The sequence below is a fragment of the Pseudomonas sp. GM25 genome (genome assembly GCF_000282255.1).
Classification (GTDB): domain Bacteria; phylum Pseudomonadota; class Gammaproteobacteria; order Pseudomonadales; family Pseudomonadaceae; genus Aquipseudomonas; species Aquipseudomonas aphyarum.
This window is the reverse complement of record NZ_AKJQ01000040.1, coordinates 1-54,841: the sequence shown is the minus strand read 5'-3', so window position 1 is coordinate 54,841 and position 54,841 is coordinate 1. Positions and strand designations below refer to the sequence as shown.

The 54,841-nt window shown below is 59.9% G+C and carries 58 protein-coding genes and 2 pseudogenes (1 of these 60 cut by a window edge); 33 read left to right on the top strand and 27 right to left on the bottom strand.

Annotated elements, in window-relative coordinates; genetic code table 11:
* A protein-coding gene (gene mobA, locus PMI24_RS16295; protein ID WP_007955740.1) for a molybdenum cofactor guanylyltransferase MobA crosses the window boundary here: on the top strand, positions 1-457 show its 3' portion. 146 nt of this gene lie to the left of the window's left edge; 457 of the gene's 603 nt are visible here — the last part of the coding sequence; the start codon falls outside the window, past its left edge; the stop codon is at positions 455-457.
* Positions 458-535: 78 nt separating this feature from the next.
* Complete coding sequence (locus PMI24_RS16290) at positions 536-757, top strand: YgdI/YgdR family lipoprotein (RefSeq protein WP_007955739.1); 222 nt, start codon at positions 536-538, stop codon at positions 755-757.
* Between the two features lie 83 nt (positions 758-840).
* Here the strand turns inward: PMI24_RS16290 and PMI24_RS16285 are convergent, their stop codons facing one another.
* The 3 genes from PMI24_RS16285 to PMI24_RS16275 form a co-directional block, all read right to left on the bottom strand.
* Positions 841-1,734 carry a pseudouridine synthase gene (locus PMI24_RS16285; RefSeq protein WP_007955737.1) on the bottom strand — a complete coding sequence of 298 codons (894 nt, stop codon included), beginning with the start codon at positions 1,732-1,734 and terminating at the stop codon, positions 841-843.
* 68 nt (positions 1,735-1,802) lie between these two features.
* Positions 1,803-2,120 carry a hypothetical protein gene (locus PMI24_RS16280; protein ID WP_007955735.1) on the bottom strand — a complete coding sequence of 106 codons (318 nt, stop codon included), beginning with the start codon at positions 2,118-2,120 and terminating at the stop codon, positions 1,803-1,805.
* A 165-nt stretch (positions 2,121-2,285) separates the two neighbouring features.
* Entirely contained in the window at positions 2,286-2,522 is a 237-nt protein-coding gene (locus PMI24_RS16275; protein WP_007955734.1) for a glutaredoxin family protein, read from the bottom strand.
* A 189-nt stretch (positions 2,523-2,711) separates the two neighbouring features.
* Here PMI24_RS16275 and PMI24_RS16270 point away from each other — a divergent pair, with 189 nt between their 5' ends.
* Complete coding sequence (locus tag PMI24_RS16270) at positions 2,712-4,424, top strand: cation:proton antiporter (RefSeq protein ID WP_007955733.1); 1,713 nt, start codon at positions 2,712-2,714, stop codon at positions 4,422-4,424.
* Here PMI24_RS16270 and PMI24_RS16265 read toward each other — a convergent pair.
* On the bottom strand, positions 4,421-5,629 hold the full coding sequence (locus PMI24_RS16265; RefSeq protein ID WP_007955731.1) for an ammonium transporter: 1,209 nt from the start codon (positions 5,627-5,629) through the stop codon (positions 4,421-4,423). The genes PMI24_RS16270 and PMI24_RS16265 overlap by 4 nt on opposite strands.
* Before the next feature lie 318 nt (positions 5,630-5,947).
* On the opposite strand from PMI24_RS16265, the gene PMI24_RS16260 reads away from it, so the two are divergent.
* From PMI24_RS16260 to PMI24_RS16225, 8 genes are all read left to right on the top strand, one after another.
* Positions 5,948-6,262, top strand: coding sequence for a DUF883 family protein (locus tag PMI24_RS16260; protein WP_007955729.1), 315 nt, complete (start codon positions 5,948-5,950; stop codon positions 6,260-6,262).
* 2 nt (positions 6,263-6,264) lie between these two features.
* Positions 6,265-6,651: a phage holin family protein gene (locus PMI24_RS16255; RefSeq protein WP_007955728.1), complete on the top strand. Its 387-nt coding sequence runs from the start codon at positions 6,265-6,267 to the stop codon at positions 6,649-6,651.
* Positions 6,648-6,986, top strand: a complete 339-nt coding sequence (locus tag PMI24_RS16250; protein ID WP_007955727.1) for a hypothetical protein — start codon at positions 6,648-6,650, stop codon at positions 6,984-6,986. The genes PMI24_RS16255 and PMI24_RS16250 overlap by 4 nt, the downstream gene beginning before the upstream one ends.
* Positions 6,987-7,110: 124 nt before the next feature.
* Positions 7,111-8,274, top strand: a complete 1,164-nt coding sequence (locus tag PMI24_RS16245) for an EAL domain-containing protein (protein WP_007955726.1) — start codon at positions 7,111-7,113, stop codon at positions 8,272-8,274.
* Between the two features lie 68 nt (positions 8,275-8,342).
* Positions 8,343-9,671 carry a deoxyguanosinetriphosphate triphosphohydrolase gene (locus tag PMI24_RS16240; protein ID WP_007955725.1) on the top strand — a complete coding sequence of 443 codons (1,329 nt, stop codon included), beginning with the start codon at positions 8,343-8,345 and terminating at the stop codon, positions 9,669-9,671.
* Between the two features lie 347 nt (positions 9,672-10,018).
* Entirely contained in the window at positions 10,019-10,645 is a 627-nt protein-coding gene (locus tag PMI24_RS16235) for a response regulator transcription factor (RefSeq protein WP_007955724.1), read from the top strand.
* An 8-nt stretch (positions 10,646-10,653) separates the two neighbouring features.
* Entirely contained in the window at positions 10,654-14,298 is a 3,645-nt protein-coding gene (locus tag PMI24_RS16230) for a transporter substrate-binding domain-containing protein (protein ID WP_007955723.1), read from the top strand.
* Between the two features lie 48 nt (positions 14,299-14,346).
* On the top strand, positions 14,347-17,289 hold the full coding sequence (locus PMI24_RS16225; RefSeq protein WP_007955720.1) for an HD domain-containing phosphohydrolase: 2,943 nt from the start codon (positions 14,347-14,349) through the stop codon (positions 17,287-17,289).
* On the opposite strand, the gene PMI24_RS16220 is transcribed toward PMI24_RS16225, so the two are convergent.
* On the bottom strand, positions 17,290-17,772 hold the full coding sequence (locus tag PMI24_RS16220; RefSeq protein ID WP_007955717.1) for a GAF domain-containing protein: 483 nt from the start codon (positions 17,770-17,772) through the stop codon (positions 17,290-17,292).
* Positions 17,769-18,659, bottom strand: a complete 891-nt coding sequence (locus tag PMI24_RS16215) for an ATP-binding protein (protein WP_007955716.1) — start codon at positions 18,657-18,659, stop codon at positions 17,769-17,771. Before PMI24_RS16215 ends, PMI24_RS16220 begins: the two co-directional genes overlap by 4 nt.
* Before the next feature lie 124 nt (positions 18,660-18,783).
* Here PMI24_RS16215 and PMI24_RS16210 point away from each other — a divergent pair, with 124 nt between their 5' ends.
* Complete coding sequence (locus PMI24_RS16210; RefSeq protein ID WP_443200798.1) at positions 18,784-21,147, top strand: response regulator; 2,364 nt, start codon at positions 18,784-18,786, stop codon at positions 21,145-21,147.
* Here the strand turns inward: PMI24_RS16210 and PMI24_RS16205 are convergent.
* From PMI24_RS16205 to msrB, 3 genes are all read right to left on the bottom strand, one after another.
* Positions 21,131-21,592 carry a MarR family winged helix-turn-helix transcriptional regulator gene (locus PMI24_RS16205; RefSeq protein WP_007955714.1) on the bottom strand — a complete coding sequence of 154 codons (462 nt, stop codon included), beginning with the start codon at positions 21,590-21,592 and terminating at the stop codon, positions 21,131-21,133. The genes PMI24_RS16210 and PMI24_RS16205 overlap by 17 nt on opposite strands.
* Positions 21,589-22,074 (bottom strand): glutathione peroxidase, encoded by a 486-nt coding sequence (locus PMI24_RS16200; protein ID WP_007955713.1) that lies wholly within the window; start codon positions 22,072-22,074, stop codon positions 21,589-21,591. Before PMI24_RS16200 ends, PMI24_RS16205 begins: the two co-directional genes overlap by 4 nt.
* Before the next feature lie 102 nt (positions 22,075-22,176).
* Complete coding sequence (gene msrB, locus PMI24_RS16195; RefSeq protein WP_007955712.1) at positions 22,177-22,572, bottom strand: peptide-methionine (R)-S-oxide reductase MsrB; 396 nt, start codon at positions 22,570-22,572, stop codon at positions 22,177-22,179.
* 225 nt (positions 22,573-22,797) lie between these two features.
* Here msrB and PMI24_RS16190 point away from each other — a divergent pair, with 225 nt between their 5' ends.
* Together PMI24_RS16190 and htpX are read left to right on the top strand one after the other, a co-directional pair.
* A complete protein-coding gene (locus tag PMI24_RS16190; protein ID WP_007955711.1) occupies positions 22,798-24,009 on the top strand; it encodes a pyridoxal phosphate-dependent aminotransferase in 1,212 nt (403 codons plus the stop codon).
* A gap of 303 nt (positions 24,010-24,312) precedes the next feature.
* Complete coding sequence (htpX, locus tag PMI24_RS16185) at positions 24,313-25,200, top strand: protease HtpX (RefSeq protein WP_007955710.1); 888 nt, start codon at positions 24,313-24,315, stop codon at positions 25,198-25,200.
* 59 nt (positions 25,201-25,259) lie between these two features.
* Here the strand turns inward: htpX and PMI24_RS16180 are convergent, their stop codons facing one another.
* Positions 25,260-25,913: a thiopurine S-methyltransferase gene (locus PMI24_RS16180; protein WP_007955709.1), complete on the bottom strand. Its 654-nt coding sequence runs from the start codon at positions 25,911-25,913 to the stop codon at positions 25,260-25,262.
* 102 nt (positions 25,914-26,015) lie between these two features.
* On the opposite strand from PMI24_RS16180, the gene PMI24_RS16175 reads away from it, so the two are divergent.
* Positions 26,016-26,783 carry a DODA-type extradiol aromatic ring-opening family dioxygenase gene (locus PMI24_RS16175; protein ID WP_007955708.1) on the top strand — a complete coding sequence of 256 codons (768 nt, stop codon included), beginning with the start codon at positions 26,016-26,018 and terminating at the stop codon, positions 26,781-26,783.
* Positions 26,784-26,860: 77 nt separating this feature from the next.
* Here the strand turns inward: PMI24_RS16175 and PMI24_RS16170 are convergent, their stop codons facing one another.
* Complete coding sequence (locus PMI24_RS16170; protein ID WP_007955707.1) at positions 26,861-28,534, bottom strand: DEAD/DEAH box helicase; 1,674 nt, start codon at positions 28,532-28,534, stop codon at positions 26,861-26,863.
* Positions 28,535-28,956: 422 nt separating this feature from the next.
* Between PMI24_RS16170 and PMI24_RS16165 the strand changes: the two genes are divergently transcribed.
* Positions 28,957-29,748 carry a crotonase/enoyl-CoA hydratase family protein gene (locus PMI24_RS16165; protein ID WP_007955706.1) on the top strand — a complete coding sequence of 264 codons (792 nt, stop codon included), beginning with the start codon at positions 28,957-28,959 and terminating at the stop codon, positions 29,746-29,748.
* Positions 29,749-29,751: 3 nt separating this feature from the next.
* On the opposite strand, the gene PMI24_RS16160 is transcribed toward PMI24_RS16165, so the two are convergent.
* Complete coding sequence (locus PMI24_RS16160) at positions 29,752-30,507, bottom strand: spermidine synthase (protein ID WP_007955705.1); 756 nt, start codon at positions 30,505-30,507, stop codon at positions 29,752-29,754.
* A 150-nt stretch (positions 30,508-30,657) separates the two neighbouring features.
* Here PMI24_RS16160 and PMI24_RS16155 point away from each other — a divergent pair, with 150 nt between their 5' ends.
* The gene (locus PMI24_RS16155; protein ID WP_007955704.1) at positions 30,658-32,004 is read left to right on the top strand and encodes a class II 3-deoxy-7-phosphoheptulonate synthase; all 1,347 of its coding nucleotides are present in this window, start codon (positions 30,658-30,660) and stop codon (positions 32,002-32,004) included.
* A gap of 17 nt (positions 32,005-32,021) precedes the next feature.
* Here PMI24_RS16155 and PMI24_RS16150 read toward each other — a convergent pair whose 3' ends face one another.
* Positions 32,022-33,242: a winged helix-turn-helix domain-containing protein gene (locus tag PMI24_RS16150; protein ID WP_007955703.1), complete on the bottom strand. Its 1,221-nt coding sequence runs from the start codon at positions 33,240-33,242 to the stop codon at positions 32,022-32,024.
* Between the two features lie 64 nt (positions 33,243-33,306).
* A complete protein-coding gene (locus PMI24_RS16145) occupies positions 33,307-33,522 on the bottom strand; it encodes a DUF1127 domain-containing protein (protein WP_007955702.1) in 216 nt (71 codons plus the stop codon).
* Between the two features lie 97 nt (positions 33,523-33,619).
* Here PMI24_RS16145 and PMI24_RS16140 point away from each other — a divergent pair, with 97 nt between their 5' ends.
* Entirely contained in the window at positions 33,620-34,474 is an 855-nt protein-coding gene (locus tag PMI24_RS16140; protein WP_007955701.1) for a LysR substrate-binding domain-containing protein, read from the top strand.
* Here PMI24_RS16140 and PMI24_RS16135 read toward each other — a convergent pair.
* Positions 34,464-35,213 (bottom strand): sulfite exporter TauE/SafE family protein, encoded by a 750-nt coding sequence (locus PMI24_RS16135; protein WP_045121790.1) that lies wholly within the window; start codon positions 35,211-35,213, stop codon positions 34,464-34,466. The genes PMI24_RS16140 and PMI24_RS16135 overlap by 11 nt on opposite strands.
* Before the next feature lie 112 nt (positions 35,214-35,325).
* Between PMI24_RS16135 and PMI24_RS16130 the strand changes: the two genes are divergently transcribed.
* The 4 genes from PMI24_RS16130 to PMI24_RS16115 all read left to right on the top strand — a co-directional run bounded on the left by PMI24_RS16130 (position 35,326) and on the right by PMI24_RS16115 (position 38,570).
* A complete protein-coding gene (locus PMI24_RS16130) occupies positions 35,326-36,282 on the top strand; it encodes a LysR family transcriptional regulator (RefSeq protein ID WP_007955699.1) in 957 nt (318 codons plus the stop codon).
* Positions 36,283-36,365: 83 nt separating this feature from the next.
* The gene (locus PMI24_RS16125) at positions 36,366-36,830 is read left to right on the top strand and encodes a MarR family winged helix-turn-helix transcriptional regulator (protein WP_007955696.1); all 465 of its coding nucleotides are present in this window, start codon (positions 36,366-36,368) and stop codon (positions 36,828-36,830) included.
* Between the two features lie 273 nt (positions 36,831-37,103).
* The gene (locus tag PMI24_RS16120) at positions 37,104-37,523 is read left to right on the top strand and encodes an organic hydroperoxide resistance protein (RefSeq protein ID WP_007955694.1); all 420 of its coding nucleotides are present in this window, start codon (positions 37,104-37,106) and stop codon (positions 37,521-37,523) included.
* Positions 37,524-37,556: 33 nt separating this feature from the next.
* Entirely contained in the window at positions 37,557-38,570 is a 1,014-nt protein-coding gene (locus PMI24_RS16115; RefSeq protein WP_007955692.1) for an alpha/beta hydrolase, read from the top strand.
* A 65-nt stretch (positions 38,571-38,635) separates the two neighbouring features.
* Here PMI24_RS16115 and PMI24_RS16110 read toward each other — a convergent pair whose 3' ends face one another.
* Both PMI24_RS16110 and earP read right to left on the bottom strand, forming a co-directional pair.
* Entirely contained in the window at positions 38,636-39,205 is a 570-nt protein-coding gene (locus PMI24_RS16110) for an elongation factor P (protein WP_007955690.1), read from the bottom strand.
* Positions 39,206-39,253: 48 nt separating this feature from the next.
* A complete protein-coding gene (gene earP / locus PMI24_RS16105; protein ID WP_007955688.1) occupies positions 39,254-40,396 on the bottom strand; it encodes an elongation factor P maturation arginine rhamnosyltransferase EarP in 1,143 nt (380 codons plus the stop codon).
* A 124-nt stretch (positions 40,397-40,520) separates the two neighbouring features.
* Between earP and PMI24_RS16100 the strand changes: the two genes are divergently transcribed.
* Both PMI24_RS16100 and PMI24_RS16095 read left to right on the top strand, forming a co-directional pair.
* Positions 40,521-40,928, top strand: a complete 408-nt coding sequence (locus PMI24_RS16100; protein ID WP_007955686.1) for a hypothetical protein — start codon at positions 40,521-40,523, stop codon at positions 40,926-40,928.
* 2 nt (positions 40,929-40,930) lie between these two features.
* Positions 40,931-41,413, top strand: coding sequence for a GreA/GreB family elongation factor (locus tag PMI24_RS16095; RefSeq protein ID WP_007955685.1), 483 nt, complete (start codon positions 40,931-40,933; stop codon positions 41,411-41,413).
* Positions 41,414-41,421: 8 nt separating this feature from the next.
* Here PMI24_RS16095 and cysB read toward each other — a convergent pair whose 3' ends face one another.
* The 5 genes from cysB to PMI24_RS16070 form a co-directional block, all read right to left on the bottom strand.
* Positions 41,422-42,396 (bottom strand): HTH-type transcriptional regulator CysB, encoded by a 975-nt coding sequence (gene cysB / locus PMI24_RS16090; RefSeq protein WP_007955684.1) that lies wholly within the window; start codon positions 42,394-42,396, stop codon positions 41,422-41,424.
* A gap of 113 nt (positions 42,397-42,509) precedes the next feature.
* On the bottom strand, positions 42,510-43,013 hold the full coding sequence (locus PMI24_RS16085) for a universal stress protein (protein WP_007955683.1): 504 nt from the start codon (positions 43,011-43,013) through the stop codon (positions 42,510-42,512).
* A gap of 98 nt (positions 43,014-43,111) precedes the next feature.
* The gene (locus tag PMI24_RS16080; RefSeq protein WP_007955682.1) at positions 43,112-44,017 is read right to left on the bottom strand and encodes a 5'-nucleotidase; all 906 of its coding nucleotides are present in this window, start codon (positions 44,015-44,017) and stop codon (positions 43,112-43,114) included.
* Between the two features lie 24 nt (positions 44,018-44,041).
* A complete protein-coding gene (locus PMI24_RS16075; RefSeq protein WP_177323252.1) occupies positions 44,042-44,998 on the bottom strand; it encodes a putative 2-dehydropantoate 2-reductase in 957 nt (318 codons plus the stop codon).
* Positions 44,995-45,381, bottom strand: coding sequence for a thioredoxin family protein (locus PMI24_RS16070; protein WP_011335307.1), 387 nt, complete (start codon positions 45,379-45,381; stop codon positions 44,995-44,997). Before PMI24_RS16070 ends, PMI24_RS16075 begins: the two co-directional genes overlap by 4 nt.
* Here PMI24_RS16070 and PMI24_RS16065 point away from each other — a divergent pair.
* Both PMI24_RS16065 and PMI24_RS16060 read left to right on the top strand, forming a co-directional pair.
* Positions 45,380-45,808 carry a PilZ domain-containing protein gene (locus tag PMI24_RS16065; protein WP_007955677.1) on the top strand — a complete coding sequence of 143 codons (429 nt, stop codon included), beginning with the start codon at positions 45,380-45,382 and terminating at the stop codon, positions 45,806-45,808. The genes PMI24_RS16070 and PMI24_RS16065 overlap by 2 nt on opposite strands.
* Before the next feature lie 145 nt (positions 45,809-45,953).
* Positions 45,954-47,030, top strand: a complete 1,077-nt coding sequence (locus PMI24_RS16060; RefSeq protein ID WP_007955675.1) for a 3-deoxy-7-phosphoheptulonate synthase — start codon at positions 45,954-45,956, stop codon at positions 47,028-47,030.
* 68 nt (positions 47,031-47,098) lie between these two features.
* On the opposite strand, the gene PMI24_RS16055 is transcribed toward PMI24_RS16060, so the two are convergent.
* The gene (locus PMI24_RS16055; RefSeq protein ID WP_007955658.1) at positions 47,099-47,380 is read right to left on the bottom strand and encodes a GNAT family N-acetyltransferase; all 282 of its coding nucleotides are present in this window, start codon (positions 47,378-47,380) and stop codon (positions 47,099-47,101) included.
* A gap of 637 nt (positions 47,381-48,017) precedes the next feature.
* Here PMI24_RS16055 and oprI point away from each other — a divergent pair.
* A complete protein-coding gene (gene oprI, locus PMI24_RS16050) occupies positions 48,018-48,269 on the top strand; it encodes an outer membrane lipoprotei OprI (protein ID WP_003183784.1) in 252 nt (83 codons plus the stop codon).
* 123 nt (positions 48,270-48,392) lie between these two features.
* Here oprI and PMI24_RS16045 read toward each other — a convergent pair whose 3' ends face one another.
* The 3 genes and pseudogenes from PMI24_RS16045 to PMI24_RS28920 all read right to left on the bottom strand — a co-directional run.
* Positions 48,393-49,364 carry a L,D-transpeptidase family protein gene (locus PMI24_RS16045; RefSeq protein ID WP_007955657.1) on the bottom strand — a complete coding sequence of 324 codons (972 nt, stop codon included), beginning with the start codon at positions 49,362-49,364 and terminating at the stop codon, positions 48,393-48,395.
* A 152-nt stretch (positions 49,365-49,516) separates the two neighbouring features.
* The gene (locus tag PMI24_RS16040) at positions 49,517-49,810 is read right to left on the bottom strand and encodes a hypothetical protein (RefSeq protein WP_007955656.1); all 294 of its coding nucleotides are present in this window, start codon (positions 49,808-49,810) and stop codon (positions 49,517-49,519) included.
* A gap of 57 nt (positions 49,811-49,867) precedes the next feature.
* Positions 49,868-50,011 (bottom strand): annotated as a pseudogene (locus PMI24_RS28920) (arylesterase); the annotation flags it as partial.
* 153 nt (positions 50,012-50,164) lie between these two features.
* On the opposite strand from PMI24_RS28920, the gene hxsA2 reads away from it, so the two are divergent.
* The 4 genes from hxsA2 (at position 50,165) to hxsC (ending at position 53,360) form a co-directional block, all read left to right on the top strand.
* Positions 50,165-50,449: a His-Xaa-Ser repeat protein HxsA2 gene (hxsA2, locus tag PMI24_RS29780; RefSeq protein WP_081493573.1), complete on the top strand. Its 285-nt coding sequence runs from the start codon at positions 50,165-50,167 to the stop codon at positions 50,447-50,449.
* Position 50,450: 1 nt separating this feature from the next.
* Positions 50,451-50,753 (top strand): hypothetical protein, encoded by a 303-nt coding sequence (locus PMI24_RS16035; protein WP_007955655.1) that lies wholly within the window; start codon positions 50,451-50,453, stop codon positions 50,751-50,753.
* A gap of 97 nt (positions 50,754-50,850) precedes the next feature.
* Positions 50,851-52,203 carry a His-Xaa-Ser system radical SAM maturase HxsB gene (gene hxsB, locus PMI24_RS16030; protein WP_238553833.1) on the top strand — a complete coding sequence of 451 codons (1,353 nt, stop codon included), beginning with the start codon at positions 50,851-50,853 and terminating at the stop codon, positions 52,201-52,203.
* The gene (gene hxsC, locus PMI24_RS16025) at positions 52,197-53,360 is read left to right on the top strand and encodes a His-Xaa-Ser system radical SAM maturase HxsC (protein WP_007955653.1); all 1,164 of its coding nucleotides are present in this window, start codon (positions 52,197-52,199) and stop codon (positions 53,358-53,360) included. Before hxsB ends, hxsC begins: the two co-directional genes overlap by 7 nt.
* Before the next feature lie 24 nt (positions 53,361-53,384).
* Here the strand turns inward: hxsC and PMI24_RS16020 are convergent, their stop codons facing one another.
* Complete coding sequence (locus tag PMI24_RS16020; RefSeq protein WP_007955652.1) at positions 53,385-53,990, bottom strand: arylesterase; 606 nt, start codon at positions 53,988-53,990, stop codon at positions 53,385-53,387.
* A gap of 10 nt (positions 53,991-54,000) precedes the next feature.
* Between PMI24_RS16020 and PMI24_RS16015 the strand changes: the two genes are divergently transcribed.
* Both PMI24_RS16015 and PMI24_RS28910 read left to right on the top strand, forming a co-directional pair.
* Positions 54,001-54,684 (top strand): ABC transporter ATP-binding protein, encoded by a 684-nt coding sequence (locus tag PMI24_RS16015; protein WP_007955651.1) that lies wholly within the window; start codon positions 54,001-54,003, stop codon positions 54,682-54,684.
* Positions 54,684-54,836 (top strand): annotated as a pseudogene (locus PMI24_RS28910) (hypothetical protein); the annotation flags it as partial. The gene PMI24_RS16015 and the pseudogene PMI24_RS28910, both read left to right, overlap by 1 nt.
* Between the last annotated feature and the right edge of the window lie 5 nt (positions 54,837-54,841).

The following is a 54,841-nucleotide window of genomic DNA, read 5'->3' as shown; positions in this document are numbered from 1 at the left end:
GACGGATGACCTGATCATCTCCTGCAACCGCAATCGTGAACGCTATGCGCCGTTCGCCGACCAATTGGTGAGCGATGACGAGGAGAACTTTCCCGGACCATTGGCTGGTATTCGCGCCGGCTTGAAAGCCGCGCGCCGCACCCATCTGCTGGTTCTGCCCTGCGATGTTCCGCGCATCGATCTTGCATTGCTGCAAAGCATGCGCGAGGCGGCCAGTCTGAATTCTGAAAAACCTTTAATGTTGCGCCACGACGATCACTGGGAACCGCTGCTTTGCGTGATCCCGGTGGCACTCCTGCCGGCATTCGAAAACGCCTGGAACGCTGGAGAACGCAGCCCCGGCCGAGTGATGCGCAATCTTGATGCCCAGGCCCTGGTTTGCCCTGACAACGATCCACGCCTGGCCAATCTCAACACCCCTGAACTGTTGAGTTCGCACAACACTGTGTCAGACTGACAGCATTCAAGGAACTTGCACGCCTTGTATACGTCTCAAGCTCAGTAACCAAAAGAATTTCCCTTCGGAGACACACTCATGACTCAACGGACCCTCGCCACTTTCATGCTCGCACTGGGCCTCGCCACCCTCGCCGGTTGCGCTTCGCCAACAGTGATCACCTTGAATGACGGTCGCGAAATCCAGGCTGTCGACGCCCCTAAGTATGATGAAGATTCGGGCTTCTACGAGTTCGAACAACTGGACGGCAAGCACACCCGCATCAACAAGGATCAGATCCGCACTGTCAAAGAGCTGTAAGTCTTCAGTTCGGCAACGGATATGGAAAAGCCCGCAATATGCGGGCTTTTTCGTGTCTGGCAGAAAAGGGTCGATACCCGGGATCACCAGTCCAGCGTGATCCGGCTTTCAAATTCGCGCACCTGCCCCGTGACCGGGTCGATGAATCGCAACCCCTGCGCCAGCAGTTTGAGCGGATTGGCATAGTCATCTTCAACGTCTTTGAGCACTTCGGGGTAAAACGGATCATTGCAGATGCTCGCCCCCAGCGCCGTCATGTGCACCCGTAGCTGATGCTTCTTGCCGGTTACCGGATACAGGCCGTAGCGCCAGAGCTCGCCGTTCTTTTCACGAACCTCCACCACCGTTTCGGTGTTACTCACACCCGGCCCTTCCTGCATGCGGAAAAACGGTTCACCGTCGATCATGCGGCTCTTGTGCACCAATGGAAAGTCCAGCCCGGGCAGCGCGGCCGCAATGGCCTCATAGCGTTTTTCGATTTGCCGTGTCGGGAACAGCGACTGATACGCCGAACGCGTCTGTGGATTGGCAGAGAAAATCACCAGCCCGGCCGTATGCCGGTCAATCCGGTGCAGCGGCACGAGATGGGGATTGTCCAGGCGCCGGATCAATCGGCGAAGCAGGGTCTGTTCGACGTACTCGCCTGCCGGGGTCACCGGAAGGAAATGCGGCTTGTCCGCCACCACCAGATGGTCGTCCGCATACAGGATCGACTCGACCACCGGGATCGGCTTTTCATCCGGTACTTCACGAAAATAGTGAATGCGCAGCCCTTCCTTGTAGGGCAAGTCCAGCGCAATCGGCTGCCCCTGACCATCCAGCACCCGGCCCCGGGCGATTCGATCCAGCCATTGATCGCGCCCGATGGCACTGAAATGTTCGCACAGGCAGTCGAGCACTGTCCGCCAGCTACCGGGGGGCAGATACAGCGTGCTGGCCTGATTCTGTGCGGCGGAAAACGTTGATGTGCTGGACATACGGAAACTCTAACCTTCAAAGCAGAGCGGCATTATCCAACACCGGACGCAGCAGACCTAGCGCGGAATCAGGCAGGGATCGATTTGAGCGCCGCCGCTTCGGTGAACTCCTTGAGCCAGCGCAACACATCCACGGCGTCCCAACGGCCCGGATCGTACAAGGCGTACAACAAACCCTGATACCCAACCACATCCAGTTGCTTGTGATAGCCGGCACGCTGGAACAAGGCCTCGATCTCGGCAAAGCACGTATTGAAATGCAGCTTGTTGAAGGGAGTCTTGCCTTCCGTGACCAGACCGTCCAGGCGCAATTCGTGGACGGCCTCGCGCACCACGTCAACCGACATCCCGTTCACGCTGCTTTTCAACTGTTCGACATTGACCACTGTGGCTCCCTCTGACATCCGGCTTGACCTGACAAATGCCCGGAAACGGCATGGCAGGCCAACCCAATTACTGTATGCGCATACAGTAACCGAATAACCCGAAAAGTGCCAAGCCGTGATTGAGCGAAGGTGACGAGCGCCATCAACGCAGAAGAGAGAAGACCATTAACGCAGGAATGCCACCACTTGATCGGCACTGAACGGCCACCCCAGTTCCGCGCCGGTATCGACTCTGCGCAAGACCGGGATCCGCAGGCTGTAGGCCTCGAACCACGATTCGTCGTCCGCAATATCCACCAGTTCCACCAGCAGACCATGCTCGACAAACGGCATCAGTTCGGCCTCCGCGACTTCACACAAATGGCACCCCAGGGTGCCGAACAACTGGCATTCAGGAAGCATGTGCGCTCAACCCCAAAAATCGAGTGATCATTCTAGGCCTGCCCGCAAGGCCCGTCGACCCACCCACCGGGTTCGATCCCGTCCCTCGTAAACCCTGATGTAAATCAGCCCACAAAATCGCCATTTACGCGATGCTCCGGTGTTTTTTACCTCTACGCTTGAAGAGCCTGACCTGTCCCGGAGTGTCTTGTGTTTGCCAATCTGCTGATCATTCTGGCGTCGTCCCTGGTGATGATTGCCCTGTTCCGACGCCTGCGCCTGCCGCCTGTGCTGGGCTACCTGTGCGTGGGCTTGATGGTCGGGCCGAAGGCATTCGACTGGATCAATGAAAGCGAACATCTGCCGGATCTTGCCGAACTGGGCGTGGTGTTTCTGCTGTTTTCCCTGGGGCTGGAGTTCTCCCTCTCTAAAATGATTGCCCTGCGCAAGGTGGTTTTCCGTCTGGGCAGCCAGCAAGTACTGATCACCACATTCCTGCTGGGAGGCGTGCTGATGCTGTTGGGCATGCCTGCTACACCGGCCTTGCTGATGGGCGCCGGCCTGTCGCTGTCATCCACGGCGATTGTGACCAAGGAGCTGGGCAGTCTCGGCGAAATCTTCAGCAGCCATGGCCAGAACGCGGTGGGCGTCCTGTTGTTCCAGGACGTGGTGGCCGTGTTGCTGCTGACGTTGGTGCCGGTGTTCGCCGGCAGCAGTGATCAGGCCTGGTACTGGGCGCTGCCCCTGACCTTGTTGAAGACCGTATTGCTGTTCTTCGGTTTGTTGCTGGCCAGCCGCTGGCTGCTGCCCCGCCTGTTTCAGGAGGTCGCGGCATCCCGTTCCGCAGAGTTGTTCGTGCTGCTGGCGCTGGTGATCGTGTTGCTGACGGCCTGGCTGACCCACTTGCTGGGCCTGTCTCCGGCCCTCGGCGCGTTCCTCGCGGGCATGCTGCTGGGCGAGAGCCATTACCGGCATCAGATCGAGGCCGATATCCGGCCGTTTCGAGACATTCTGCTGGGACTGTTTTTCGTCAGCATCGGCATGCTGATCGACCTGCAACTGTTCGCCAGCCACAGCCTGCTGATTATCGGGATGACCCTGGGTTTGCTGGTGATCAAAGGCCTGGTGGTGGCGCTATTGGTGAAATGGCGCGGCAGCGACAGTGAAACGGCCTGGCGCAGCGGTCTCGCCCTCGCCCAGGGCGGTGAATTCTGCTTCGCCCTGATGGCGCAGATGCAACAAAGCCGGCTGCTCCCCGCCGAGCTCGGCGCCCTGCTGCTCGCCGCCACCTTCTGCTCGATGCTGCTGACGCCCCTGCTGTTACGCGCCGCACCGCGCATCGCCGCCGCCCTGCACCGCAAACCCAATCAGGAAGCGCAGATCGAGGAAATCAGCGCCCTCAATGCCGGGTTCGACGGGCATGTGGTGATCTGTGGCTACGGCCGTGTCGGTCAGTCGATCGGGCGCTTCATGCGCAATGCCGGGCAATCCTACGTCGCGCTGGACAACGATCCGGTACGAATTCAAGAAGCCGCGACCGCCGAGCGCGACGTCCATTACGGCGATTCAACCCGCGGCGATCTGCTGACCGCCGTCGGTTTGCTGCGCGCCAGATTGCTGGTGATTGCTGTGGATCAAGCTGACGTGGCCTTGCGGGTTCTCAAGGAGGCCCGACGCCTCAACCCGACAGTGCCGATCCTGGTGCGCACCCGGGACGACAGCCAGTCGGCCGAGTTGAAGGCAGCCGGCGCCAGCGAAGTGGTGCCGGAACTGCTGGAGTCGAGCCTGATGCTCGGTTCCCATGCCCTGATCCTGCTGGGGTTTCCTGCGCACCGGGTGCAGGAGAAAGTCGATCAGGTGCGCATCGATCGTTATCGCCTGCTTCACGGCTTTTACCCCGGAGCCGACGATGAGGAAACCTAGTCCTGACTTACCGCGCCGATCTTGTGCAACGACAGGTCGGCGCCGTAGTACTCCTGTTCCTGGCTCAGGCGCAGACCATGCAGCGCCTTGATCGAGCCGTAGACCACGAAACCGCCGATCAGCGCCACCGCCACACCAAGAGCGGTGCCAATCAACTGGCTGATCAGGCTGACGCCACCGAGCCCGCCCAACGCGGTCGAGCCGAAGATCCCGCAGGCAATGCCGCCCCACACGCCACACAGACCGTGCAACGGCCAGACACCCAGCACGTCATCGATGCGCCATTTGACCTGCGCCGCCGTGAAGCACCAGACAAACAGGGCGCCGGCAATCGCGCCGGTCACCAGCGCGCCAACCGGATGCATCAGGTCGGAACCGGCACACACCGCCACCAGCCCGGCAAGCGGGCCGTTGTGCAGAAAGCCCGGGTCGTTGCGCCCGACGATCAACGCCGCCACCGTGCCGCCGACCATCGCCATCAGCGAGTTGACCGCCACCAGTCCGCTGACCCCTTGCAGGGTTTGCGCGCTCATCACGTTGAAGCCAAACCAGCCGACGATCAGGATCCACGAACCCAACGCCAGAAAAGGAATGCTCGACGGCGCGAACGCCACCAGCCTGCCATCGCGATAGCGCCCGTTGCGTGGCCCGAGCAGCAACACCGCCGCCAGCGCCAGCCAGCCGCCCATGGCATGCACCACCACCGAACCGGCAAAATCATGGAAAGGGGCACCGAACTGCGCGGTCAGCCAGGCTTGCAGACCGTAGTTGCCGTTCCAGATCATGCCTTCGAAAAAAGGGTAGATGAACGCTACGATCAGCGCCGTGGCGCACAGTTGCGGCACAAACCGCGCCCGCTCGGCGATGCCGCCGGAGATGATCGCCGGGATCGCCGCCGCAAAGGTCAGCAGGAAGAAAAACTTCACCAGCCCATAACCATGATCGGCACTGAGCACCGCCGCCGGTTGCAGGAAGGTCACCCCATACGAAAGCCAGTAGCCTATAAAGAAATAGGCCAGAGTCGACACCGCAAAGTCGCTGAGAATCTTCGACAGCGCGTTGACCTGGTTTTTCTGGCGAACCGTTCCGACCTCCAGAAACGCGAACCCGGCGTGCATGGCCAGGACCATGACCGCACCGATCAGAATGAACAACGTGTTGGAACTGTGAACCAGCGTGTCCACAGCGCTTTGCAGATTTTCCATGAGGAGGCAGACCCAAGGCTGAAAAAGGCACCAAAGCGGTTCATGCGCACATTTCATGCACCAAGTTGCGACTGTGCGGTCACTGATCCGGTGGTCCGGTGAACCGCTTTGGCGCACAAGGTCGATGGGCTGACATGAACCCTCATCATCCGGGACTTGCTTTGCCCGGTTTCGCGCCCGGCAACAGCGCACTGCCACCGATCGACGCACCACGACACAGCAAAAGTTGTACCAGCCATTTGCACTGAACCTTCACACTTGGCTCATACTCGAACGCTTCAGAACACCGCTTCAGAATGCCACTTACGGAGATCCCCCATGGCCAGCATCAAGGCAAAGACTGCTCAAGAAATCCTGATGAACGACTTCCAGACTCTGGTCAGCGACACTGAACGCTTGCTGGAACACACCGCCACGCTGGCCGGTGATCAGGCTGACGAGCTGCGCGAACAGATCCACGAAAGCCTGCTGCGCGCACGGGAAACCCTGAAGCTGACCGAGGACACCCTGCGCGAGCGCGGTCAGGCTGCGGTCACCGCCACCGAGGAATATGTCTCGGCCAACCCTTGGCAATCGGTGGGCATCGCCGCCGGCGTCGGTTTCCTGATTGGCCTGCTGGCCACGCGGCGCTGATCATGTCGATCGGTGAATCCGGCCCGGACTCGGGCACCGCCTCCTCCACGCGTCGTCTGGGTGCTGCCGTTCTCGGCCTGCTGCACAGCCACGTCGAACTGTTCGGCATCGAACTGCAGGAACAGAAAGCACGCACCGTCAGCCTGTTGCTGTTCGCAGGGCTGGCGCTGGTGTTTGCGCTGCTGTTGCTGGTCGGCCTGTCGACCCTCGTACTGATCGTGTTCTGGGACACCTATCGCCTGGCCGCAATCATTGGTCTGTGCGTGTTCTACACCCTGGCGGCGATCTTTTGCGCGCTGCGTCTCAAGGCCGCGATCTTCGATGAATCCTCGCCCTTCCACGGCACGCTGGAAGAACTGGCCAATGACCGGGAGCGCCTGCTGCCATGAGCCTGCCTGAACTTCCGCACAACAGCTCACGCCGGGAAATGCGCAAGGCACTGATCCGTCTGCGCATGGAAATGCATCGTCAGGAAATCCGCCACGAAACCGGCCAGGTCCTGCAACCTTTGCAACGCATGCGTGGCATGACGCAAAACCTGCAGGGCGGTTTCGGCATCAAGCACGCGCCGTTGTGGGGCGTAGCCGCCGTGACGCTGCTGGGTTTCATTACAGGTAAAGGGGCCAAGAGCGGTGGCATCGGCGGCTTGACCCGACTGATCCGCCTGGGCACCAGCCTCGCTCCGCTGATCAAGCTGGTCATGCAGAGTTCGAGCAAGCGCTGATCCCCACGTATCTGGCTGCATTCTTGCAATACCGGCGGGATTGAATCTCTTATCCGGAGGTTCAATCCCGCTTGCCTATCCGGCCGGCAGAATTCGACCAGAACAAGAACGACAAGGAGGCCCCGTGATCGACGGGCAACCGCTCGCCTGCTTTCAACCTTTCATCGATACCGCCACCGGACGCATTGCAGGGGTCGAGGCACTGGGTCGTCTGCGCCAGGCCGATGGCCAACTGGCGTCGGTCGGACCGCTGTTCGCCGATCCGCGCACCCCGGCCATCGCGCTGCGCCGAATGGACAGGCAGATTCGCGACAACGCGCTGAGTCGACTGCACGAGGCGCCGCCGGACTGGTTTCTCAGCCTGAACATGTCACCGCGCTGGATCAGTCGCTTGCGTGCCGACCAGGCACTGCCGAGCCTGAAACAACTCGCCCGGCATGGCATCGACCCGCAACGGATTGTTTTCGAAATCACCGAGCTCGGCGGTAACAGCCAGCGCCTGACCGAAGTCGTGGCGCGCTATCGCGATGCTGGCGCCCGGATCGCCATCGACGATTTCGGCGCCGGTTATTCGCAGCTCGATCGCGTGCTGGCGTTGCAACCGGACATTCTCAAACTCGACATGCGTCTGTTCCAGGCCGCCGCACTGGGCGGGCCGAGCAGTGACGTGGTCAAGGCCCTGGCGCAAATGGCCGAAAAGACCGGCTGCTGGATCATTGCCGAAGGCGTGGAAACCGCGGCGCAACTGAATTTTGCGCTGGAGTGCGGATCGCGTTACGTGCAGGGATTTCTGTTCGCCCGGGCGCAGGAGGCGCTTTTCGGCACGAATGACTTCGTTGAACGCTTCGCCCAGCTGCGCCAGTCCTACGTGCGCCAGAAACTGGCCGAACGCAGCAAACTGATGTTCATGCGCCAGCAGCTCAGCGAACTCATGACCATCCTGCAAACCTGGGCCCAGGCCCGCGCTCCGCTCAGCGCCCTGCCGCAACTCGACGCCTTTCCCTGGCTGCTGCGCTTTTATCAGTGCGACCGTCACGGCACTCAGCTGACGCCGAACCTGGAATGGCGACAAAGCGGCTGGGTGGCCGACAACCGCTACCTGGGTCACAACTGGTCGTGGCGTCCGTACTTCTATCACCTGCTGGCCGAAGGCTGGGAAGAACGGCGCCTGACCCTTTCCAACACCTATCGCGACGCCACCAGCAACCAGTATTGCCTGACCGCCGGACAGTTTTTCGATAACGGCGAGCGCCTGCTGCTGATCGACATCGACGCGGCGGGCTTGTAGTTGCGCTTGCAGATGCCAGCCTGAACCGGGAAGCTAGGGAATCAGTCACCAGACGGAGAGAATCAGCCTTGGATTGGCATACCCTGCTCAACCGCGAACGTCTCGGCAAACCGTTGCACAGCCCGCAGGAACTTGGCCGCAGCCCGTTCCATAAAGACCATGACCGCATCATCTTCTCCGGCGCCTTCCGCCGCCTGGGGCGCAAGACCCAGGTGCATCCGGTATCGAGCAACGACCACATTCACACGCGCCTGACCCACTCGCTGGAAGTCAGTTGCGTCGGCCGTTCGCTGGGCATGCGTGTCGGCGAAACCCTGCGCCGCGCTCTGCCCGAATGGTGTGAGCCGAGCGATCTGGGCATGGTGGTGCAGTCGGCCTGCCTGGCGCACGACATCGGCAACCCGCCATTCGGCCACTCCGGCGAAGACGCGATCCGTCACTGGTTCCAGCAGGCTGCCGGGCGCGGCTGGCTGGACGCGATGAGCGAAGCCGAGCGCGGTGACTTCCTGAACTTCGAAGGCAATGCCCAGGGCTTCCGGGTCCTCACGCAACTGGAGTATCACCAGTTCGACGGCGGCACCCGACTGACCTACGCCACCCTCGGCACTTACCTGAAGTACCCGTGGACCGCCCGTCACGCCGACTCACTCGGTTACAAGAAGCACAAATTCGGTTGCTACCAGAGCGAACTGCCGTTGCTCGAACAGATCGCCCACAAACTGGGTCTGCCGCAACTCGAAGAACAGCGTTGGGCGCGCCATCCGCTGGTGTATCTGATGGAGGCGGCGGACGACATCTGTTACGCCTTGATCGATCTGGAAGATGGCCTGGAAATGGAGTTGCTGGAGTACGCCGAAGTCGAGTCGCTGCTGCTCGGTCTGGTCGGTGATGATCTGCCGGAAACCTATCGCCAGCTCGGCCCGCAGGATTCGCGTCGGCGCAAGCTGGCGATCCTGCGCGGCAAGGCCATCGAGCACTTGACCAACGCCGCTGCCCGAGCATTCGTCGAACAACAGGATGCGCTGCTGGCCGGTACGCTACACGGGGATCTCGTGGAGCACATGCACGGCCCGGCCAAACGCTGCGTGCTGAACGCCAAGGACATCGCCCGCAAGAAAATCTTCCAGGACAAGCGCAAGACCCTGCATGAAATCGGCGCCTATACGACCCTGGAGATTTTGCTCAACGCCTTCTGCGGTGCGGCCCTGGAACAGCACAACGGCCGCACGCCGTCGTTCAAGAGCCGCCGGATCCTCGATCTGCTGGGCAACAACGCGCCGGATCCGCACGGCCCCTTGCACGCGTCGTTCCTGCGCATGATCGACTTCATCGCCGGCATGACTGACAGCTACGCCAGTGACATGGCGCTGGAAATGACCGGACGTTCCAGTCATTGACGCCTGCCACCCGACCGATCTGCAATGGATCGGTCGGGTCTGGTGCAGTAGCGGCGAAAAGACAAACTCTTCCTTTTGTGTAGTTTCAAGAAGGCAGAAACAAACAACGAATAATAGCTTCAGCCTTGACCGCACAAACTTTTCCTGCGCACTTGCCAAACTAATCAAGTACAACTCTTGAACATCTCACGCCTCTACCTACGTCAAACCTAGTTAACACGTAGTCTGATTCCTCTTTATTTGTAGGACTTCTCCTTGATTGCCGCTGACGCCCTGTCAGTTCATGCGAGCGTTCATTCATCTGAGCTAAGGTTCGCCCTTTATTTGCGCTCGTATGGGATTTGATTATGAACTCCGTTTTTATTGTCGACGATCACCCGGTCATCCGCCTCGCCGTTCGAATGCTGCTGGAGCATGAAGGTTATAAAGTCGTCGGAGAAACCGATAATGGTGTCGATGCCATGCAGATGGTTCGCGAATGCATGCCCGACCTGATTATCCTCGACATCAGCATTCCCAAGCTCGACGGCCTGGAGGTCCTGGCCCGCTTCAACTCCATGAGTTCGCCGTTCAAGACGCTGGTGCTCACCGCACAATGCCCGACCCTGTTCGGCATTCGCTGCATGCAGTCAGGTGCGTCGGGGTATGTGTGCAAACAGGAAGACCTGAGTGAACTGGTCAGTGCAATCAAAGCTGTACTGTCCGGTTACAACTACTTTCCCAGCCAGGCTTTGAATCCTGTTCGTCACGATGATGTGCGCTATGTAGAACTTGAACTTTTCAAATCCGTCAATGACCGGGAACTGATGGTCCTGCAACTGTTTGCCCAAGGGCGCACCAACAAGGAAATTGCCAAAGGCATGTTTCTCAGCAATAAAACCGTCAGCACTTATAAAAAACGCCTGATGCAAAAACTGAAAGCCAAGTCCCTTGTAGAACTTATCGAAATGGCCAAACGTAACGCACTCGTGTGAGAGCCAACATGCCCAGTCGCTTAAAGAATTTTCTGATTGCATTGAGTGCATGCCTGAGTCTCAGCGCGTCTGTCACAGTTGCATCGCCCAGTTTTCAGGACTTTGCCCTGCTCGCGCGCTCGACCGACAGATCGATACCGGTCTTGTTCGAGCCATCGCAAGTGTCGTGGCTGCACGCTCGCAATGAGTTGATTCTGGGAGCCTCTGCTCCCGACTATCCGCCCTTTGACATGACCACAAGCGGTCACGACTTCGAGGGGTTCACGGCGGATTACGCCGGACTGATTGGCCAGGCGACCGGCCTGCCGGTCAAGGTCAGGCGCTTCGCCTCGCGAGAAGCCGCGATCCGGGCATTGATCGACGGCAGCATCGACATCCTGGGTACGTCAAACGGTTTCGAAGCGGAGAACCCTGACATCGTGTTGTCACGACCCTATGCCGTCGACCAGCCGGTGCTGGTGACCCGCGAAGGCGAAACCCGCTCGCTGACCGAAGGCCTGGCCGGTCTGCGGCTGAGCATGCTCTATCACTATCTGCCGCTGGATGAGGTCAAGGCGATGTATCCCAAAGCCCTCATCACGTCCTATCCGTCCTACCAGAACGCAATCAACGCGGTCGCATTCGATCAGGCGGACGTGTTTCTCGGCGACACCATCTCCACCCATTACATGATCAGCAAGGGTTACCTGAACAACATCCGCATGGCCAACTTCGGCAAGCACGAGGCCCACGGTTTCAGCTTCGCCGTGCATCGCAACAACGCGCAGTTGGCCAATATCATCGACACCGTACTCAAGGCTGTCCCCGGCAGCGAGCGCGAAAACATCGCCAAACGCTGGAGCGTCGGCAGCGACACACTGCTCACCGACCAGAAGCTGCAACTCACCCGACGCGAAGAACAATGGCTGAAAAAGCATCCGGTGGTGAGTGTGGTCGTCAACGAGGCCTTCGCTCCGCTGACGTTCTTCGACAGTGATGGCAACTTTCGCGGCATCAGTGCCGACCTGCTCGAACTCATTCGCCTGCGCACCGGTCTGCGTTTCGAGATACGCCGCAGCCGCAGCGATGCAGAGATGATCAAGCAGATTGAAAATCACCAGGCCGACCTGATCGCCGCCCTGCTGCCCACCACCCAACGCGAAGAAACCCTGACCTTCAGCCGTCCCTACCTGGAAAACTCCTACGTGCTGTTGACCCGAAAAGCGGCCGACAGCCCGACGCACTTGGGCCAGCTCAAGCGCAAACGGCTGGCGATCGCCCAAGGCAATCCGATGATCGAATACCTGCGCACCGAATTTCCACGTATTCAGCTGATCGAAACGCCGGACACCTTCAGCGCCGTGGCTCTGCTCGACGAAGGTCAGGTCGAGGGCGCCGTGAACTCGCTGGTCATCGCCAACTACTTCATTACCTCCCGCATCTTCGAACAGCCACTGCAGATCACCACCACCATCGGCACACGTCAGGCGGCTTTCTCGCTGGCAACCGCCCGGGACAACACGGAACTGGGCTCGATCATCGACAAGACGCTGATGAGCATCACCCCCGAAGAACTGGGCATCATCAATGGTCGCTGGCGGGGTTACTCGAGCGTTTCGCAAGGCACTTGGCGTCAATACCAGCGTTTTTTCTATCAAGTGATCGGCGGCGCCTGCCTTCTGTTGCTGCTGTCACTGTTCTGGAATGCCTACATGCGCCGCCAGATCAAACAGCGCAAGGCGGCCGAACGGGCCTTGAACGACCAACTGGAGTTCATGGGTTCACTGGTCAACGGCACACCCCACCCCATCTATGTGCGTGACCGCGAGGGCGTGCTGCAAAGCTGCAATGACAGTTATCTCCAGGCGTTCAATGCCCGGCGCGAAGACGTCATTGGCAAAAGCGTGATGCAGGGTGCATTGAACAATGCTTTCGAGGCTCTGACGTATCAGGCCGACTATCAGCGGGTAGTGGCCGAGGGCAAACCGCTGGTCCTCGACCGGCCCTTGCAGATCGGCAACCGGCACCTGACGATCTATCACTGGATCCTGCCGTACCGGGACTCCAGCGGTGAGGTCCAGGGAATCATCGGCGGCTGGATCGACATCAGTGAGCGCCGCGAGCTGCTCGATGAACTTCGCGCGGCCAAGGAACGGGCAGACGATGCCAACCGGGCCAAGAGTACATTTCTGGCGACCATGAGCCACGAGATCCGCACCCCGATGAACGCCGTGATCGGCATGCTCGAGTTGACGCTCAAGCGCATGGATCAGGCTCATCCGGATCGCTCGGGCATCGAAACGGCCTACCACTCCGCCAAGGACTTGCTGGGCCTTATCGGCGACATCCTGGACATTGCCCGCATCGAATCCGGACGGCTGAGCCTGAACCCCGAGCGAATCAACCTGATCGATACCGTCGGCTCGGTGGTCAGAATCTTCGAAGGTCTCGCCCGGCAGAAACAGCTCTCACTGACCGTGTCCGTCTCGCCCGCTGAACTGAATGTCGATGTGCACCTCGACCCGCTGCGCTTCAAGCAGGTGCTGTCGAACCTGATCAGCAATGCCATCAAGTTCACCGAAGCAGGACACATCAGAATCACGCTGGACGTTCTACCCACGGATGACCCCGAACGCTCGGTGATGCAGTTGACCGTACAGGACAGCGGCATCGGGATCACGACGCAGGATCAGTCGCGCCTGTTCGAACCCTTCGCCCAGGCCGGCAACGGCGGGCAGCGAACCGTCGGTGGTGCGGGACTGGGGCTGGTCATCAGCCGCAACCTGTGCGAGATGATGGGTGGAAAACTGCGGTTGAGCAGCCTCCCCGGAATCGGCACTCAGGTCACTGTTTCTCTGCCGGTGGCGATCCTGCCTGCGCAAGTGGCGAGAGCTGAAGAGGAACCGCAGATTCAGGCCCCCCTCATTCCGTTGACGGTTCTGGTGGTCGATGACCACCCGGCCAACCGACTGCTGATGTGCCAACAGCTTGAATACCTCGGTCATCGTTTCTGTATCGCCGAAGATGGTTTGCGCGGGCTGGAACAATGGAAAAATGGCGAATTCGATCTGGTCATCGCCGATTGCAACATGCCCGTCATGAACGGTTACGAGCTGACCCGGGCAATTCGTCAGCACGAAAAACTCACCCGTCGTCCGGCCTGCACGGTGCTGGGGTTCACCGCCAATGCCCAGCCGGAGGAGATCCTGCGCTGCAAACAGGCCGGCATGAACGAGTGTCTGTTCAAACCCCTGAGCCTGAACAGCCTGAGCCAATGGGTCGACAGTATTCAGCCGCTGTTCCGTGCGCCGGTGTTCAATCTGCAAGGGCTCACGCTGCTGACCGGTGGCAACCCGTCCCAGACTCACCGCTTGCTGGCAGAACTGCTCAACAGCAGTCGTCTTGACCGCCAGGAATTGCAGGCCCTGTCCCTCACCCGGGATCCTCCCGCGCTGGCCGTCATCGCCCACAAGATCAAGGGCGCCGCGCGCATTGCCCAGGCTTCGCGCCTGATCGACAGCTGCGACGCGCTTGAGCTGGCGTGCCTGCAAGCACAGCCGGGGGATGAGATCGAGCGTCGCTGCCAGGCCAGCCGTCTCGCCATCCTGGAACTGGAGCAGGCACTGGAACAGCAACTGAACCGGATCAGCGAGAGCAAAGTGACCGGGGCTTAACTATGCTTGGACGCTGAGCAGTGTGCTTACCTACACGGAGAGTCCGCAATGCCCAGCCCACTGCGCCCGGAACAACGCCGGTTTCCGCTGCATGTGCACATCAGCGTCATGTTCACCTTTCTGCTGTTGCTCACCGGGGTGGTGCTGGGTCTGTTCAACTATCGACAGACCACACAGATCATCCTGTCGAGCAGCGAAAAACTGTTCAACCGCATCGAGCAGGATGTGCGCCTTGATCTGCAGGCCACTTATGCACCGATCCGGCACCTGCTGAGCCTGCTGGCGGACACCCCCGCCGCCCGCTCTTCCGGCCTCGAACAGCGTCTGGCGCTGCTAAAGCCGTTCAGCCAGTCACTGACGGACAACCCGGATCTGGCCTCGCTGTACCTGGGTTATGGCAACGGCGATTTTTTCATGGTCCGTCCTTTGCGCACGCCGGCGCTGAAAACCCTGCTCAAGGCACCCGACGCCGCGGCATTTCAGGTCTGGAGCATCGAACATGACGCCAGCGGTCAGGCGCATTCGCAGTCGCTGTTCTTCGACCAGGTACTGTCTCCGGTCGGCCGGCAGGACAACCCCGACGATCCTTATGATCCCCGCAGCCGGGCGTGGTACATCAACGCGCGGCAACAGACCGAACAGATCACCACCGAACCCTACGTCTTTTTCTCCACCCACAACGTCGGCACGACACTGGCCCGGCGCAGCGGTGAAGACGCCGTGATCGGTGCCGACCTGACCCTCGACGCCCTCTCCGCAACCCTGATCAAACACGTGGTGACACCGGCCACGGAAATCGTCCTGTTCGACGCCGAAGGCAACGCCGTGGCCTACCCCGACAGCAGCCGGCTGATCGTCGATGACCGTACGGCGCGTCTGGCCAAGGCTGCCGACTTGAGCCCCGCCCTTGGCGCCTTGTTGTCCGGCCATCAGGGCAATCGGCTCAAGGCCGATGGCCGACTATGGATCGTCGCCCGCAGCCAGTTGCAGGAAGGCGGGCCGAAAGGTTTGCAGATGGCGTTGCTGGTGCCGGAGGACGAGTTGCTGGTCGACGCCTATCGCATGCGCTGGCAAGGCGCGCTGATCACCTTGGCCACCCTGCTGTTGTGCCTGCCGCTCGGGTGGCTGATCTCGCGAATACTGGTCAAGCCGCTGCATGCGCTGGTCAAGGAGGCCGATGCGATTCGCAGTTTCGATTTCAATTTTCCCGTGACCCGTCGATCACCGGTGCTGGAGGTCGACCAGTTGAGTCTGTCGATGGCCCGCATGAAAGACACGCTGGCCAGTTTCTTCCGGATCACCGACAGCCTGACCGCCGAAACCCGCTTCGCCCCGTTGCTGCAACGAGTCCTCTTCGAGACCGTGCAGATCGCCCAGGCCCAGGCAGGCCTGATTTATCTGCGCGAAAACGATGGCAATCGCATGGAGCCCTACGGGCTGGTGGTCGACGGCGCGTCCCAAGCCCTGGCCGCGTTCGATATTCAGGGGCGCAACCTTGACGCCACTGAGAGCCCCGAATGGTTTCGGGAACTGGCGAACGCCAACACGGTGGTGAGCAATCTGGGTTTCGAACAGGCCACCGATCTGCAGAAAGTGCTCTTGGCCATGGAGTCGCCGAGGGTGCATCTGATCGGTATCCGCCTGCATAACCGGCACAACGAGACCGTCGGCCTGCTGGTACTGCTGATCAATGACAGCGGCACGGCGAGTGATCTGGAAAAGCTGCGGCCCGACCGCATTGCCTTCCTGCAAGCGGTGTCCGGGGCAGCGGCGGTGAGTATCGAAAGCCAGCGCCTGCAAGCCCGGCAGAAGCAACTGCTGGATGCGTTCATTCAACTGCTGGCCGGCGCCATCGATGCCAAGAGTCCTTATACCGGCGGGCATTGCCAGCGCGTGCCGGAGCTGACCCTGATGCTCGCCCATGCCGCCGCAACCAGTGAGGCGCCGGCCTTCAGCGATTACCAGCCGAACGAAGACGAATGGGAGGCCCTGCACATCGCCGCCTGGCTGCACGATTGCGGCAAGGTCACGACCCCGGAATACGTGGTCGACAAAGCCACCAAACTGGAAACCCTGAACGATCGCCTGCACGAAATCCGCACCCGCTTCGAAGTGCTCAAGCGCGATGCCTGGGTCAGCTACTGGCAAGCCCTGGCCATGGGCGGCGAAGAACGGCAACTGGCCGAGCTGCGCGACGCAACCCTGACAGCACTGGATGATGATTTTGCATTCGTCGCCCACTGCAATCTGGGCAGTGAAGCGATGGCCGAGGCGGACCTGCAACGCCTGCAAGGCATTGCGCAACGCCCATGGACGCGTACGCTGGATGATCGGCTGGGCCTGTCATGGGAAGAGAACCGGCGTCAGTCACGCACCCCGGCACCGGCCTTGCCGGTCACCGAACCGTTGCTGGCAGACAAGCCCGAACATCTGCTGGAACGCGCCGAAGGCGAGCTCATCCCAGAGGACAATCCGTGGGGCTTCAAGCTCGACGTCCCGCCGTACAAATACAATCGCGGCGAGCTGTACAACCTGAGCATCCCCCGGGGCACGCTGACCCGCGAAGAACGCTACATCATCAACCACCACATGGTGCAGACGATTCTGATGCTCAGCCACCTGCCCTTCCCCGGGCATCTGAACAGCGTGGCGGAAATCGCCGGCGGGCATCACGAAAAGATGGACGGCACCGGTTATCCCAAGCGCCTGAAGCGCGAAGACATGAGCCTGCCGGCGCGCATGATGGCGATTGCCGATATTTTCGAAGCCCTGACCGCCGCCGACCGCCCGTACAAAAAGGCCAAGTCCCTCAGTGAAGCGCTGGGGATCATGGCCACCATGTGCCGCGAGGCGCACATCGATGCCGAGCTGTTCGGGCTGTTCATCCGCGATGGCGTGTATCTGCAGTACGCCACGCGGTTTCTCGACCCACGGCAGATCGATGCCGTGGACCCGGCGGCCGTGCTGCTCAAGGCAGGCCTGGCGGCGTGATCAGCAGTCGGTCAGACGCAGGAAGATCGACGCCAGTTGTTCGATCCCGGCCTGATCGTCGGCACCGAAACGCGCGAGCTTCGGGCTGTCGAGGTCGAGCACGCCGATCAGGCGACCATCCTTGACCAACGGCACGACCAGCTCGCTGTTCGACGCGCTGTCGCAGGCGATGTGACCGGGGAACGCGTGAACGTCTTCGACCCGTTGCGTCTGCAGGCTGGCAGCCGCCGCGCCACACACGCCACGGCCGAACGGAATGCGTACGCAAGCAATCTGGCCCTGGAACGGGCCGAGCACCAGCTCTTCGTTGCGATTGAGGTAAAAACCGGCCCAGTTCAGGTCATCGAGCTGGTTGAACAGGAACGCCGAAAACTGCGCGGCGTTGGCGATGAAATCGCGCTCGTCCGCCAGCAGCGATTCCAGTTGCGCGGCCAACATGCCATAGCCTTCGAGGCCCTGGCCGCTCTGTTGCAAATCAATCATGCCTTGTGCTCCAACAATTTCAGTCCCACCCAGTAACGGGCGAATTGGTACGCGCAACGTCCGTTGCGGTTGCCACGGCCGGTTGCCCAGCGCACGGCGAGAATGTCCAGTTGTTCGTCGCGCTCCCAGCTCAGGCCGGCCTTGGCGGCCAACTGGCCGATCCAGTGTTCGACGACGTTGAGGAAATGCTCCTGGGTAAACGGATAGAACGACAGCCACAGGCCGAAGCGATCCGAGAGCGCGATCTTGTCTTCAACCGCCTCGCTCGGATGCAGTTCACCATCGACGCGCTTCCAGTTTTCGTTGTCGCTTTCCTTTTCCGGCACCAGATGGCGACGGTTGGAAGTGGCGTACAGCAACACATTGTCCGGCGCCTGTTCGAGCGAGCCGTCCAGCACGCTTTTCAATACGCGGTAGTCGCCTTCACCGGATTCGAACGACAGGTCGTCGCAGAACAGCACAAAGCGCTGCGGCAGCTTGGCGATCTGCTCCACCACCCGTGGCAGGTCCGCCAGGTGATCGCGCTCGATTTCGATCAGGCGCAAACCGGCCTTGGCATGCTCTGCCAGCAGCGCACGCACCAGTGACGATTTACCGGTACCGCGCGAACCCCACAGCAGCGCATGGTTGGCCGGCATGCCATCGAGGAATTGCTGAGTGTTGCGGCCCAGTTGCTCCAGCTGCCGGTCGACGCCGATCAGGTCCGACAGGCGCATGTCGAGGCTGACTTCCAGCGGCAGCAGATAACCGCTGCGACCGTCACGCTGCCAGCGTGCGGCGAGGCAGGTGCCCCAGTCGATGACCGGGCGTGGAGCCGGCAGCAGTGGTTCGATTCGCGCCAGAACCGACTCGGCGCGTTCAAGAAAAGCATTCAATCGGGAATCCACGTCTTCTCCTCGGGCTCGTTCACAGTGATGATGGCGGTACAGCGACGACAGACAGCGTTCGAAACCTGTCCCGCGCCTTGTTACAAGGCGCTTCGGGAACCCCGGAATCCGTGCATGATCGACTATGCTTGAGCAGCGAAGGGAAACGGAAGTGGTTCAACACCCCATGGATATCAAATTCACCCACCGGCTGTCGTACAAACAGGCCCGGCTTACCGTGCTGGTCGGGTTCATTCTGGGCACGCTGCTCAGCCTGCTGCAAATCGGCATCGATTATGCCAGTGAAGACGCGTCCATCAACCGTGAAATCCTGTCTTTGCTGGAAATCAGCCATAACCCGGCCTCACGCATCGCCTACAACATCGATGCCGAACTGGCGCAGGAGCTGACCCTGGGCCTGCTGCGCTCGCCGGCGATCATTTCCGCACAACTGACCGACAACAATCAGACGGTACTGGCCAACGTCAAACGGCCGGAGCTGCAAAGCGGTTACCGGATGATCAGCGACTTCCTGTTCGGCGCCAAACGCCAGTTCGAAGACCGCCTCTACCTCGATCACTTGCCCAACGAATCCCTCGGCACCCTGCGCCTGGAAGTCGACACCTACGCGTTCGGCAGCCGTTTCCTGCGCCGGGCCGAGGTCACGTTGCTCAACGGTTTCGCCCGCAGCCTGATTCTCACCGGGATCCTGCTCGCGCTGTTCTACGTGATGCTGACCAAACCGCTGGTGCGGGTGATCCGTGAACTCAGCGGCCGCGACCCGCGCAGTGCCGAGCCGACCACTCTGGAATGTCCGGGCGGGCACGCCAACGACGAGATCGGCGTGCTGGTCAAGGTCGCCAACCAGCAGTTCGAAAACATCGCCACAGAAATCCAGCAGCGGCGCAACGCGGAAAACCGCCTCACCGACTACCTCGCACAACTCGAAGACATCGTGTCGGCGCGTACCGCCGAGCTCAAGGCGATCAACGCGCGGCTCAGCCAGTCCAACCAGGAACTGGAAGTGGCCCGCAGTACCGCACTGGACATGGCCGAAGCGCGTTCGGCCTTTCTCGCCAACATGAGCCACGAGATCCGCACCCCGCTCAACGGCCTGCTGGGGATGATCGCCCTGTCGCTCGACGGCCCGCTCAACGCCGAACAGCAGCAACAACTGTCGATAGCCCACGACTCGGGCAAAGTGCTGGTAGAGCTGCTCAACGATATTCTCGACCTGTCGAAATTCGATGCCGGGCAACTGGAACTCGAACACATTCCGTTCGATCTCGGCTCGCTGATCGAAGACACCGCCAACCTGCTGTCGCAGAACGCAGCGCCGAGCGTTGAACTGACTTGCCTGATCGATCCGTACTTCCCGGCGCTGGTGCTCGGCGATCCGACCCGGGTCAGGCAGATCGTCAGCAACCTTCTGTCCAATGCGCTGAAATTCACCCGTTTCGGTCGGGTCGATGTGCGCTTGTCCACCTGGAAGGACGGCGTCCGGATCGAAGTCTGCGACACCGGCATCGGCATTGCCCAGGAAGCGCAGGTGAAGATTTTCCAGCCGTTCACCCAGGCGGGTGCCGGCATCACCCGCCAGTACGGCGGCACCGGGTTGGGCCTGGCATTGACCTACAACCTGTGCGAAGCCATGCAAGGGCGTCTGACCATCAGTTCCGAAGTGGGTTTTGGCAGTCAGTTCTGCGCCGAATTGCCACTGCCCTGCCACACCCGCGCGGTGATTCCGCCACCGTTGCACGGCAAAGTGCTGGCGATCACCAACGCGGTCAGCGGGCTGGCGGAACTGCTGGAAAGCCTGCTGCCGGTCTGGGGGCTGACCTACGAACAACGAACCCTCGACGACCCGCCGCTCGGCCTGTCCCCAGACGTCATCATCACTGACTGTCCCGAATGCCTGTTCGGTCTGCGTCCGGCGATGACGGCACCGATTCTGCTGGTGACTGCTTACGGCAGTTTCATGCCGGGTGAAGAAGCCACCGCCCTCGCCCCGTTGCAACAGCAGGCCCGACCGCTGGCTCGTAACGCGCTGTATCAGAATCTGCGCCGGACGCTGTTGCCGGATCTCACCACCATCGACCGCGCACGCCTCGAAAGCGTGCCGTCGCAGCGGCGCGGTCGGGTGCTGTTGGTAGAGGACAACCCGGTCAACCAGTTGGTGGCCAAGGGCATGTTGGGCAAACTCGGCTGCGACGTTGTAGTCGCCGCCCATGGCGTGGAAGCGCTGGATCAGCTGGAACACGACGAGTTCGATCTGGTGCTGATGGACTGCAACATGCCGGTGATGGACGGCTACGAAGCCAGCCGCCAGATCCGCCAGAGCGGACGTTGGCCGCATCTGCCGATTGTCGCCCTGACCGCCAACGCCATGTCCGAGGAGCGCGAACGTTGCCGGGCGGCGGGCATGAGCGACTACCTGGCCAAGCCGTTCCGTCGTGAAGAGCTGGCGGCGCTGCTGGACCAGTGGATTCCGACTACGACAGTGCTTTGATCTGCCCCAGCAGGTGATCGAGACCGTCGCGCAAGTCATTGAGCCGGTCCAGATCCACCCCGCTGTCGCACAACAGCCGCACCTTCAACGGCCCAACCTGTTCGCGCAGCGCCAGCCCTTGTGGCGTGAGGCTCAGATGAACCTCACGCTCGTCACGGGCCGAGCGCTGACGCTGGACCAGTTGCAGTTGCTCCAGACGCTTGAGCAACGGCGTCAGCGTGCCGGAATCCAGCGCCAGACGTTCACCCAGCGCCTTGACCGTCGGTTGGTCCGGCGCGGTTTGCTGCCATTCCCACAACACCAGCATCGCCAGGTATTGCGGATAGGTCAGGCCAAGCTGATCGAGCATCGGTTTGTAGGCACGGATCACCGCCCGCGATGCGGCATACAACTTGAAGCACAGCTGACTGTCGAGCTTCAGCGAATCGGCGGACAGGCTGTTCATTTGAGCAGGGCTTCGATCTCGCGGCTCAGATCCTGCGGCTTGGTGGCCGGGGCGAAGCGCTTGACCAACTGGCCGTCCTTGCCGATCAGGAACTTGGTGAAATTCCACTTGATGCCCTGGGAGCCCAGCACGCCTGGCGCGCGTTTCTTCAACTGCACGAACAGCGGATGGGCGCCGTTACCGTTGACTTCGATCTTCTTGAACAGCGGGAAGCTGACACCGTAGTTCAGCTCGCAGAACTCGCTGATCGCGCCCTCGTTGCCCGGCTCCTGCTTGCCGAACTGATTGCAGGGGAAGCCCAGCACCACCAGGCCCTGATCCTTGTAGGTCTGCCACAGTTGCTCAAGGCCTTTGTACTGCGGTGTGAAACCGCATTTGCTGGCGGTATTGACCACCAGCACAGCTTTGCCGGCGAAATCGGCGAGGGTCTTTTGCTCGCCTTTGATGGTGGTGCACGGAATGTTCAGCAGGTTATCGCTCATGGTGCGCACTCTTGAAAAATGGGTAGACGGCAAAAATAGCGAGCAATTGAATTGTGTGCAATTTAATTATTCGAAAGGCGACCCGTGGATCGCCCGTATCGGTTACTCGCGCGGCACCAGGTCCAGGCACACCGAGTTGATGCAGTAACGCAGGCCGGTCGGCGGCGGACCGTCAGGGAATACGTGGCCCAGGTGCGCATCGCACTTGGCGCATTTCACTTCGGTGCGGATCATGCCGTGGCTGGTGTCACGGATTTCGGTCATGGCGCTCTCGCCGATCGGCGCGTAGAAGCTTGGCCAGCCGCAACCGGAATCGAATTTGGTCTTGGAATCGAACAACGGCTCGCTGCAGCAGACGCAGTGATAGATACCGTCAGTCTTGGTAGCGTTGTATTTACCGGAGAACGGTCGCTCGGTAGCACTGAGACGGCACACGTTGTATTGCTCGGGGTCGAGCATCGCCCGCCATTCTTCCAGGGTCTTTTCAATCTTTTCCATCATCACACCTCAGCGGCTGAAAAAGCCCGATCTGTACCTTTTCCACGGATCGGGCGGCACGTATGATTGCGCCTCGTCACACGCCAGTCTGGCAGCGGGTTCCTGCGCATTCAAACGGATTGTTGGAAACCGCCGCTCGAGACACTTGCCTGTGTGAAGACGCAGGATTCCCAGCACGGTTGTCCACCCGCCGCCTGGATCGTTCATTTTCGGGATCACATCGCCATGCAGTTCAGCAAATCGAACAAGCTCGCCAACGTCTGCTACGACATTCGCGGCCCGGTGCTCAAGCACGCCAAACGCCTGGAAGAGGAAGGCCACCGCATCCTCAAGCTGAACATCGGCAACCCGGCGCCCTTTGGTTTCGAAGCGCCGGACGAAATTCTCCAGGATGTGATCCGCAACCTGCCGACCGCCCAGGGCTACAGCGATTCCAAAGGCCTGTTCAGCGCGCGCAAGGCGGTGATGCAGTACTACCAACAGAAGCAGGTCGAAGGTGTCGGCATCGAAGACATCTACCTGGGCAACGGCGTGTCCGAGCTGATCGTGATGTCGCTGCAGGCGCTGCTCAACAACGGCGACGAAGTACTGGTGCCGGCGCCGGACTACCCGCTGTGGACCGCAGCCGTGAGCCTGGCCGGCGGTAACGCGGTGCATTACCTGTGCGATGAGGGCGCCGACTGGTTCCCGGACCTGGCCGACATCAAGGCCAAGATCACCCCGAACACCAAGGCGATGGTGATCATCAACCCGAACAACCCGACCGGCGCGGTGTATTCGAAGGAAGTACTGCTGGGCATGCTGGAACTGGCCCGTCAGCACAACCTGGTGGTGTTCTCCGACGAGATCTACGACAAGATCCTCTACGACGACGCCGTGCACATCTGCACCGCTTCGCTGGCCCCGGATCTGCTGTGCCTGACCTTCAACGGTCTGTCCAAATCGTATCGCGTGGCCGGTTTCCGTTCCGGCTGGATCGCCATTTCCGGGCCGAAACACAACGCTCACAGCTACATCGAAGGCATCGACATGCTGGCCAACATGCGCCTGTGCGCCAACGTGCCGAGCCAGCATGCGATCCAGACCGCTCTGGGTGGCTATCAGAGCATCAATGATCTGGTGCTGCCGCAAGGTCGCCTGCTGGAACAGCGCAACCGCACCTGGGAACTGCTCAACGACATTCCCGGCGTGAGCTGCGTGAAGCCGATGGGCGCGCTGTACGCGTTCCCGAAAATCGACCCGAAAGTCTGCCCGATCCACAACGACGAGAAATTCGTGCTCGACCTGCTGCTCTCCGAGAAGCTGCTGGTGGTGCAAGGCACGGCGTTCAACTGGCCTTGGCCTGACCACTTCCGCGTGGTCACGCTGCCACGGGTCGATGACCTGGACATGGCCATCGGTCGCATCGGCAACTTCCTCAAGTCCTACCGCCAGTAACCGGCGCTCAGTGCGCAACGGCCCGAACGTTGCGCACTGTCTGATTCAGCAACACTTCTGCTCCGCCCCTCCTCCAGCACCTTCTACACTTTCGACTCATACAAATCATGCGTGCCTGACGCAATGAGACCGGGTGCCGCGTGCCTGTCATCCATAGCGGATTCGGCGGTGGGAAATGTCCCATGCCCGACGAATCCGGTGTAGGACACAGTTTGAAATAGTCACTCGGTTGAATCGCCAGGTGCAGCACCTTATATACCCCGCAGTACGCTACATCTTTAGCTTGAGGAGATTTCTACAACCATGATGCGCATCCTGCTGTTTTTGGCCACTAACCTGGCGGTCGTGCTGATAGCCAGCATCACCCTGAGCCTTTTCGGCTTCAACGGGTTCATGGCGGCCAACGGGGTTGATCTCAACCTCAGTCAGCTGCTGGTCTTCTGTGCAGTCTTTGGTTTCGCCGGCTCCCTGTTCTCGCTGTTCATCTCCAAGTGGATGGCGAAGATGAGCACCAGCACCCAGATCATTACCCAGCCACGCACCCGCCACGAGCAATGGCTGCTGCAAACCGTCGAGCAACTGTCCCGGGAAGCCGGGATCAAGATGCCCGAAGTCGGGATTTTCCCGGCCTACGAAGCGAACGCCTTCGCTACCGGCTGGAACAAGAACGACGCACTGGTCGCGGTCAGCCAGGGCTTGCTCGAACGTTTCAAGGAAGATGAAGTGCGGGCCGTGCTGGCCCACGAGATCGGTCACGTGGCCAACGGCGACATGGTCACCCTGGCGTTGATCCAGGGCGTGGTGAACACCTTCGTGATGTTCTTTGCACGGATTATCGGCAACTTTGTCGACAAGGTGATCTTCAAGAACGAAGAAGGCCAGGGCATGGCCTACTACATCGCGACCATTTTCGCCGAACTGGTGCTGGGCATTCTGGCCAGCGCGATCGTGATGTGGTTCTCGCGTAAACGTGAGTTCCGTGCCGACGATGCCGGTGCACGCCTGGCCGGTACGGGCGCGATGATCAACGCATTGCAACGTCTGCGCGCCGAACAGGGCCTGCCGGTGCACATGCCTGACACCCTGAACGCCTTCGGCATCAACGGTGGCATCAAGCAGGGCTTCGCCCGCATGTTCATGAGCCACCCGCCGCTGGAAGAGCGTATCGACGCCCTGCGTCGTCGCGGTTGATCAAACCGGCGCACCAACCAAAAGGCCCGCAGTGATGCGGGCCTTTTTTTGCCTGTCGATTACTGTCCGGAAATCCGGTAAACCCGTTCCTCCAGCCGCGTAACGCCGGCCTGTACGAACTTCCAGCTGTCACCGAGTACATCCTGCTCTTCCAGCATCTCGACGCGCCAGGTACTGCCCAGCAAACGCTGCACTTCGGCATCGTCTACGGAAAATGGCGGCCCGGGCATCTGCGACTGGTCATAATCCAGCGTCACCAACAGGCCTCGGCATGTCGGCAAAAGACCCTGCAAGTGCGCCGCATAACGCTCGCGCATCGCTGGCGGCAAGGCAATCACTGCCGCCCGGTCATACAGCGCGGTGCAACCGGCCACATCAGCCGCCGTCAGCGAAAAGAAATCCCCGCACCACAACTCGATAGCGCCAGCGCGATAAACCTTGAAGTCGCCCTGCTCGATCACCTGCGGCTGCAATTGCTGCTCAAGAAAGAAGTCTTCCACAGCCTTCTCCGACAGCTCGACACCGAGCACCTGGTGACCACAGCCGGCAAGCCACAGCAGATCCAGACTTTTACCGCACAACGGCACCAACACACGCGCCTGCGGCGGGATGGCCAGATCGGGCCAGTGCCGCTGCAAATACGGGTTCACCTCAGGCTGGTGAAAGCCGATCTGGTTCGATTCCCACTTCTTGTGCCAAAACTCCGGCTGCATGCATCCTCCTAAGAATTCGATCAAAAGGCGTTAAAACTTATATTGGAATTAGATCAATGAACTGACTGAAGATGAGCCATCTTAACGCTCAGGAACCCTTCCATGTTTCCCAGCCTGTTTATCTCTCACGGCTCGCCCATGCTGGCGCTGGAGCCCGGCGCCAGCGGCCCGGCCCTGGCGCGGCTGGCGGCCGAACTGCCACGCCCGAAAGCCATCGTCATCGTTTCCGCTCATTGGGAAAGCCATGAGCTACTGGTCAGCAGCCATCCGCAACCGGAAACCTGGCACGACTTCGGTGGTTTCCCTCGCGCGCTGTTTGAAGTGCAGTACCCGGCACCGGGCAATCCGCAACTGGCCCGCGAGGTTGCCGACCTGCTGACCGCCAACAACCTGCCGGCGCGTCTCGACCCGCAACGACCGTTCGATCACGGCGTGTGGGTTCCGCTGTCGCTGATGTACCCGCAGGCCGATATCCCGGTGGTTCAGGTTTCCCTGCCCAGCCGTGGCGGCCCGGCCTTGCAGAACCGCGTCGGTCAGGCGCTGGCCAGTCTGCGCGATCAAGGCATTCTGTTGATCGGCTCCGGCAGCATCACTCACAACCTGCGGGAGCTGGACTGGCACGCCGGCCCGGAAAGCGTCGAGCCGTGGGCCCGGGATTTCCGCGACTGGATAGTCGACAAGCTGGCCACCAACGACGAAGCCGCCCTGCACGATTACCGCCAGCAGGCACCGAACGCCGTGCGCAGCCATCCAAGTGACGAGCACCTGTTGCCGCTGTACTTTGCCCGCGGCGCTGGCGGTGAATTCAGCATCGCCCATCAAGGCTTCACCATGGGCGCACTGGGCATGGACATCTACCGCTTCGGCTGATGCCTAAATCGCAGGCAAAAAAAATCCCCGAACCAGTCGGGGATTTTTTATGTTCGATCAATCAGCCCAGAGGCGGATCAATCTTCGCGGTAGCGACGCAGCTTCAACTGCTTGCCGGCAACGCGAGTGTCCTTCAGCTTGGTCAGGAGTTTGTCCAGACCATCTTCCGGCAGCTCGACGAGGCTGAAGCTGTCACGCACCTGGATGCGACCGATGGCTTCACGTGCCAGACCACCTTCGTTGAGGATGGCGCCCAGCAGGTTTTTTGCGGCGATACCGTCACGCGCGCCCAGCGCGGTACGGCAACGGGCACGGCCTTCGCCCAATGGCATCGGAGCACGACGCTCGCGGTCACCACGGTCCGGACGATCACCGGAACGCTCAGGACGGTCGCCACGTGGCGCGCTGTTCGGCACCAGTGGACGTTCCTTCTCGATCGCTGCCAGGTTCAGCGCCTGACCATTGGTGGCCTTGCGCAGCAGTGCGGCAGCCAGGGCACGTGGGGTGCAACCGATGTCGGCGGTCAGGCGATCCAGCAGATCACCGTGAGTCGATTCGGCGTCAGCCACCAGCGGCGACAGGCTGTTGGTCAGTTTCTTGATGCGGGCATCGAGAACGGCCTGGGCGTCCGGCAGACGCACTTCGGCAACTTTCTGACCGGTCACACGCTCGATTACCTGCAGCATGCGGCGCTCACGCGGAGTCACCAGCAGCAGCGCGCGGCCTTCGCGACCGGCACGGCCGGTACGGCCGATACGGTGCACGTAGGATTCCGGATCGTACGGCATGTCCACGTTGAACACGTGGGTGATGCGCGGAACGTCCAGACCACGGGCGGCTACGTCGGTCGCTACAACGATGTCCAGACGGCCATCTTTCAGCGAGTCGATGACGCGCTCACGCTGGTTCTGGGCGATGTCGCCGTTCAACGCTGCGGCTTTGTAGCCTTTGGCGTCGAGGGCGCTGGCCAGATCCAGGGTCGCTTGCTTGGTGCGCACGAACATGATCAGAGCGTCGAAATCTTCCACTTCCAGCAAGCTGAGAACGGCAGAAGTCTTCTGGTCAGCGTGAACCAACAGGTGAGCCTGTTCGATCGCGGTAACGGTCTGGGTCTTGCTCTGGATCTTCACGTGCTTTGGATCGCGCAGGTGACGCTCGGCGATGGCACGGATCGATTGCGGCAGGGTCGCCGAGAACAATACGGTCTGACGGGTTTCCGGCATGGCCTTGAAGATGACTTCGAGGTCGTCCATGAAGCCCAGTTTGAGCATTTCGTCTGCTTCGTCGAGAACCAGGTGGTTCACGGTCTGCAGTACTTTTTCGTCGCGACGCAGGTGGTCGCACAGACGGCCCGGAGTGGCGACAACGATCTGTGCGCCATTACGGATTGCTTTCAATTGTGGGCCCATCGGCGCGCCGCCGTAGACAGCCACAACAGTCACGCCCGGCATTTGCTTGGCGTAGGTTTCGAAAGCGGTTGCAACTTGCAGCGCCAACTCACGAGTTGGGGCCAGGATCAGAGCTTGCGGCTCGCGCTTGGACGGATCAATGCGGTGCAGGATAGGCAGGGCAAAGGCAGCGGTTTTACCGGTACCGGTTTGCGCCTGACCAATCATATCGTGACCGGCGAGGATGATCGGGATCGACTGCTGCTGAATGGCCGAAGGCTCTTCATAGCCGGTAGCGACTACTGCAGCGACAATATTGGGATGAAGTTCAAGAGCGGCGAAGCCGCCGATTTCCTGGGTCATGGGTCTGCCTCTAAGTGCATCCGCAAAGACCCATGCTCCAAAGCTGCACATGCCGTGTTGAGACTCAAGAGTCGCCCTGGCAGCTTTGTCGGCGGGGATTTGCGAAAACGAATGAATGAAAAAGAATCGTCAAGGAAGAGCCCGCAGTGCGGACGTGCAGCCGAAGCTGACTTCGGGGAATTGCGCTACCTAAACGCGGCCCGGTTAAAGGCCGGCGCGCACTATACCGGAATTTGCCCAAAAAGGGAGCTTTTTTTATCGGTGAAATACAGTTGTCACCGCTGTGTAACGGGGTTTTGCGGATAATCGGGCAAAGGTCTATTTTTCAGAGACCCCGGCCCTGCGGGCGATGGCGCTTAAACGATTCACCGACGTGCGGCATCTGGTCGCTGCACCCTTTCTTCCCCTGCGAGGAAACACCCATGAATCAGCCCTGCCCCGGCCGCGTGAGCCGTGCGCGCCACGGTCACGTGCATTTGATCGGTCTGGACCGCGCCGCCAAGCGCAATGCCTTCGACCTCGACCTGCTCAACGACCTGGCCCTGGCCTACGGCGAATTCGAGGCCGACAGTGACGCACGGGTGGCGGTGGTGTTCGGGCATGGCGAGCATTTCACCGCAGGGCTCGATCTGGTTAACGCCAGTTCCGCCCTCGCCCAAGGCTGGCAGGTACCGCCCGGTGGTTGCGATCCCTGGGGCGTGTTCGTCGGGCCACGGGTCAGCAAACCGGTGATTGTTGCCGCGCAGGGTTATTGCCTGACCATCGGTATCGAACTGATGCTCGCTGCCGACATCAACCTGTGCGCCAGCAACACTCGTTTCGCGCAGATGGAAGTACAACGCGGGATCTTTCCGTTCGGCGGTGCGACATTGCGCTTTCATCAGATCGCCGGCTGGGGCAATGCGATGCGCTGGTTGCTGACCGGTGACGAATTCGATGCCCACGATGCGTTGCGTCTGGGCCTGGTGCAGGAAGTCATGGCCAGCGAGGATCTGCTGCCGCGCGCCATCGAACTGGCCGAGCGCATCGCCCGGCAGGCACCGCTTGGCGTGCAGGCGACGCTGATGTCGGCGCGTCAGGCGCGCTATGAAGGCGAGACCGCAGCGGCTAAGAGCTTGCCGCCACTGGTGAAGAAGTTGCTGGCCACTGAAGACGCCAAGGAAGGTGTGCGCTCGCTGGTGGAGCGCAGGCCTGGCGTTTTCAAAGGCCTTTGAAGATCAGGTCGCCGGACGGATGCAGTTGATCAACGTCTGCAACGAGTAGCCCAGTTTCGGCGCCAGCGCTTCAGCCCGGGCGGTCAGCGCCTGCATGTCCAGCACCTGATCAAGATCTGCCGGCACGATCAGAATCACGTTGCCCTCTTTCACCGGCAGTTCCCAGTAATGCCGGTGATAGAGCCCGCGCAGCAGCGCCGCGCCCAAGGGTTTGCCGTCATCGGTGGCCCATTGGTTGATCACCAGCCAGCCACCGGGATTCAGACGCTTCTGACAGTCACCGAGGAAATTCCACGCGAGGTGCCCGGCGCCGGGGCCGACATCGGTGTACAGGTCGACGAAGATCAGATCCGCAGGTTCAGCGGTTGGCAGCAGTTCGAGGGCATCGCCGACGCGGATGTACAGCCGCGGATCGTCATCCAGCCCGAGGTATTCGATAGCCAGACGCGGCACATCCGGGCGCAGTTCGATGGCTTCGACATCTTCCAGCGGCAGGAACTTGAGGCAGGCCTGGGTCAGCGTTCCTGCGCCCAAGCCGAGAAACAGTGCGCTCTCCGGTTGCTCGTGGCATAGCGCGCCGATCAGCATCGCCCGGGTGTAGTCGTACTCCAGCCAGCTCGGATCGGCAGTAAACACGCAGCTTTGCTCGATCGCATCGCCGAACTCCAGAAAGCGGTAGTCGGCCACTTCCAGCACGCGAATCACGCCGAACTCATCCTGTACCTCGGCGAGCAACAGCTCGACGCGCTCCTCAGTCATTTCGTCTCCTGGTGGTCACCGGGCGCGGTGACGCGATGGCACCGCTGTGGTGCCGTGGCAAAGCGGCGATTGTCGGCGAAGCGGCGGGAGCAGGTCACGCACTAATTGCTGCTAACATGGCCGTCCGTGCGTAGAACCTTAGAGACCGTGATGAGCCAACCCTGGAGCCCTGACAGCTGGCGCGCCCTGCCGATCCAGCAACAACCCCAATACCCCGACGCCGCGCATCTGCGCCAGGTCGAGCAGACGCTGGCCAGCTACCCGCCGCTGGTGTTTGCCGGCGAAGCGCGCGAGCTGCGCCGTCAGTTTGCCGAAGTCACCCAGGGCCGGGCGTTCCTGCTGCAGGGCGGCGACTGCGCCGAAAGCTTCGCCGAGTTCTCTGCCGCGAAGATTCGCGACACCTTTAAAGTGTTGCTGCAAATGGCGATCGTCATGACCTTCGCCGCCGGTTGCCCGGTGGTCAAGGTCGGGCGCATGGCCGGCCAGTTCGCCAAGCCGCGCTCGGCCAATGACGAGACCATCGACGGCGTGACCCTGCCGGCCTACCGGGGCGACATCGTCAACGGCATCGGTTTCGACTCGGCCAGCCGCGTACCGGATCCGGAGCGTCTGCTGCAGTCCTATCACCAGTCCACCGCCACCCTCAACCTGCTGCGCGCCTTCGCCCAGGGCGGTTTTGCCGACCTGCATCAGGTGCACAAGTGGAATCTGGACTTCATCGCCAACTCGGCGCTGGCCGAGAAGTACAGCCACCTCGCCGACCGCATCGATGAAACCCTGGCGTTCATGCGCGCCTGCGGCATGGACAGCTCGCCGCAACTGCGCGAAACCAGCTTTTTCACCGCCCACGAAGCGCTGCTGCTGAACTACGAGGAAGCCTTCGTACGCCGCGACAGCCTGACCAACGATTACTACGATTGCTCGGCGCACATGCTGTGGATCGGCGACCGCACCCGTCAGCTCGACGGCGCCCACGTCGAGTTCCTGCGCGGGGTGAACAACCCGATCGGGGTGAAGGTCGGCCCGAGCATGAACCCCGACGACCTGATCCGCCTGATCGACGTGCTCAACCCGGACAACGATCCGGGTCGTCTGAACCTGATCGCGCGGATGGGTGCGAACAAGGTCGGCGATCACCTGCCGGCGCTGATCCGTGCGGTGCAGCGCGAAGGCAAGCAGGTGCTGTGGAGCTCCGACCCGATGCACGGCAACACCATCAAGGCCAGCAGCGGCTACAAGACCCGCGACTTCGCGCAGATCCTTGGCGAGGTGAAGCAGTTCTTCCAGGTTCACGAAGCGGAAGGCAGCTACGCCGGCGGCATCCACATCGAAATGACCGGGCAGAACGTCACCGAATGCATCGGTGGCGCGCGGCCGATCACTGAAGATGGCTTGTCGGATCGCTATCACACCCACTGCGACCCACGGATGAATGCCGATCAGTCGCTGGAACTGGCGTTCTTGATCGCCGAGACACTGAAACAGGTCAAACGCTAGATCGCGAGGGCGCTGGCTCAGTCAATTTGAGCCAGCGCCATCCGCAACCTCCCTGCACTTTCCCGCAGACAATTGAGCTGCACCTGCTCAAGCCCCAACCAGTCCGCCATACGCCGCAAGTTCAGCGCCAGCGCCAGCATCCCCGCGTCATCCAGTCCGGTTTCTTCCTCGTGGACCGCATGCACTGCCAAGCGCCCCGCCGCCCGTTCGGCGCGCAGGTCAACTCGCGCGACAATCCGTTCGTTGTGCAGGAACGGCAGCACGTAATAGCCGTAGACCCGCTTGTCCTGCGGCGTATAAATCTCCAGCCGATAGCGGAAATCGAACAGCCGCTCGGTTCGGCTGCGCTCCCAGATCAGTGAATCGAACGGCGACAGCAATGCACTGGCCTCGACCTTGCGCGGAATTTTCGGCTCGGGCAGGCAATAAGCGATCTGGCGCCAACCGGCGACTTCGCAGGTCAGCAGCTGCCCGTCCTCGACCAGTTCGGCCAGACGCGGGCGGGCATCGGAAGGATTCAGGCGGAAGTAATCACGCAGGTCCTTTTCCGTGCCGACACCCAGCGCCTGCGCTGCATGCAGCAGCAAACCGCGCTGGGCCTCGGCCTCGTCGGGCAATGGCTGTTGCAGCACGGAAGCCGGAATCACCCGCTCGGGCAAATCATACAAACGCTCGAAACCACGGCGTCCGGCCACGGTGACTTCGCCAGCGGCGAACAACCATTCCAGCGCGTGCTTTTCCGCACTCCAGTCCCACCACGGCCCGGCCTTTTCCTCGCGGGTCGACAGACTGCCAGCGCCCAATGCGCCCTGCTCCTCGACCGACGCCAGCACCCGGCGAATGGTGTCCTGTTGCTCGCGACCGAACCGCGCCAGTTGCTGATAGATGTCTTCACCGCGCTTGGCCCGCTGCATCCGCCAGCCCATCAACGGGTACATCGACAACGGCAGCAATGACGCCTCATGGCCCCAGTATTCGAACAGCGAACGACGTCGCCCCGAACTCCAGGCAGCCTGGTCGAGCAAGTCAGCAGAATAGGAACCGAGACGGGAGAACAGCGGCAGGTAGTGCGAGCGCACCACGGCGTTGACGGAGTCGATCTGCAACAGGCCGAGACGTTCGATCAGCCGGTTGACGTGCATCGCCTTGACAGCCGGCGGCTGGCGCCCGTGAAACCCTTGGGCAGCCAGTGCCAGACGTCGAGCCTGTTTAAGGGAAAAGGACAATGTCGCGGGCATGTGTACCTCCATGTCTGCTCGCAACCTACCTCACTACAAAGGGGTTTGTGTAGCGATGGCCTCATCATTTATGCATCGGATCGTCCCAGAACGGCCGCACCGATTCATGTTCGACGTCGGCACGGCTGACCCCGATGTCCTTCAACGCTTCGTCGCTCAGACTGGCAAGCAACTCGCGTTCGCGGTGAAGTTCGTACCAGCGGCTAAACTTGTGCAGCAGATCGGAAATCAGATGGACCGGCACTCTTTCATCGCTCACATACAGTTTTTGACCTTTCATCGTGTTGCCCTCCTTTAGGGATGGCTCAAGTCTCGCGCCGGCGCTACGATCAATCCAACGAATGTTTCTGATGGCATGCATCACGGAGATTCATCAATTGTCGGCGTACCCGAGTATCGATACCGATGTTCTGCGCACCTTTGTCGCGATTGCCGATCAGGGCGGTTTTACCCGTGCCGGCGAAATGGTCAACCGCACCCAATCGGCGGTGAGCATGCAGATGAAGCGTCTGGAAGAAGACGTGTTGCAGCGCCAGTTATTCGAACGCGACGGGCGTCAGGTGCGCCTGACCGCCGAAGGCCAGGTGTTGCTTGGCTACGCGCGGCGCATCCTGAAATTGCACAGCGAAGTCTTCAACACCCTGCGCGAGCCACACATGGTCGGCACGGTGCGGATCGGCACGCCGGACGATTACGTGATGCGGTTTCTGCCGGGAATCCTGTCGCGCTTCGCCCAGTTCTATCCGCTGATCCAGATCGAAGTGCACTGCGAGTCGACCAAACAGTTGCTGCAGCGCACGGACCTGGATCTGTCGATCGTCACCCGCGAGCCGGGCAACGAGATTGGCCAGTTGCTGCGCAAGGAGCGTTTCGTCTGGGCCGAGGCGCAGAATTTCAGCGCCCACGAACAAACGCCGTTGCCGCTGGCGATGTTCAACAGTGATTGCTTCTGCCGCCTGTGGGCGTGCAATGCGCTGGACGCAATGGGCCGCGAGTACCGGATTGCCTACAACAGCACCAGCCTGTCGGCGTTGATGGCGGTGGTGAGCGCGGGTCTGGCGATCACCGCGCAACTGGAAAGCCTGATCACCCCGGACCTGCGGATTCTCGGGGCCGCCGAGGATCTGCCGCTGTTGCCCGAGGCCAGCATCATGCTGATCCGCAACCTCAACAATCCCTCGCCGATCACCGAATGCCTGGCCGAGCACATCGTCGAAGGCTTCAAACTTTAAAGGCGAGCATCACCGCGCACAGCACCAGGAACCCGCAGAACAGCCCGCGCAGGAGTTTTTCCGGCATCGCGTGGGCCACTTTCACGCCCCAACTGATACTGGCCAGACCGCCGATGGCCAGCGGCAGGCCGATCATCCAGTCCACTTCGTGGTGCACCGCGTACGTCACCAGCGTGACGCCGGTGCTCGGCAATGCCAGCGCCAGCGACAGACCCTGAGCGACCACTTGAGTAGTGCCGAACAGGCTGGTCAGCACCGGCGTCGCCACCACCGCCCCACCGACACCGAACAAGCCGCCCATGGTGCCCGACGCCGCGCCGAGCACGCCCAGCCACGGCCACGAATAACGCATCTCGGAAGTCGCCGCCGGGCGGGCGCCGAACATGCGCACCAGGTTGTAGGCCGACAACGCCACGAGGAACGCGACAAACCCGATGCGCATGGTTTGCGCGTCGATGCCCACGGCCCAGATCGAGCCGATCCACGCGAAACAGAATCCCATCACTGCCAGCGGCAACGCATGGCGGAGTTCGATGCGATTGCGCTGGTGATAACGCCACAACGCCAGCATCACGTTCGGTACCACCATCACCAGCGCCGTGCCTTGGGCGATCTGCTGATCGAGCCCGAACCACACGCCCAGCAGCGGAATGGCAATCAAGCCTCCGCCGATGCCGAAGATCCCACCCAAAGTGCCAAGGACGGCGCCAAACAACAGGTACAGCAAAAACTCGATCACAGCGTAATTCCTCATACGTCAGGCGACTCATCCTACGCAGTCGGCGCTGGCACGGAAACGCACAGCAACGCACAATGGCTGTGCCAAATTCGCATAGGCACTGAGCTGACTTATGAATCCCAATCAATTGACCGAACAACTGGGGCTGTTTCTCGATGTGCTGGAGAGCGGCAGTTTCTCCGCCGCCTCACGCCGACATCCGCTGACGCCCTCCGCCGTTGCTCGGCGTATCGACAGTCTGGAAAGCGCGGTCGGCAGCCAGTTATTCATCCGCAGCACTCACGCGGTTCGCGCCACGCCGGCCGGTCTGGCGTTTGCCGAACGGGCGCGACGGATCGTTGCCGAACTGCAACTGGCCCGGGCTGAAGCGGTGTCCCTGAGCAGTGCGCCGGAAGGTCTGATTCGGGTCGATGCGCCGGCAGCCTTCGGGCGTCGGCATCTGGCGCCAGTGATTGCCGATTTTCTGGTGCTGTATCCGGGCCTCGATGTGCAACTGCATCTGATCGACAGCTTCGTCGATATGGACGGTTCGAACCTGGGCAAGGTCGATCTGGTGTTGCGCGCCGGGCAAATGGCTGACACCCGGTTGGTGGCCACACCGTTGGCGAGCATGGTGCGCATCGCCTGCGCCAGCCCTGACTATCTCAAGCGTCGGGGCGTGCCGAGCGAGCCGGCACAACTGGGTGAACATGACGGCCTCGATTGGGACGGCCTTGCCCCGCCCTTCGCCTGGCGCTTCGAACAGGACGGGCAGATGCAATTGCGCCGCCCGGCGCGGGTGCGCATGAGCGCCAACAACGCTGAGGCGCTGGTTTGCGGTGCACTTGCGGGACTCGGGATCGCGCATCTGCCGACCTGGCTGGCCAGCGAATACCTGTTGCGTGGCGAGTTGTTGCCGCTGTTCTGTGAAAACGGCCTGCCAAAACCGGAGAGCACCGGCATCTATGCGCTGCGGCTGGAGCAACAGGCCAGCTCCCGCAGCCGCCTGCTGCTGGAATACCTCAAGACCCGCTTCAGCCCCGTGCCGCCGTGGGATCTGGCGCTGCAACGTGAGCTGGGCCGGCACTGACCGATTCGCCACCGGGCACAATTGTCTGGCGCATTAAAGATTCGAGCGCTAGATTCATCTGCATCACCGTTCAAGGCACCGACATGACCACCACCCGCGACACCACCGATCACTGCGAAGACCTGCTGCTCGACAATCAGGCCTGCTTCGCCCTGCATTCCACTTCGCTGATGATGACCAAGGTCTACAAGCCGCTGTTGCAAGCGCTTGGCCTGACGTATCCGCAATACCTGGCGATGATGGTGCTGTGGGAGAAGGATGGTTTGACCGTCGGAGAAATCAGCACGCGTCTGCTGACCGATCCGGGCTCGCTGACCCCGCTGCTCAAGCGCCTGGAAGGTGAAGGTTTGCTCAGCCGAACCCGCAGCCGTGAGGATGAGCGTGTGGTGATCGTCGAATTGACCGCACAGGGCCGCGCCTTGAAAGACAAGGCTCGAACCGTTCCACAGTGCATCCTGGGGGCCAGTGGCTTCACCCTGGAACGTCTGCAAAATCTGCAAGCTGAGTTGCAGGCCTTGCGCGGTCATTTGCAGGACAGCCTCGCTTAACACTCCCCCCTTCCCTGTGGGCGCAGCCTTGCGCCTGCGGGCGAATTGCACCTTCCCCGCTGATCGCCGAAAAATTTTTTCTTCTCGTTTTACATTAAAAAAACCTTCCATATCAAAAGCTTGAGATCACAGCTCTGCCTGATACAAGTGCCGATTCGCGAGTTCTTGAAAAATTTATCTTGCGCGCTAAATATTAGCGAAGTACATTTACTTCGCACCTAGTTAGCGCGCAAACAATTAGCGCAACAAACCACACTTAATGAGGCTCACACCATGCAAACTCTCTACACCGCAATCGCAACCTCCACCGGCGGCCGTGACGGTCGTGCGATCTCCAGCGACAACATCCTCGACGTCAAACTCGCCACTCCGAAAGAACTCGGCGGTGCCGGCGGCGCGGCTACCAACCCTGAACAACTGTTCGCTGCCGGCTACTCGGCCTGCTTCATCGGCGCCCTGAAATTCGTCGCCAGCCAGACCAAACGCAAAATCCCGGACGACGCTTCGATCACCGCTCACGTCGGCATCGGCCAGATTACTGGCGGTTTCGGTCTGGACATCGACCTGCACATCAGCCTGGCGGGCCTGGAACAGGCGGACGCACAAAGCCTGGTCGACGCTGCCCACCAGGTCTGCCCGTACTCCAACGCCACTCGCGGCAACGTCGATGTGCGTCTGCACGTCACCGTGTAATCACTGACACCCAGGCCCGTACAGGAAATGAACATGAACACTTTCAGCAAAGTCTTGACCGGTACCCTTCTCGCCCTGTCCATCCACAGCGCATTTGCCGGGGAGGTTGAACACAACACCCAGGCGTTTCTCGATGTGCTGAATGCCGGCACCGGCAAACCGATGGAACAGATGACGCCCAAGGATGCCCGCGCCGTTCTGACCGGCGCGCAGTCCGGGGTCAAACTGACGCTGCCCAAAGCGGACGTCAGCGAGAAGACCATCCAGGTCGATGGCCAACCGTTGAGCCTGACCATCGTCCGGCCGGCCGGGGTCAAGGGCGAGCTGCCGGTGTTCATGTTCTTCCACGGCGGCGGCTGGGTGCTGGGGGATTTCCCGACCCACGAACGTCTAGTGCGGGATCTGGTGGTCGGCTCGGGTGCGGCGGCGGTGTTCGTCAATTACACCCCTTCGCCGGAAGCGCATTACCCGGTGGCGATCAACCAGGCTTACGCCGCGACCAAATGGGTGGCCGAACACGGCAAAGAGATCAACGTCGACGGCAAGCGTCTGGCGGTGGCGGGCAACAGCGTTGGCGGCAACATGGCGGCAGTCGTCGCCTTGATGGCCAAAGACAAAGGCACCCCGGCGATCAAATTCCAGGTGCTGCTGTGGCCGGTGACCGATGCCAATTTCGACACCGGTTCGTATAACCAGTACGCCGAGGGGCACTTCCTCACCCGCAATATGATGAAGTGGTTCTGGAACAACTACACCACCGACGCCAACCAGCGGAACGAGATCTACGCCTCGCCGCTGCGGGCCACAACCGCGCAATTGAAAGGTCTGCCGCCAGCGCTGGTGCAGACCGCCGGGGCCGACGTGCTGCGTGACGAAGGTGAAGCCTACGCCCGCAAACTCGACGAAGCCGGCGTGCCGGTAACCTCGGTGCGCTACAACGGCATGATCCACGACTACGGTTTGCTCAACGTGGTCAGCCAGGTGCCGGCGGTACGTTCGGCGATGCTGCAGGCCTCGGAAGAACTGAAACAGCACCTGAAGAAGTAATTTTCATCAGGCATAAAAAAGCCCGACTCAATGGTCGGGCTTTTTCTTTCCGCAAAAAGCAGTGCTTATTTGGCACGACCTTTGTAGGAACCGCCTTCGCGGGTATCGATCTCGATCATGTCGCCGATTTCGATGAAGTCAGCAACCGACAGCTCGGTACCGTTCTTCAGTTTGGCAGGCTTCATCACCTTGCCGGAAGTGTCGCCGCGAGCGGAACCTTCGGTGTAGTCAACCTGACGCACGATGGTGGTCGGCAGCTCTACGGAAACCAGACGGCCTTCGAAGAATACGGCTTCGCAAACGTCGGTCATGCCTTCTTCCACGAATGGCAGAACGCTTTCGATGTCTTCGGCGTTCAGCTCGTACATGGTGTAGTCGGTGGTGTCCATGAACGTGTAGGAGTCACCGCTGATGAAGGACAGGGTCGCTTCTTTGCGATCCAGGATCACGTCGTCCAGCTTGTCGTCCGCACCGTAAACGGTTTCGGTCTTGTAACCGGTCAGCAGGTTCTTCAGCTTGGTCTTCATGATCGCGCTGTTACGGCCCGATTTGGTGAATTCAGCTTTCTGAACCAGCCAAGGATCGTTGTCGATACGGATCACGGTACCGGGTTTGAGTTCTTTACCAGTTTTCATTGCGAATATCCGAATTTGGATGGGATTTACAAAAATCTAGGCCGCGTATCATATCCAATTTCGGTAAAACTGTACCAGCGCCGTCGCAAGATCCGCCTGCAAGGCCTGTTCCAGACACCACGCGAGGGCATTTTCCTGCAGTTCGGGCCAGTGTTTGCGGGCCTCAAGCCAGTGGTCGCCGATAGGCTGCCCGGCACTCCAGGCGCGCCATAGACCGTTCATCGCCTCGGCGGCAGCCGGCGAAAGACGTTTTGTGTAGAGCGCAAGGAAGGCGTCGAGCTTGTCCAGATGGATGTCTTCGTCCTGCTGATAGATGTGCCACAGCATCGGCCGCCCCGCCCATTGCGCCCGGACAAACGAGTCCTCGCCGCGCACCGCGTTGAAATCGCAGCACCAGAGCAATTGATCGTATTGATCCTGCCGGACGAACGGCAGCACCTGCACGGTCAGCGACTGACGAACATGCTTCGCTCCTACCGACAGCGACTCGACCCCGAGCCAACGGGCGACATCGCCGAGAATCCGCCCTTCCGGCACCAGCAGATGAGTGGGCATCGAGTCAGCAGCCAGCACATCCAGCCAACTGGCGAGTCCGGCATTCTCGTAGGCAAACAGCGAAATCAACTGCGCACCGGGCGCAGGAACGATCCCCAGACCGTGCAGGAACTGTCGCTGCGCCTCGGGATCCTGCTGAAACTGCTGACGCCGCTCCAGCAAACCGCTTTCACGCAACAGGCCGCCGGTCCCCGGCTGAAATCCCGGAAAGAAAAAGTACTTCTGCACCGACTTGTACTTCACCGAAGGCAAACCGTGGCAACCGACCACCCAGTCTTCAGCGCTGAGGTAGTCGAGGTTCATCCACAACGGCGGCTTTTCCCGTGCCGCCATGGCATCCATGTAGACGCTCGGCAACTGGCAGGCAAACGCAGCGATCACCACATCGGCCGCTTCCGCCTCCTGCCATTCGGCCGACCAGTGCCGGACTTCGACGCCCTGCTGCCATTGCTGATCGAGGCCGATGTCGATTTCGGGGCAGATGCGTTCGAAGGCGCGCAGGTCATCGACCCACAGCCGAACCGTCATCGCATGCTCGCTGACCAGTTGCCGGGCCAGACGCCAGGTCACGCCGATGTCGCCGTAGTTGTCGACGACCGTACAAAAAATGTCCCAGCGGGTGTTCAGTGGCGGCATTCAAGGCTCCCGTTGGCAAAAGCGCCGATTGTCCGCATAAATGTCTCCATGCAGAAGAGCCGACGGCAATTAATCTTCGTGCGACAATCGCCACTCGCCCGCATTCATCCGCCAGGAGGCAGCCATGCCCTATCGTCCCAACCCGCGTCGCCCCTTGCCTGTTCAGCTTAGCGCGCTGCAATTGACCGGCAGCATTGCCCTGGGTCTGTGGCTGGGTTTCCTGGCCATTGCGCTGACGTGCTGGCTGGCTTCACGCTTTTTCTTCAATGAACAACTGGCGCCGGTTGCCCAGGCCGTACAGCAACTGGCCAATCCACCCGCCGTCCGAGTGGTGCCGGACATTCCGCCGCAGAGCCCGTTGTTCGAGCAGTACGAAGAAAACCTGCGCAAAAACGAACAGCAGGCACGCCTGGATCAGGCCCGTGGCAGTACACGTAATCTGTCGAACCCCAAATGCCAGTTCTGGCTGCAACAGGATCAGACGGCCCCGAGCGAAAAGAGCCGCGCCAACGTCCTGCAATTCTGCGATTGATCATGAATAAACAGATCGTTCACCAACTGATTCTCGACAAGCTGCGCATCGACCTCGACATCGCCGAACGCGCGGCGCAAACCGCTTACGAAACCGCGACCCACGAAGAGAATATCGCCGAAAACAAGTACGACACCCTAGGTCTTGAGGCGTCGTATCTGGCGGCGGGCCAGGCGAAACGGGTCGAGGAAATTCGTCAGTCACTGGCGCTGTGCCAGAACCTGACGCTACGCGCGTATGACGATCAACGCGGGATTGAAATCGGCGCCCTGCTCGGTCTGGAAGACGAAAAGGGTCGTGAACAATGGCTGTTTCTGGCGCCGGATGCGGCGGGTCTGAAAGTCGACGTGGTGGGTCAGCCGATTACCGTCATCACCCCGCGCTCGCCGCTGGGCAAAAGCCTGTTGGGCAAGTTCGAGGGTGACGAGGTGGAGATTCTGGTGGCGGGCACCCGGCAACAGTTCGCTGTCACCGAGGTGCTGTAGACAGGGGCTTAGTGAACCGGCAGTTCGACACCTTCGAACAGCTCTTCCAGTTCCTGCTTGTTGTGGCACTGAATGGCCTTGGCCATGACTTCGCGGGTCAGGTGCGGTGCGAATTTTTCGATGAAGTCGCACATGAAGCCACGCAGGAAGGTGCCGCGACGGAAACCGATCTTGGTCACGCTGGACTCGAACAGTTCGCTGGCATCGAGCACCACCAGATCGTTATCCAGTTTGGTGTCGACCGCCATTTTCGCCACGATGCCAACGCCCAGGCCCAGGCGCACGTAGGTTTTGATCACGTCGGCGTCGGCCGCGGTGAACACCACTTTCGGCGTCAGGCCGCGATGGCTGAAGGCTTCGTCGAGTTTCGAACGGCCGGTGAAACCGAACACGTAAGTCACGATCGGGTATTCGGCCAGCGCTTCGAGGGTCAGCTTCGGCAGTTTGGTCAGCGGGTGGCCCTGAGGCACGACCACGCAACGGTTCCAGCGGTAGCACGGCATCATCACCAGATCGCCGAACAGCTCCAGCGCTTCGGTGGCGATGGCGAAATCGACGGTGCCGTCAGCGGCCATTTCGGCGATCTGCATCGGTGAACCCTGGTGCATGTGCAGCGCCACGTCCGGGTATTGCTTGATGAAGTTGCTGATCACCGGCGGCAGTGCATAACGTGCCTGGGTGTGGGTGGTGGCGATCGACAGGGTGCCCTTCTTCTCGTTGGAGAATTCCTGGGCGATCTGCTTGATGCTTTCGACCTTGCGCAGAATCTCACCGGCGGTGGTGATGATGCGCTCGCCGGCCGGGGTGACGCGGGTCAGGTGCTTGCCGCTGCGGGCGAACACTTCGACGCCCAGTTCGTCTTCCAGCAGGCGGATCTGTTTACTGATGCCCGGTTGCGAGGTGTAGAGGCTTTGGGCTGTAGCGGAAACGTTGAGGTCGTGGTGCGCCACTTCCCAGATGTAGCGCAATTGTTGAAGCTTCATATGAATCCCTCAAAGCAGGTAGACGCCACGGGCATCAGCGACGGTATATAACTATATTAATGGTTTGAAGAATAAATCTAGAACTTTTTTATCAAAGTGCCATTATTCCTGCTTCAGCGATCCTCCCGACGCCGACGCTCCACCAACGGCACCAGATAAACCGGCACCTTGGACAATTGCAGCAGCCGGGCTGCCGTTCGCCCCAAAGGTGTTTCCGCCCCGACCCCGTGGCTGTGACTTCCTACGATCAGCAAATCGACAGAGAGTTTCTGCACCTGATCGAGAATCACCTGTGACGGATCGCCCTGCAGCACCCGCACCGCGCGTATCCGCTGCAGGTCCTGCTCGCCCTCGTCCCCCAGCTCTTCACGAAAACTGTCGAGCACCCGCTGCTCGATATTGGCGATGACGGTTTTCAGACCCTGACTGTGAAATTCGTTCAACGCCTGTTCGTCGAGATAGCTCTGCAACACCGATTCGGCAAACAGCCCCATGGGTTCCACCGCGTGCACCACGTACAGATCGGCATTGAACGTTCGCGCCATCGCCAGGGCATGCTGCATCACTAACGGTGCGTACAGACCGAGGTCAGTGGCATACAGCATCGAACGAATCATATGACCTCCTCGCGTGCCAACATGGCGGAGATTTGATTCAGCTTAGCAGTGCCTTGACGAGTACGACGTGCGACGCAACGTCTTGAACCACGTGGGCTTTAGACCGCCGGTTCGTTGCTGATGCCGTGGGGCACGTGGCCGGTCGCCACGACTTCCCGGGCCAGCTCGCAGTGGCCGGCCTGATCGTCGAAAAACACGTCGGCGGCGAAGGCTTCGAGGAACGCCGATTTGGTCAGGCCACCGAGAAACAGCGACTCGTCCAGACGAATGTCCCACTCGCGCAAGGTGCGGATCACCCGCTCATGGGCCGGCGCCGAACGCGCGGTGACCAGGGCGGTGCGGATCGGACACTCCTCGTCGGAGAACTCGCGCTGCAACAGATTGAGCGCCGCGAGAAAGCCCTTGAACGGCCCGCCACGCAACGGTTCGCGCGCGGATTCACGCTCCTTGGCCTGGAAGGCTTCGAGGCCACCGGATTGATAGACCCGCTCCGATTCATCGGAGAACAGCACTGCGTCCCCGTCGAAGGCGATGCGCAATTCATCGCTGGCCGCACGACTGGCGCCGCCGGACAGAATGGTCGCCGCTGCGAAACCGGCATCCAGCGCAGCGCGCACATCTTCGGCATGGGTGGAGAGAAACAGATCGCAACCAAAGGCCTTCAGATACGGATAAGGACTGCGACCGCCGACGAACGCCGCGCGGGAGATCGCCAGGCCGTAATGACCAATGGAGTTGAAAACGCGCAGGCCGGTGTCGGCACTGTTGCGCGATACCAGAATCACCTCGACCCGGGCGCGACCGAGGCGACTGTTCAGGTTGAGGAGTTTTTCCACCAGCGGGAAGGCATCGCCCGGCGCAAGAATTTCGTCTTCGTGATCGATCTGATATTGCCGGTAGGCTTCGACGCCACTCGACTCATACACCTTGTGGCTTTCGCTCAGGTCGAACAGGGCACGGGACGAGATCGCCAGCACCAGTTTGTCATCGATGTTCTTGGCCATGCCTTTCCCCCCAGTGCGACCGGTTTAAACGTTACGCCGGTCGATAAAGCTCAATGTGCGATACAACGATTCGATTCGCGGCAACTCGCAGCCTGCCGCTTTTGCCGCCGCCAAAGGACGAGCGTAGATCGCCTCCAGCTCCAGCGGTCGCTTGTGCAAAAAGTCGTGGTACATGCTCGGCCAATAGTCGGGCATTTTCTCGGTCATCATGAACAGGTATTCGGCGTAACCGGGCGGCATGTCATGACCGCAGGCCTTGGCGCCCTGCACCACTTCGGCCATCAGTGCCTGAATCAATGCGCGGCTGTCAGTGTCGGCCATCAACGGCGTGGTGCTGGCACCGAGCAACACCGAAAGCCCGTTGTAGGGAATGTTCCACACCAGTTTCTGCCAGCGCGCCTGATGCAGATTTGGCATCGCCTGGGAGTCGAGACTGGCGGCGCGGAACAGGCCGGCGCCCTCCTCGACGATTGCCATGCGCGCCGCATCATCCGGTGCCGGACCGCTGTGATACCCGACGTTCACCGCTCCCAGCGCCTGGTGGGTGATCTGCCCCGGCCCTTCGCGGTGGACGCAGATCAGGCACAAACCGCCCAGCAAGTGCAGGGAATCAGGCAGCAACGCCCGCAAGCTGTCTTCGACGTCGAGGCCGTTTTGCAGTACCAGCACTTTCGCGTCGGGTTTCGCCGCCTGAATGATCGAAGGCGCCAGCCCGGCATTGCTGGTGGTCTTGGCGCCGACCAGCAGCCAGTCGCAGGGCGGCATGTCTTCCGCCGACGAGTAGGCCTGTACCGGATTCAGCGTCAATGCGCCATGCACGGCACTGTCCACCTGCAAGCCGCGCTCGGCGACTGCGGAAAATTCACTGCGCAACAGAAAGTGCACATCGAACCCGGCCCGGGCCAGCATCACCCCGTAAAACCCTCCGATGGCGCCGGTGCCGATAATCCCCACCACCGGTTTGTTCACTGCTCCCATCACGGCAACTCCTCTGCAATTCGACCCAGCGCCTGCGTCACGGCTGCGTTCAGCTCATCGACGTTCAAGCGCGTGTGCACTGCCCCAAAGAACTCGCCGTCGCGCACCACAAACAGCGCCGGCAAATGAAAGACCTGATAACGCTCGACCAGTCCGCCGTTGTCACCGGCATCGATCCAGCACACGCGATCGACGGCGAGATCGAGCCCCGGCAACACTTCGCGGGCATAGCGGCAACTGGCGCAGCCGACGCTGGTGAAAATCACCAGTGAAACGCCGTTCATCGCCAGCAGCCGTTGGTCGGCGTCAAAATCGGTCAGCTGCGATTCGACCACTATACTGGGGGAAACAATGTCAAATGGCCGACACAGGGAGTCTGTGCTCATGGGACGGTTTATTCCTCATCCGGATGATGTGCCCGTTGAATTGACCCTGCTCACACCGGAGTGTATTTCGCGTCAACGGCTGCACACTATCAGCCTCGGCGGCATCGCTTGCAATTACCACCGTGCCTGGCGCCATGGCACCGCCTTGCAGGTGCGCATGCCGACCATCAATGCCGATTTCGCCTATCCGGGCTATGTGGCCTGGTGCCTGCGTCGTAAAAAAGGTTATCTGGTGGGCATTGCGTTCACTGATGAGCAGACGCTGTTCAGCGCGCGAATGGGTGAGCAGGTGTGTCAGATCGAGCGCTATTGCCGAATCAACGATGCCCACGATGACCTGCAGGATATCCAGGCGCGAGCCCTGCAATGGGTCGAGCAGCACGCCGAAGAGTTCTCCCACGACAGCGTTCGCAAGGCTTTTGCGTAACCAGAGCTGGACTGAACAGTTACTTGCCCATTGTCTAGCAGGCGTCTAACGCGATAAGGTTCGGCTCCCCGACGCGCTTAAATCCGCTGTGCTCCGCCGCGCGGGGATCGCTGGCGGCCGGCACCCGTGACCTGACGAGTAAACGATGGCTGATTTACCGATCAACGACCTGAACGTCGCTTCCAACGAGACCCTGATCACTCCTGATCAGCTCAAGCGTGATATCCCTCTGAGCGACGCTGCCCTGCGCACCGTCACCAAGGGTCGCGAGGTCATCCGCAACATTCTCGATGGCACCGACCATCGTCTGTTCGTGGTGATCGGCCCCTGCTCGATCCACGACATCAAGGCTGCCCACGAATATGCCGATCGCCTGAAGGTGCTGGCGGCAGAAGTCTCGGACACCCTGTATCTGGTCATGCGCGTGTATTTCGAAAAGCCACGGACCACCGTCGGCTGGAAAGGCCTGATCAACGACCCGTACCTGGATGACTCGTTCAAGATTCAGGACGGTCTGCACATCGGTCGCCAGTTGCTGCTGGACCTGGCCGAGAAAGGCCTGCCGACCGCGACCGAAGCCCTCGACCCGATCTCCCCGCAGTATCTGCAGGACCTGATCAGCTGGTCGGCCATCGGCGCACGGACCACCGAATCCCAGACCCACCGCGAAATGGCTTCCGGCCTGTCCTCGGCGGTCGGCTTCAAGAACGGCACCGACGGCGGCCTGACTGTGGCGATCAACGCCCTGCAGTCGGTTTCCAGCCCGCACCGTTTCCTGGGCATCAACCAGGAAGGTGGCGTGTCGATCGTCACCACCAAAGGCAACGCCTACGGTCACGTGGTACTGCGCGGTGGCAACGGCAAGCCGAACTACGATTCGGTCAGCGTCGCCCTGTGCGAGCAGGCGCTGAACAAGGCCAAGATCAAGCCGAACATCATGGTCGATTGCAGCCACGCCAACTCCAACAAGGATCCGGCCCTGCAACCGCTGGTGATGGAGAACGTCGCCAACCAGATCCTCGAAGGCAACCAGTCGATCATCGGCCTGATGGTCGAAAGTCACCTGAACTGGGGCTGCCAGGCGATCCCGAAAGACCTCGCCGACCTGCAATACGGCGTGTCGATCACCGATGCCTGCATCGACTGGTCCGCTACCGAAAACACCTTGCGCAGCATGCACGCCAAGCTCAAGGAAGTACTGCCGAAACGTCAGCGCGGCTGACAGCCGTTTCGCAGGCATAAAAAAACGCCGGGCATTGCCCGGCGTTTTTGTGTGTGCGGTGAGGTCAGTCAGATCTTGGCGGTGCGCCGCTGGTGACGCTCCATGTAGCGCTCCACGTAGGAGCACGATGGAATGACCGTGTAGCCCATTTCATCGGCGTACTGTAACGCCCGTTCGGTCAGGGCTGCCGCGATGCCTCGGCCACGCAAGGCGTTGGGCACGAAGGTGCGGTAGATATCCAGGGTCTGTTTCCCCAGATCCATATAGGTCAGGTAGGCACGATGACCGTCCACATTGGTCTCGAACTGATGACCAGCCTGGTCATGGTGGATGGACAACGCCTCGCTCATCACTACTCCTCGCGGGTCTCGAATTCTGACCCCTACCTTACCGATGTTTTCCCGGCGAAGGAACATCTACGCCACCCCGTGCCTGATGGACACCGAGAAGAACTGCACCGATCTCGCGCAACCCGAGCACGTATCAAATAGTAGGCACCATTGGCGAAAATGCTCAAGGTACGCTCGTCAACATGCAGATTGACGGGGCAGTTCCGGTGGACTCAGGGCCGGTTCGGGAGACGATCTTCCCGAGCCGAAAGGCTGAACATCGCCGGATGTTGAGACTTAAGACGAGCCCCCTGTTTTAAAGTCACCTCAACATGGACAAAGATATGCGAGGCGTTGCGCAAATTCGCAACAAAAGTGTGGACGAATCCATATAGGCAGACTTTAGCCACTACCTGCAAAACAACGCGCAGCAACGGGAACTTTTTCTCATTAACTCGCTCATCTCGCGGCTTCCAGCTGGATATTTTTTATACAACGCAGTTAAAAGTTGCTCGAAAAAGAATCAACGCCTACAATTTTTTTTGCTTCTTGCCTCACGTCAGTTTACTTACTACAAGTAATGGGTAGTATGTACGCCGGCTATTTCCTCAATCGGAGGAGACAGCCACTTAATTGAAAGTCCTTGAAGGGGAACACGATGAACAACGTTCTGAAATTCTCTGCTCTGGCTCTGGCCGCAGTTCTGGCTACCGGTTGCAGCAGCGCATCGAAAGAAACCGAAGCACGTCTGACCGCTACTGAAGACGCAGCTGCTCGCTCCCAGGCTCGTGCAGACGAAGCTTACCGTAAAGCTGATGAAGCTCTGGCTGCTGCTCAAAAAGCACAACAGACTGCTGACGAAGCTAACGAGCGTGCTCTGCGCATGCTGGAAAAAGCTAGCCGCAAGTAATAGTCCTTCGGGATTGTTATCAAGCCGACCCATTTTTTGGGTCGGCTTTTTTGTGCCTGCAGTTTTCTGCGGGCAATAAAAAACCCGCCGCTGCGCAAGCCTCGGCGGGTTTTGTCTTTCAGCTTATTGCTGCAGGTCGATCGGTGCGCTGGAGACCATAGGCGCCGAGGTGTTCGGCGTGCCGATTTCGGTTGGCAGGCCATCTTCGGCCGCCACCACATCACGCACCACATCCCAGTCCATGCGCAGGTTGTTGGTGATGTCTTCACGCTTGAGCATCGCGTTGATCACGGCGGTGTGCTTGTCGACCACCGACGGGTTGCCCTTGTCGTCGATCGGCGTGTGCGCTTCCAGGTAGATCTTGCCGCCACTGCGACCGAACTTGTACGCGTCGTTGAGGATCCGTACCGACGTCCCCACCGGCACCATGCCGGCCATTTCCAGCACGTTGTTGTTGAACATGCGGAAGCAGCCGTGGCTGGTGCGCATGCCGATGCCGAACTTCTTGTTCGAACCGTGGATCAGGTAGCCCGGCGTGCCCAGGGTGAACTTGAACGGGCCCAGCGGGTTGTCCGGACCGGCCGGTACCACGTTCGGCAGCGGATCACCGTCGGCGGCGTGTTCAGCCTTGATCGAGGCAGGCGGCGTCCAGGTTGGATTCGGTGTCTTGGCGGTGATCGTGGTGTGCGCGATCGGCGAACCCCAGCCTTCACGACCGATACCCAGCGGGAAGGTGTACACCACGTTCCGGCCTTTCGGGAAATAGTAGAGGCGGTATTCGGCCAGGTTGATCACGATGCCTTCACGCGGGCCCGGCGGCAGGATGAAGCGGGTCGGCAGAACGATTTCGGTGCCGGCACCCGGCAACCAGGCATCGACGCCCGGGTTGGCCGCGACCATTTCCGAATAACCCAGATCGTAGGTGGTGCCCAGATCGGCAAAGGTGTCTTCGTACTTGGCCTTGATCACCTGCACCTGGCCGATGATGTCTTCACCAGGGGGTGGCAGGGGAAACTCCAGTGCGGCAACGGGACCGGCCACACACAGGGCGGCAAGAGACAGGCAGCGGGTGACGGCAGGAAAACGCGGCAACATCCGGAGAATCCTTCGCAAGATCGACAAGGGTAATAAGAACGCGATTGTACACCGCGCCCAGAGAATTCGGGGAGATGCGCCGATGGGCTGGCATCACTCTTCATGATTGAAGCTGCCGCTCGCCCAAACTGCATTCAAAAGAATGGTTGCGCTTAAAGCTCGAAACGCAGCTCAGGCCAGATCGGCGACGTGCCGCGCTTCTGCGATTCGAGGATCGCCCGGCACAGCGAGCACAGGCGCTGATCCTGAAACACCCGGCGATCCACGCTCGACCAGCGCGGTTGCGCCGGCAGCAGACTGCCGCACAGGGTGCGGTCAGCCGAGCCGCCGAGCTCCAGTTGACGGGTCACCAGATGCACTCGCACTTCCTGGCAGGCGAACAGATCCAGCTGTTCGTCAGGCTCGATCAGTTGGTAAGCAAACAGGGACCAGGCAGAACGCGGCATCGGGGGCTCCAAATTAGGGGGCGCCACATTAGCCGAAAGCCTGCCGCTAGAAAAGCCTCATAGCAGCGGTTTTAGCGTCGGCCAGACATTTTCCAGCAACTTGCCCTGAGCCCCGGCCGCCGGGTGCAGACCGTCGGCTTGCATCAAGTCCGGATGCCCGCCCACACCGTCGAGGAAAAACGGCACCAGCGGGATTTTTTCCGAGGAGATCCTGCCCAAAAATCTACCCCCCCTTACTACGCCTGTCGGATTTTGACTATGGAACGCATAGCAACGTTAATTTCATATTGACATCACGCTTGTCCGACGGAGAGACTCAGAGAGTAACCACACCCCTGATAAGGAAATCCAATAATGAAAAATCGCTCCTTCTTGGTACCTATGGCGACTTTGGCAGCAGCAGTTGTTGCAGAGCATGCTTCAGCATCAGTACCTCACCAGATCATCGACCCCGCCACCGACCAAACAATCCCAACTCAATCGCCTCCTCAGAGCGAAAACCTTTCTGTTCGCGGCGGCAACGATTTGTTTACGTTTGTATTGAAGCGCGGAGACCAAGGTCAATTCATGGCCTACCACAGCTCTCACAGCTCCCACTCATCGCACAGTTCGCACAGCTCTCACCATTCGGGCTCCTGATATGAAGTACGAGGTGGCACTGGTATTTGATGAGCAGCTCTACGACGCACAAGTGCTGCAAAAAGCTGCTTATCGCGCGATGAACTCGCTAACGGCTGATATTTCGCATGCTGATGGGAAATTCTGCTGCGTTCTGTCCTCAAATATCGGCATCGACGAACCCACATTTCTGCTCGCTACTCAAGAATTCAAGAAGGACGTAGTCGACTACCAGCTTCGCCTCCAGCTGAATGCTGAAACTCTGCAGATCAAAAATCTGATCCTTGGACTGGCCTTCTCAAAAACCGGGCTGATCAGTGAGTAAATTTCAGGCGCTTGACTTCTATTTACAGCATCGTCCTTACGAGCTGTTGCCATTCAAATTTGACCGTCTGAATGACTGTGAGTACGTCATCATCAATATGGCAGGCGAGTATCACGTTTTACCGATACCGCTGCTCGAGCCACTGATCAACAGGACGCTACCGCTTACATCGGAGCTGATACCAACGCTCCGATCAAAGCAATTCATACGATTTCCAGATGAGCAGACACCTCTACAGCTACTAGCTCTCAAGATTCGCACTCGCTTGTCCAGACTGGCTCAATTCACCAATTTGCATATCTTTGTCGTCACCCTTCGCTGCGACCATAGCTGTCCCTATTGCCAAGTCTCCAGGCAGTCGGAAAGCAAAGGTGAATTCGACATGACTACAGAGATGGCTGACCGGTCATTGGATTTCGTTTTCATGTCTCCAAATCCAGCCATCAAAATTGAGTTTCAGGGCGGAGAGCCGTTGCTGAATTTTGAAATGGTGAGATACGTTGTCCTTAACGCCAAAAAACGCAACCTGAAAGAAGGTCGTGACCTTCAGTTCGTGATCGCAACCACGCTGTCGCTGTTGACTGATGAGATGCTGGATTTCTGTAAGCAGCACAGCATAGTGCTTTCATCTTCCCTCGACGGACCAATGAGCATCCACAATGCCAATCGCCCGCGTCCTGGTAGAGATAGTCACCAGCGCTTCGAAGAAGGGTTAGCGAAAGCACGAGCAGTACTCGGTTACGATCAAGTGTCTGCCCTAATGACGACCACCGACAAGAGCCTACCGCATGTACGAGCCATCATTGATGAGTACTTGCGTCTAGGCTTTGATGGGATTTTTCTCCGCACTCTCTCGCCATATGGCTTTGCGATCAAGACCAAGAAATTCCTGTCGTATGACACTGAACGTTGGCTGGAATTTTACAAGGAAGGTCTTGAGTACATCATCCAGCTGAACAAGTCCGGCGTACGTTTTGTAGAACAGTACTCTTCGCTTGTACTGGCAAAAATGCTCACATCAACAGACCCAGGATTCGTTGATCTGATGAATCCAGCAGGGGTTGGAATTGCTGCCATCGTGTTCAATTATGATGGCTCGGTCTATGCATCAGATGAAAGTCGTATGCTTGCAGAAATGGGCGACCATACCTTCAGATTAGGCAACATACTGGAACAATCCTACGAAGAGATCATCCTCTCCGATCAATTGCTTGATGCACTGGAAAACTCCTTTACGCTGAGTGCTCCCATGTGCTCTGACTGCGCATTTGAACCCTATTGCGGCTCGGAGCCCGTCTACCATCACGCCATGCACAAGGATCTGGTAGGCAGGAAACCAGAATCCTCGTTTTGTAAGCGAAACATGGCGATCTTTAAGCACCTCCTAGAGTTGATGGAAAACGATGAAGAAACGAAACGGATTTTTATGGGGTGGGCCAATCGATGCTGAAGCTCAGTGGAAAAATTATCCGTATCCACGCGGTTGATGTTTGCAAGGATCTCACGCTAATCAAGGTCTCCACGAACCGGAACCTTCCCGAAATCCTCCGGAGAGAAATGGCCTATCTGGCTTCTGAACTCCCTGTCCCCATTGGATTCGCGCACTACCTTCTAACTGAGAAGCATCAGAATTTGGCTCAAGAACTACCACCAGATTCCGATTACTCGATTCTTCCGAACGATTACGACTACATTAGCAACAATGACATTGTCCGTCTTTCCGCTGACCGTCAAAGCATACGAGTTCTGTTTCGAGCCTCGTCGCCTAACAACAGCATCCTGCTGACCGAGCAATGCAACAACTACTGCCTCATGTGCTCTCAGCCTCCTAAAACGGCAGATGACTCATGGTTACTCGATGAGATCGAGAGCTTGATTCCGCTGATTCCTAGAGAGACCCGCGAATTAGGCTTCACGGGGGGAGAGCCGACGACCAACAAGGAGCGGTTTCTTAAAATTATTCGCCTGACAAAAAGCTATTTGCCAAGAACCGCTATCCATATCCTTTCGAACGGAAGAAGCTTCAAAGACCCATCGTTTGCTGAAGACTACGCAGCGATTGGATTACCAGATGCGATGGTCGGTATTCCTGTCTACTCAGACGATCCATCTCTGCATGATTACATCGTGCAGGCTCAAGGCGCATTCGAAGAAACCATACGAGGCATTCTGAATCTGAAGCGCTTGGGCCAGAGAGTGGAAATTCGAATCGTCATTCATAAGCTGTCAGTATCGCGACTTACTCAGCTATGTGAGTTCATCGCCCGCAACCTTCTGTTCGTCGATCAGGTCGCTTTGATGGGTCTTGAAATGATGGGGTTTACCCGCGCAAATCTTGACGAGCTATGGATTGACCCCATCGAGTACAAAGACACGCTCAGCAAATCGGTGCAGATTCTTACCAAATATGGAATGAACGTTTCGGTGTACAACCATCAGCTCTGTCTGGTTAACCCAGATATTCTTCCGTATTACCGAAAGTCGATCAGCGACTGGAAAAACGAGTTTGCGCCGGAGTGCGAAGGGTGCCGAAAACAAGGCGAATGCGGAGGCTTTTTCGCGTCTGGGGTCAAGTTTGGATACAGCAAGCAACTATCTCCCTTCTGATCTACAGCCTACCGCGAGGCCGATTTATAACAGCGGTTTTAACGTCGGCCAGACATTTTCCAGCAACTTGCCCTGAGCCCCGGCCGCCGGGTGCAGACCGTCGGCTTGCATCAAGTCCGGATGCCCGCCCACGCCGTCGAGGAAAAACGGCACCAGCGGGATTTTTTTCTCCTCGGCGAGTTTGCCGTAGACCTCGGCAAAGGCATCGGTGTAGCGCTTGCCGTAGTTGGGCGGCAATTGCATGCCGAGCAACAGCACCTTGGCACCGCTTTGACGGGAGCTGTCGATCATCGAAGCAAGATTTTGTTGCAATTGCGTCGGCGGCATTCCGCGCAGGCCATCGTTGCCGCCCAATTCGAGGATCACCAGTTCCGGTTTGTGCTCTGCAAGCAGCGCAGGCAGCCGTGCCTGGCCTCCGGCACTGGTGTCGCCACTGATGGACGCATTGACCACTTTATCGTCAAAACCTTCGGTCTTGAGCCGCTGTTCGAGCAACGACACCCACCCCAGCCGGGTATCCAGTCCGAAACCGGCGCTGATACTATCGCCAACGATCAGGACTGTACCCGCCGCTGCGTTCTGGGCCATGCACATCAAGGCCAGGCCAGCACTCAAAAACCACACACGCATCGGATTCTCCATGGGCGCAAGCATTCTCACCGCGAAGAACCTTAGCAAAGTGGTTCCCAGCGCGGAAGGTGAACTGACCATCCTGCACGAACTCAGCCTGGAACTGAACAAGGGCGACAGCCTAGCCATCGTCGGCGCGTCCGGCTCCGGCAAATCCACTCTGCTGGGTCTGCTCGCCGGCCTCGATCTGCCGAGCAGCGGCGAAGTGACGCTCGCCGGGCAAGGCCTGAGCAATCTCGACGAAGACCAGCGCGCGCGCATTCGCGCCGAACACGTGGGCTTCGTCTTTCAATCTTTCCAACTGCTCGACAGCCTCAACGCGCTGGAAAACGTCATGCTTCCGCTGGAGCTCGACGGCCGCAAAGACGCTCGAAGCCGCGCTACCGAACTGCTGCAACGGGTCGGCCTCGGCCAGCGCCTGACTCACTCGCCGCGCCAACTCTCCGGTGGCGAACAACAGCGCGTGGCAATTGCCCGAGCGTTCGCCGCCGAGCCGGACGTGCTGTTCGCCGACGAACCCACCGGCAACCTCGACAGCCACACCGGCGAGCGCATCAGCGACTTGCTGTTCGAATTGAACAAGGAACGCGGCACCACCCTGGTGCTGGTGACCCACGACGAACGCCTGGCCCATCGTTGCCGGCGTCTGATCCGTCTTGAAGCCGGCCTGTTGGTCGCCCCTCTGGAGCCTTGATGGCACGTCTGCCGCTGTTGCGTCTGTTCAGTCTCGCCCTGCGCCAACTGATGCGCGATGCCCGCGCCGGTGAACTGCGGGTGCTGTTTTTCGCCTTGGTGGTGGCGGTGGCGGCGAGTACCGCCATCGGCTACTTCGGCGCCCGCCTTTCTTGAGC

What these genes read in the sequence shown, in the direction of transcription:
- PMI24_RS16290 (WP_007955739.1), top strand. Translation starts at nt 536, where the DNA reads ATGACTCAACGGACCCTCGCCACTTTCATGCTCGCACTGGGCCTCGCC.
- PMI24_RS16285 (WP_007955737.1), bottom strand. Translation starts at nt 1,734, where the DNA reads ATGTCCAGCACATCAACGTTTTCCGCCGCACAGAATCAGGCCAGCACG.
- PMI24_RS16275 (WP_007955734.1), bottom strand. Translation starts at nt 2,522, where the DNA reads ATGCTTCCTGAATGCCAGTTGTTCGGCACCCTGGGGTGCCATTTGTGT.
- PMI24_RS16265 (WP_007955731.1), bottom strand. Translation starts at nt 5,629, where the DNA reads ATGGAAAATCTGCAAAGCGCTGTGGACACGCTGGTTCACAGTTCCAAC.
- PMI24_RS16260 (WP_007955729.1), top strand. Translation starts at nt 5,948, where the DNA reads ATGGCCAGCATCAAGGCAAAGACTGCTCAAGAAATCCTGATGAACGAC.
- PMI24_RS16255 (WP_007955728.1), top strand. Translation starts at nt 6,265, where the DNA reads ATGTCGATCGGTGAATCCGGCCCGGACTCGGGCACCGCCTCCTCCACG.
- PMI24_RS16250 (WP_007955727.1), top strand. Translation starts at nt 6,648, where the DNA reads ATGAGCCTGCCTGAACTTCCGCACAACAGCTCACGCCGGGAAATGCGC.
- PMI24_RS16235 (WP_007955724.1), top strand. Translation starts at nt 10,019, where the DNA reads ATGAACTCCGTTTTTATTGTCGACGATCACCCGGTCATCCGCCTCGCC.
- PMI24_RS16230 (WP_007955723.1), top strand. Translation starts at nt 10,654, where the DNA reads ATGCCCAGTCGCTTAAAGAATTTTCTGATTGCATTGAGTGCATGCCTG.
- PMI24_RS16225 (WP_007955720.1), top strand. Translation starts at nt 14,347, where the DNA reads ATGCCCAGCCCACTGCGCCCGGAACAACGCCGGTTTCCGCTGCATGTG.
- PMI24_RS16220 (WP_007955717.1), bottom strand. Translation starts at nt 17,772, where the DNA reads ATGATTGATTTGCAACAGAGCGGCCAGGGCCTCGAAGGCTATGGCATG.
- PMI24_RS16210 (WP_443200798.1), top strand. Translation starts at nt 18,784, where the DNA reads ATGCTTGAGCAGCGAAGGGAAACGGAAGTGGTTCAACACCCCATGGAT.
- PMI24_RS16205 (WP_007955714.1), bottom strand. Translation starts at nt 21,592, where the DNA reads ATGAACAGCCTGTCCGCCGATTCGCTGAAGCTCGACAGTCAGCTGTGC.
- PMI24_RS16200 (WP_007955713.1), bottom strand. Translation starts at nt 22,074, where the DNA reads ATGAGCGATAACCTGCTGAACATTCCGTGCACCACCATCAAAGGCGAG.
- msrB (WP_007955712.1), bottom strand. Translation starts at nt 22,572, where the DNA reads ATGGAAAAGATTGAAAAGACCCTGGAAGAATGGCGGGCGATGCTCGAC.
- PMI24_RS16190 (WP_007955711.1), top strand. Translation starts at nt 22,798, where the DNA reads ATGCAGTTCAGCAAATCGAACAAGCTCGCCAACGTCTGCTACGACATT.
- htpX (WP_007955710.1), top strand. Translation starts at nt 24,313, where the DNA reads ATGATGCGCATCCTGCTGTTTTTGGCCACTAACCTGGCGGTCGTGCTG.
- PMI24_RS16180 (WP_007955709.1), bottom strand. Translation starts at nt 25,913, where the DNA reads ATGCAGCCGGAGTTTTGGCACAAGAAGTGGGAATCGAACCAGATCGGC.
- PMI24_RS16175 (WP_007955708.1), top strand. Translation starts at nt 26,016, where the DNA reads ATGTTTCCCAGCCTGTTTATCTCTCACGGCTCGCCCATGCTGGCGCTG.
- PMI24_RS16170 (WP_007955707.1), bottom strand. Translation starts at nt 28,534, where the DNA reads ATGACCCAGGAAATCGGCGGCTTCGCCGCTCTTGAACTTCATCCCAAT.
- PMI24_RS16165 (WP_007955706.1), top strand. Translation starts at nt 28,957, where the DNA reads ATGAATCAGCCCTGCCCCGGCCGCGTGAGCCGTGCGCGCCACGGTCAC.
- PMI24_RS16160 (WP_007955705.1), bottom strand. Translation starts at nt 30,507, where the DNA reads ATGACTGAGGAGCGCGTCGAGCTGTTGCTCGCCGAGGTACAGGATGAG.
- PMI24_RS16155 (WP_007955704.1), top strand. Translation starts at nt 30,658, where the DNA reads ATGAGCCAACCCTGGAGCCCTGACAGCTGGCGCGCCCTGCCGATCCAG.
- PMI24_RS16150 (WP_007955703.1), bottom strand. Translation starts at nt 33,242, where the DNA reads ATGCCCGCGACATTGTCCTTTTCCCTTAAACAGGCTCGACGTCTGGCA.
- PMI24_RS16145 (WP_007955702.1), bottom strand. Translation starts at nt 33,522, where the DNA reads ATGAAAGGTCAAAAACTGTATGTGAGCGATGAAAGAGTGCCGGTCCAT.
- PMI24_RS16130 (WP_007955699.1), top strand. Translation starts at nt 35,326, where the DNA reads ATGAATCCCAATCAATTGACCGAACAACTGGGGCTGTTTCTCGATGTG.
- PMI24_RS16125 (WP_007955696.1), top strand. Translation starts at nt 36,366, where the DNA reads ATGACCACCACCCGCGACACCACCGATCACTGCGAAGACCTGCTGCTC.
- PMI24_RS16120 (WP_007955694.1), top strand. Translation starts at nt 37,104, where the DNA reads ATGCAAACTCTCTACACCGCAATCGCAACCTCCACCGGCGGCCGTGAC.
- PMI24_RS16115 (WP_007955692.1), top strand. Translation starts at nt 37,557, where the DNA reads ATGAACACTTTCAGCAAAGTCTTGACCGGTACCCTTCTCGCCCTGTCC.
- PMI24_RS16110 (WP_007955690.1), bottom strand. Translation starts at nt 39,205, where the DNA reads ATGAAAACTGGTAAAGAACTCAAACCCGGTACCGTGATCCGTATCGAC.
- earP (WP_007955688.1), bottom strand. Translation starts at nt 40,396, where the DNA reads ATGCCGCCACTGAACACCCGCTGGGACATTTTTTGTACGGTCGTCGAC.
- PMI24_RS16100 (WP_007955686.1), top strand. Translation starts at nt 40,521, where the DNA reads ATGCCCTATCGTCCCAACCCGCGTCGCCCCTTGCCTGTTCAGCTTAGC.
- PMI24_RS16095 (WP_007955685.1), top strand. Translation starts at nt 40,931, where the DNA reads ATGAATAAACAGATCGTTCACCAACTGATTCTCGACAAGCTGCGCATC.
- cysB (WP_007955684.1), bottom strand. Translation starts at nt 42,396, where the DNA reads ATGAAGCTTCAACAATTGCGCTACATCTGGGAAGTGGCGCACCACGAC.
- PMI24_RS16085 (WP_007955683.1), bottom strand. Translation starts at nt 43,013, where the DNA reads ATGATTCGTTCGATGCTGTATGCCACTGACCTCGGTCTGTACGCACCG.
- PMI24_RS16080 (WP_007955682.1), bottom strand. Translation starts at nt 44,017, where the DNA reads ATGGCCAAGAACATCGATGACAAACTGGTGCTGGCGATCTCGTCCCGT.
- PMI24_RS16065 (WP_007955677.1), top strand. Translation starts at nt 45,380, where the DNA reads ATGGGACGGTTTATTCCTCATCCGGATGATGTGCCCGTTGAATTGACC.
- PMI24_RS16070 (WP_011335307.1), bottom strand. Translation starts at nt 45,381, where the DNA reads ATGAGCACAGACTCCCTGTGTCGGCCATTTGACATTGTTTCCCCCAGT.
- PMI24_RS16060 (WP_007955675.1), top strand. Translation starts at nt 45,954, where the DNA reads ATGGCTGATTTACCGATCAACGACCTGAACGTCGCTTCCAACGAGACC.
- PMI24_RS16055 (WP_007955658.1), bottom strand. Translation starts at nt 47,380, where the DNA reads ATGAGCGAGGCGTTGTCCATCCACCATGACCAGGCTGGTCATCAGTTC.
- oprI (WP_003183784.1), top strand. Translation starts at nt 48,018, where the DNA reads ATGAACAACGTTCTGAAATTCTCTGCTCTGGCTCTGGCCGCAGTTCTG.
- PMI24_RS16045 (WP_007955657.1), bottom strand. Translation starts at nt 49,364, where the DNA reads ATGTTGCCGCGTTTTCCTGCCGTCACCCGCTGCCTGTCTCTTGCCGCC.
- PMI24_RS16040 (WP_007955656.1), bottom strand. Translation starts at nt 49,810, where the DNA reads ATGCCGCGTTCTGCCTGGTCCCTGTTTGCTTACCAACTGATCGAGCCT.
- hxsA2 (WP_081493573.1), top strand. Translation starts at nt 50,165, where the DNA reads ATGAAAAATCGCTCCTTCTTGGTACCTATGGCGACTTTGGCAGCAGCA.
- PMI24_RS16035 (WP_007955655.1), top strand. Translation starts at nt 50,451, where the DNA reads ATGAAGTACGAGGTGGCACTGGTATTTGATGAGCAGCTCTACGACGCA.
- hxsB (WP_238553833.1), top strand. Translation starts at nt 50,851, where the DNA reads ATGGCAGGCGAGTATCACGTTTTACCGATACCGCTGCTCGAGCCACTG.
- hxsC (WP_007955653.1), top strand. Translation starts at nt 52,197, where the DNA reads ATGCTGAAGCTCAGTGGAAAAATTATCCGTATCCACGCGGTTGATGTT.
- PMI24_RS16020 (WP_007955652.1), bottom strand. Translation starts at nt 53,990, where the DNA reads ATGCGTGTGTGGTTTTTGAGTGCTGGCCTGGCCTTGATGTGCATGGCC.
- PMI24_RS16015 (WP_007955651.1), top strand. Translation starts at nt 54,001, where the DNA reads ATGGGCGCAAGCATTCTCACCGCGAAGAACCTTAGCAAAGTGGTTCCC.